The sequence below is a fragment of the Yinghuangia seranimata genome (assembly GCF_029953285.1).
In the GTDB taxonomy this organism is placed as follows: Bacteria; Actinomycetota; Actinomycetes; order Streptomycetales; family Streptomycetaceae; genus Yinghuangia; species Yinghuangia seranimata.
This window is the reverse complement of record NZ_JASAOI010000016.1, coordinates 1-46042: the sequence shown is the minus strand read 5'-3', so window position 1 is coordinate 46042 and position 46042 is coordinate 1. Positions and strand designations below refer to the sequence as shown.

The 46042-nt window shown below is 72.4% G+C and carries 41 protein-coding genes, 1 tRNA gene and 1 pseudogene; 25 read left to right on the top strand and 18 right to left on the bottom strand.

Annotated elements, in window-relative coordinates:
* Positions 1 to 79: 79 nt before the first annotated feature.
* From QI554_RS11495 to QI554_RS11485, 3 genes are all read right to left on the bottom strand, one after another.
* Positions 80 to 226, bottom strand: a complete 147-nt coding sequence (locus QI554_RS11495; protein WP_281468848.1) for a hypothetical protein — start codon at positions 224 to 226, stop codon at positions 80 to 82.
* 10 nt (positions 227 to 236) lie between these two features.
* Positions 237 to 1682 (bottom strand): glycosyltransferase family 2 protein, encoded by a 1446-nt coding sequence (locus tag QI554_RS11490; RefSeq protein ID WP_281468847.1) that lies wholly within the window; start codon positions 1680 to 1682, stop codon positions 237 to 239.
* A gap of 385 nt (positions 1683 to 2067) precedes the next feature.
* Positions 2068 to 2742 carry an RDD family protein gene (locus QI554_RS11485; RefSeq protein WP_281468845.1) on the bottom strand — a complete coding sequence of 225 codons (675 nt, stop codon included), beginning with the start codon at positions 2740 to 2742 and terminating at the stop codon, positions 2068 to 2070.
* 201 nt (positions 2743 to 2943) lie between these two features.
* Between QI554_RS11485 and QI554_RS11480 the strand changes: the two genes are divergently transcribed.
* From QI554_RS11480 to QI554_RS11465, 4 genes are all read left to right on the top strand, one after another.
* Positions 2944 to 5091 (top strand): FUSC family protein, encoded by a 2148-nt coding sequence (locus tag QI554_RS11480; RefSeq protein WP_281468843.1) that lies wholly within the window; start codon positions 2944 to 2946, stop codon positions 5089 to 5091.
* Positions 5092 to 5148: 57 nt separating this feature from the next.
* Entirely contained in the window at positions 5149 to 6006 is an 858-nt protein-coding gene (locus QI554_RS11475) for a bifunctional methylenetetrahydrofolate dehydrogenase/methenyltetrahydrofolate cyclohydrolase (protein ID WP_281468841.1), read from the top strand.
* A 110-nt stretch (positions 6007 to 6116) separates the two neighbouring features.
* Positions 6117 to 6464 (top strand): DUF3017 domain-containing protein, encoded by a 348-nt coding sequence (locus QI554_RS11470; RefSeq protein WP_281468838.1) that lies wholly within the window; start codon positions 6117 to 6119, stop codon positions 6462 to 6464.
* A 159-nt stretch (positions 6465 to 6623) separates the two neighbouring features.
* The gene (locus QI554_RS11465; RefSeq protein WP_281468836.1) at positions 6624 to 7613 is read left to right on the top strand and encodes a malate dehydrogenase; all 990 of its coding nucleotides are present in this window, start codon (positions 6624 to 6626) and stop codon (positions 7611 to 7613) included.
* A gap of 105 nt (positions 7614 to 7718) precedes the next feature.
* Here the strand turns inward: QI554_RS11465 and QI554_RS11460 are convergent, their stop codons facing one another.
* From QI554_RS11460 to QI554_RS11450, 3 genes are all read right to left on the bottom strand, one after another.
* Positions 7719 to 8165, bottom strand: a complete 447-nt coding sequence (locus tag QI554_RS11460) for an Lrp/AsnC family transcriptional regulator (protein ID WP_281468834.1) — start codon at positions 8163 to 8165, stop codon at positions 7719 to 7721.
* Between the two features lie 380 nt (positions 8166 to 8545).
* Positions 8546 to 9757: an ornithine--oxo-acid transaminase gene (gene rocD / locus QI554_RS11455; RefSeq protein ID WP_281468832.1), complete on the bottom strand. Its 1212-nt coding sequence runs from the start codon at positions 9755 to 9757 to the stop codon at positions 8546 to 8548.
* Between the two features lie 55 nt (positions 9758 to 9812).
* Positions 9813 to 10787, bottom strand: coding sequence for a dimethylarginine dimethylaminohydrolase family protein (locus QI554_RS11450; RefSeq protein WP_281468830.1), 975 nt, complete (start codon positions 10785 to 10787; stop codon positions 9813 to 9815).
* A 361-nt stretch (positions 10788 to 11148) separates the two neighbouring features.
* Here QI554_RS11450 and trpS point away from each other — a divergent pair, with 361 nt between their 5' ends.
* From trpS to QI554_RS11435, 3 genes are all read left to right on the top strand, one after another.
* Positions 11149 to 12192, top strand: a complete 1044-nt coding sequence (trpS, locus tag QI554_RS11445) for a tryptophan--tRNA ligase (RefSeq protein WP_281468828.1) — start codon at positions 11149 to 11151, stop codon at positions 12190 to 12192.
* Positions 12193 to 12210: 18 nt separating this feature from the next.
* Positions 12211 to 12735, top strand: a complete 525-nt coding sequence (locus QI554_RS11440) for a 2'-5' RNA ligase family protein (protein WP_281468826.1) — start codon at positions 12211 to 12213, stop codon at positions 12733 to 12735.
* 61 nt (positions 12736 to 12796) lie between these two features.
* Positions 12797 to 13762, top strand: coding sequence for a YihY/virulence factor BrkB family protein (locus tag QI554_RS11435; RefSeq protein WP_281468824.1), 966 nt, complete (start codon positions 12797 to 12799; stop codon positions 13760 to 13762).
* Positions 13763 to 13792: 30 nt separating this feature from the next.
* Here QI554_RS11435 and QI554_RS11430 read toward each other — a convergent pair whose 3' ends face one another.
* On the bottom strand, positions 13793 to 14977 hold the full coding sequence (locus tag QI554_RS11430; RefSeq protein ID WP_281468822.1) for a D-alanyl-D-alanine carboxypeptidase family protein: 1185 nt from the start codon (positions 14975 to 14977) through the stop codon (positions 13793 to 13795).
* Between the two features lie 219 nt (positions 14978 to 15196).
* On the opposite strand from QI554_RS11430, the gene QI554_RS11425 reads away from it, so the two are divergent.
* The 3 genes from QI554_RS11425 to gdhA all read left to right on the top strand — a co-directional run bounded on the left by QI554_RS11425 (position 15197) and on the right by gdhA (position 18284).
* Positions 15197 to 15427: an SCO4848 family membrane protein gene (locus QI554_RS11425; protein WP_281468820.1), complete on the top strand. Its 231-nt coding sequence runs from the start codon at positions 15197 to 15199 to the stop codon at positions 15425 to 15427.
* Between the two features lie 21 nt (positions 15428 to 15448).
* Positions 15449 to 16738 carry a cytochrome P450 family protein gene (locus QI554_RS11420; RefSeq protein WP_425527955.1) on the top strand — a complete coding sequence of 430 codons (1290 nt, stop codon included), beginning with the start codon at positions 15449 to 15451 and terminating at the stop codon, positions 16736 to 16738.
* A gap of 226 nt (positions 16739 to 16964) precedes the next feature.
* Complete coding sequence (gdhA, locus tag QI554_RS11415) at positions 16965 to 18284, top strand: NADP-specific glutamate dehydrogenase (RefSeq protein ID WP_343230778.1); 1320 nt, start codon at positions 16965 to 16967, stop codon at positions 18282 to 18284.
* Between the two features lie 48 nt (positions 18285 to 18332).
* On the opposite strand, the gene QI554_RS11410 is transcribed toward gdhA, so the two are convergent.
* Positions 18333 to 19187 carry an SGNH/GDSL hydrolase family protein gene (locus tag QI554_RS11410; protein WP_281468816.1) on the bottom strand — a complete coding sequence of 285 codons (855 nt, stop codon included), beginning with the start codon at positions 19185 to 19187 and terminating at the stop codon, positions 18333 to 18335.
* Between the two features lie 130 nt (positions 19188 to 19317).
* On the bottom strand, positions 19318 to 19821 hold the full coding sequence (locus tag QI554_RS11405; RefSeq protein WP_281468814.1) for a MarR family winged helix-turn-helix transcriptional regulator: 504 nt from the start codon (positions 19819 to 19821) through the stop codon (positions 19318 to 19320).
* A gap of 113 nt (positions 19822 to 19934) precedes the next feature.
* Here QI554_RS11405 and QI554_RS11400 point away from each other — a divergent pair, with 113 nt between their 5' ends.
* From QI554_RS11400 to QI554_RS11390, 3 genes are read left to right on the top strand one after another with little or no spacing between them, the layout of a single operon-like run.
* Entirely contained in the window at positions 19935 to 20705 is a 771-nt protein-coding gene (locus tag QI554_RS11400) for a trans-aconitate 2-methyltransferase (protein ID WP_281468811.1), read from the top strand.
* Between the two features lie 41 nt (positions 20706 to 20746).
* Positions 20747 to 21112 carry a VOC family protein gene (locus tag QI554_RS11395; RefSeq protein WP_281468852.1) on the top strand — a complete coding sequence of 122 codons (366 nt, stop codon included), beginning with the start codon at positions 20747 to 20749 and terminating at the stop codon, positions 21110 to 21112.
* Between the two features lie 53 nt (positions 21113 to 21165).
* Positions 21166 to 22083 (top strand): ADP-ribosylglycohydrolase family protein, encoded by a 918-nt coding sequence (locus tag QI554_RS11390; protein ID WP_281468809.1) that lies wholly within the window; start codon positions 21166 to 21168, stop codon positions 22081 to 22083.
* 31 nt (positions 22084 to 22114) lie between these two features.
* On the opposite strand, the pseudogene QI554_RS11385 reads toward QI554_RS11390, so the two are convergent.
* Both QI554_RS11385 and QI554_RS11380 read right to left on the bottom strand, forming a co-directional pair.
* A pseudogene (locus QI554_RS11385) lies at positions 22115 to 22765 on the bottom strand (TetR family transcriptional regulator); the annotation flags it as partial.
* Between the two features lie 7 nt (positions 22766 to 22772).
* Positions 22773 to 23735 carry an acyl-CoA desaturase gene (locus QI554_RS11380; RefSeq protein ID WP_281468808.1) on the bottom strand — a complete coding sequence of 321 codons (963 nt, stop codon included), beginning with the start codon at positions 23733 to 23735 and terminating at the stop codon, positions 22773 to 22775.
* 246 nt (positions 23736 to 23981) lie between these two features.
* On the opposite strand from QI554_RS11380, the gene QI554_RS11375 reads away from it, so the two are divergent.
* The 5 genes from QI554_RS11375 to pth all read left to right on the top strand — a co-directional run bounded on the left by QI554_RS11375 (position 23982) and on the right by pth (position 28330).
* Positions 23982 to 24053, top strand: a tRNA-Gln gene (locus QI554_RS11375).
* A 148-nt stretch (positions 24054 to 24201) separates the two neighbouring features.
* Complete coding sequence (glmU, locus tag QI554_RS11370) at positions 24202 to 25737, top strand: bifunctional UDP-N-acetylglucosamine diphosphorylase/glucosamine-1-phosphate N-acetyltransferase GlmU (protein WP_281468806.1); 1536 nt, start codon at positions 24202 to 24204, stop codon at positions 25735 to 25737.
* Positions 25734 to 26711 carry a ribose-phosphate diphosphokinase gene (locus QI554_RS11365; RefSeq protein WP_281468805.1) on the top strand — a complete coding sequence of 326 codons (978 nt, stop codon included), beginning with the start codon at positions 25734 to 25736 and terminating at the stop codon, positions 26709 to 26711. The genes glmU and QI554_RS11365 overlap by 4 nt, the downstream gene beginning before the upstream one ends.
* Before the next feature lie 348 nt (positions 26712 to 27059).
* Positions 27060 to 27668 (top strand): 50S ribosomal protein L25/general stress protein Ctc, encoded by a 609-nt coding sequence (locus tag QI554_RS11360; RefSeq protein ID WP_281468803.1) that lies wholly within the window; start codon positions 27060 to 27062, stop codon positions 27666 to 27668.
* Positions 27669 to 27730: 62 nt separating this feature from the next.
* Positions 27731 to 28330: an aminoacyl-tRNA hydrolase gene (pth, locus tag QI554_RS11355; protein ID WP_281468801.1), complete on the top strand. Its 600-nt coding sequence runs from the start codon at positions 27731 to 27733 to the stop codon at positions 28328 to 28330.
* 25 nt (positions 28331 to 28355) lie between these two features.
* On the opposite strand, the gene QI554_RS11350 is transcribed toward pth, so the two are convergent.
* Positions 28356 to 28841 (bottom strand): SUKH-3 domain-containing protein, encoded by a 486-nt coding sequence (locus tag QI554_RS11350; protein WP_281468799.1) that lies wholly within the window; start codon positions 28839 to 28841, stop codon positions 28356 to 28358.
* 2 nt (positions 28842 to 28843) lie between these two features.
* Positions 28844 to 29323, bottom strand: coding sequence for a YwqJ-related putative deaminase (locus QI554_RS11345; protein ID WP_281468797.1), 480 nt, complete (start codon positions 29321 to 29323; stop codon positions 28844 to 28846).
* 430 nt (positions 29324 to 29753) lie between these two features.
* On the opposite strand from QI554_RS11345, the gene QI554_RS11340 reads away from it, so the two are divergent.
* From QI554_RS11340 to QI554_RS11320, 5 genes are all read left to right on the top strand, one after another.
* Positions 29754 to 30830: a Gfo/Idh/MocA family protein gene (locus QI554_RS11340; RefSeq protein WP_281468795.1), complete on the top strand. Its 1077-nt coding sequence runs from the start codon at positions 29754 to 29756 to the stop codon at positions 30828 to 30830.
* Positions 30831 to 30836: 6 nt separating this feature from the next.
* On the top strand, positions 30837 to 31853 hold the full coding sequence (locus QI554_RS11335; protein WP_281468793.1) for an NAD-dependent epimerase/dehydratase family protein: 1017 nt from the start codon (positions 30837 to 30839) through the stop codon (positions 31851 to 31853).
* A 119-nt stretch (positions 31854 to 31972) separates the two neighbouring features.
* Positions 31973 to 33151 (top strand): DegT/DnrJ/EryC1/StrS family aminotransferase, encoded by a 1179-nt coding sequence (locus QI554_RS11330; RefSeq protein ID WP_281468791.1) that lies wholly within the window; start codon positions 31973 to 31975, stop codon positions 33149 to 33151.
* Entirely contained in the window at positions 33148 to 34281 is a 1134-nt protein-coding gene (locus tag QI554_RS11325) for a DegT/DnrJ/EryC1/StrS family aminotransferase (protein WP_281468789.1), read from the top strand. The genes QI554_RS11330 and QI554_RS11325 overlap by 4 nt, the downstream gene beginning before the upstream one ends.
* Positions 34278 to 35816, top strand: a complete 1539-nt coding sequence (locus QI554_RS11320; protein WP_281468787.1) for a Rieske 2Fe-2S domain-containing protein — start codon at positions 34278 to 34280, stop codon at positions 35814 to 35816. Before QI554_RS11325 ends, QI554_RS11320 begins: the two co-directional genes overlap by 4 nt.
* A 202-nt stretch (positions 35817 to 36018) precedes the next feature.
* Here the strand turns inward: QI554_RS11320 and QI554_RS11315 are convergent, their stop codons facing one another.
* The 4 genes from QI554_RS11315 to QI554_RS11300 form a co-directional block, all read right to left on the bottom strand.
* The gene (locus QI554_RS11315) at positions 36019 to 37008 is read right to left on the bottom strand and encodes a methionyl-tRNA formyltransferase (protein ID WP_281468785.1); all 990 of its coding nucleotides are present in this window, start codon (positions 37006 to 37008) and stop codon (positions 36019 to 36021) included.
* Positions 36995 to 38056: an MDR/zinc-dependent alcohol dehydrogenase-like family protein gene (locus QI554_RS11310; protein WP_281468783.1), complete on the bottom strand. Its 1062-nt coding sequence runs from the start codon at positions 38054 to 38056 to the stop codon at positions 36995 to 36997. Before QI554_RS11310 ends, QI554_RS11315 begins: the two co-directional genes overlap by 14 nt.
* The gene (locus QI554_RS11305) at positions 38053 to 39312 is read right to left on the bottom strand and encodes a nucleotide sugar dehydrogenase (RefSeq protein WP_281468850.1); all 1260 of its coding nucleotides are present in this window, start codon (positions 39310 to 39312) and stop codon (positions 38053 to 38055) included. The genes QI554_RS11310 and QI554_RS11305 overlap by 4 nt, the downstream gene beginning before the upstream one ends.
* A gap of 65 nt (positions 39313 to 39377) precedes the next feature.
* Positions 39378 to 39887 carry a hypothetical protein gene (locus QI554_RS11300; RefSeq protein ID WP_281468781.1) on the bottom strand — a complete coding sequence of 170 codons (510 nt, stop codon included), beginning with the start codon at positions 39885 to 39887 and terminating at the stop codon, positions 39378 to 39380.
* 185 nt (positions 39888 to 40072) lie between these two features.
* Here QI554_RS11300 and QI554_RS11295 point away from each other — a divergent pair, with 185 nt between their 5' ends.
* The gene (locus tag QI554_RS11295; RefSeq protein ID WP_281468779.1) at positions 40073 to 40522 is read left to right on the top strand and encodes a cupin domain-containing protein; all 450 of its coding nucleotides are present in this window, start codon (positions 40073 to 40075) and stop codon (positions 40520 to 40522) included.
* A 78-nt stretch (positions 40523 to 40600) separates the two neighbouring features.
* Here the strand turns inward: QI554_RS11295 and QI554_RS11290 are convergent, their stop codons facing one another.
* The gene (locus QI554_RS11290; protein WP_281468777.1) at positions 40601 to 42058 is read right to left on the bottom strand and encodes an aldehyde dehydrogenase family protein; all 1458 of its coding nucleotides are present in this window, start codon (positions 42056 to 42058) and stop codon (positions 40601 to 40603) included.
* Positions 42059 to 42370: 312 nt separating this feature from the next.
* Here QI554_RS11290 and mfd point away from each other — a divergent pair, with 312 nt between their 5' ends.
* Positions 42371 to 45919: a transcription-repair coupling factor gene (mfd, locus tag QI554_RS11285; protein WP_281468776.1), complete on the top strand. Its 3549-nt coding sequence runs from the start codon at positions 42371 to 42373 to the stop codon at positions 45917 to 45919.
* Positions 45920 to 46042: the final 123 nt, after the last annotated feature.

Sequence of the window (46042 nt, the reverse complement as noted above, 5' to 3'; positions counted from 1 at the left end):
GGGGGGGGGGGGGGGGGGGGGGCCCCCGGGGGGGGGGGGGGCGGGGGGGGGGGGCCCCCGCGGCCCCCGCCGCTCGGGGTCAGCGGGTGCGCGCGGGCATGATCCGCTTGAGCGCGAGGCCGGCGCTGAACAGCGTGAACGCCGCCACCAGCGCCCACACCACGTTGACGGCGCCAGTCATGGCCAGCACACCGCCGGTACCGGCGGCCGCGGCCCCAGTGCTCACGTTGTACACGTCACCACTTCCTTTCCTTGTTGCGGATCGCATCCCAGAACGCTTTCGCCTGGGCGGCTTGGAGGAATAGGTCGAAAGCCATCTCGACCACGATGAGCGCGCCCAGGACCATCTGGACCGGGCCGCGCGAGCGCACGGTGACCGCGCGCTCCAGAGCGAAGACGAGGGTGACCGCCATCCACACGGGCTGCACGACGACGCTGCCGGTGACGATCAGCGAGAAGAGCAGCGAGGACAGGTAGATCACGATGACCAACAGGCCGATGAGGGACAGCACCTGGCGTCCCCAGTAGGACCGGGTGACCCGGGTCCAGCCGTAGTCGGTCAGGTTCTCCAGCGCGCCGCGCTTCCAGCGCAGCCGCTGGTTGAACAGGTCGCGCCAGGTGAGCATGACCTCGGTCTCGAGCGTGCACTTGGGCGGGCAGATGATGCGCAGCCCGAGGTGCAGGATCGCGAGGGTCAGCTCGTTGTCCTCGGTCAGCACCCGGGTGTCGTAGACCTGGGGGAGACCGGGGAGGACGCGGGTGCGGCGGGCCTCGACGACCTCCTGGAGCGCGAGCGCGCGGAAGAGCGTCGCGGTTCCGGTGAGGACGAGGGCCTTGCCCTGCAGGCGCTGGACATCACGGACGTAGCGCGCGTACTCGTTGCGCTGCAGCATGCCGACGAAGCCGCCGCCCGGCTTGCCGGTGAACGTGCCGCCCACGCCGCCGAACTCGCCGGTGGCGAGGCGCTCCAGGCCGTGGCTGAGGAACTCGGGGCCGAGCGTGGAGTCGGCGTCCATCACCAGGACGGCGTCGCGCGGGCCGAGGACGGGCAGCAGCCGGTCGAGGACCTGGTTGAGCCCGCCGGCCTTCTTGTGCTGGTTGCCGACCGTCTCGAAGACGTCCACGCCCCTGCCGCGGGCGATCTCGACCGTGCTGTCGGAGCAGTTGTCGGCGATGACGATGATGCGCTCGGGCGGGCGCTTCTGCGCGAGCAGCGAGTCGATCGTGTCGCCGATCTGGTCTTCCTCGTTGTGCGCGGGGACCAGGGCCGTTATTCGCATCGTCGCCGGGTCGTGCGCGGGCAGCGAGCGGCGCCGGCGGCGCTTGGTGCCGAGGCGGAACGGCGCGGCCTTGCGCGGCGCGTGCTTGCCGCGGCCGTTGGTGGCGCGGTCGACGGGCTCGACGGACGGCGGTTCGATCGGCGGGCCGACGAGCAGGTTCGTGATGGTGTCGTCGGGGCGCGCGCCGAACGTGGCGGGCCCGGCCGCCGGGCCGGTGGGCGCCGTGCCGCTGCGCCGGGCGCGCCGGCGTTCGGCGGCCATGACGTCGACGGGGCGGACCAGGATCGCGGTGGAGGTGTCGTCGAAGCCGGGGTACCGGGCGGGACGGGGCGTCGCTTCGCCCTCGCGGAACCAGGCGTCCGGGTACGCGTCAGTCGCGACCGGTTCGCTGATCTGGTCCATTTCTCCGTCGCGTTCGACTGGCCGGGGGCGTGTTTAGACGGCCGCCCGGAATGCGGATCTGCGGGAGAATTCGGACAACTGCGTCCATGCTGGCGAAAAACGGTGCTGACTCGTGTCGCTCCCCAACGCAAGTCATCGCCGACGCGCCGCCACCCCGAAAAACTCGGCCCTCCCCGGGCGGCATACCAGCGGCTAAATCATGGATCACCTTAAGGGAGGTGTAAAGGTGACCGGGATCACGGAAGGGCGGGCGAATATTTGGTTGGTCATCACCGCATTGCGGTGGGTGAGGAGTTTTTCCGGCAAATCGGAAATCCACCGTGAAAATGAAGGCGCGGCACCCGCCGGACCGGGTCCGGGAGTGCCGCGCCTCACATCGCCGCGGTCAGCCGCGGATGACCACGGTGCCGACGATCTTGTCGGCGAAGGTCTGCTTCTTCTCGTCCCACAGCGGCCACAGGTAGCCGATGTAGCAGATGAAGCTGTCGGCGAAGTGGCACAGGTAGCGCAGCGCCGCCATCCAGAAGCCCTGTGGCTGGCCGTCGCGTTCGCGCAGCACGCGGATGCCGACGTGCTTCTTGCCGAGCGTCTGGCCGGTCTTGCCCTGCTGGTACAGCTGCCATATGAGGAAGGCGGCCAACAGCAGGCCGCCTATGACCGCCATCGCGATCGGGGCCGAGCCGCCCGTGTAGTCCTGCTTGTAGTAGCCGTCGGAGTCGACCTGGTCGGTGTCCTTCGTGCTGGCGACGATCCAGATCCACCCTGCGATCGCCACGCTGCCGACCAGCAGGCCGTACAGCCCGTCGAGCAGGCTCGCGCCCGCGCGCGAGCCCCACGGGGCGAGCAACTCGCGCGGCGGGCCGTAGCCGTACGCCGGGGGAGCGCCGTAGGGCGGCGCGCCGTAACCCGGCTGCGGGCCGTACCCGGGCTGCGGGCCGTAGCCCGGGGCGCCGTATCCGGGCTGGCCTCCGTATCCCGCCTGCGGCCCGTAGCCGGGCGGCTGTTGCCCGTAGCCCGGCTGCTGTCCGTAGGGGTACTCGGGTCCAGGCGGCTGGCCCATCACGTCCTGCCTTTCCGCGTGTTCGCGCATGCTCCGTCGACGGGTTGCCGGCGGTGGGAAAGCGAACGTAGCGGCACGCGGGGACGCGCGGGTATCCACAACAGCCAACGAGTCGGTGACAGGTAAGCGACCGCAGGGCCTGGGCACGGCGATTTACTACTCTTTGTTGGTGTTCGCCGGATCTGGTGCCGAGGGAGCCGCATGACCGAGGACGCGAAGCCGGAACCTCCCGCCCCCGCGGAGCAGCCGCGCGCCCTCCCGCCCGGGTCCGCCCCGGCGAGCGCCCCCGGCGGCGGCACGCTGCCCCCGTTCCCGGCCGAGCACCCGCCGCACATCGAGCCGGACCATCCGCTGCGGCCGATCGTCACGCTGTCGGGCGACCGCTTCGCGTGGGCGAACGGGACGCGCGCAGCGCTCGGCGTCGGCCTGCCGTTCGCCTTGGTGACCGCGGTCAGCGGGGTGGCGGACGGCTCGTCGGCGGCGATCGGCGGCTACGCCGTGCTGTACGCGTCCACCGAGCCGTACGGCCGCCGCGCCCGCGTGCTCGCCGCGGTCGGCCTCGGGCTGGCCGCCGCGTACGCCGCCGGCGCCGTGACCGCCGGCCGGCCCTGGGTCGGCGCGCTCGTCATCACGATCGTCGCCGGCACCGCCACCTTCCTGTGCGGTGCGCTGCGCGTCGGCCGCCCCGGCGGCTACATGTTCACGCTGACCTGCGCGATGGGCACCTTCCTGCCCGCCGTCAGCGGCCACATCGCGACCTCGGTCGCCCTGCTGCTCGTCGGGGCCGCGAGCGCATGGCTCGTGTCGATGTCCGGCTGGCTCGTCAGACCGCACTATCCCGAACACCTCGCGATCGACGAGGCGTTCCAGGCGATCGCCGGGTTCCTCGACGCGATCGGCACGCGCGAGGTGGACGCGGCGCGGCACCAGGCGTCCCACGCGCTGTACGACGCCTGGGTCACCGTCATCCGCGCCGACGGCCGCCGGTCGCGCATGTCCGGCGACGAGCGCCGCCTCCAGGTGCTCGTCCGGCGTGCGCTGGACCTGTTCCACGCGGCCGAACTCGTCGCGGAGGAACGCTCCGACCCGCTCCCGCCCGAAACCGCCGACACCGTGCGCGAGATCGCCGCCGCCGTCGGCCGCCCCGGCGCCGTCGCGCACCTGCCGCCGCTGGTGGTCGATCCGCAGACGAACGGCGAGCGCCGGCTGCGGGCCGCGCTGCGCGGCTCGGTGCAGGCCGCCGCCTCGCCCGCCATCCCGACCGGCGCGCCGCTGAAGGGCGACCGGCCCGGCGTGCTGGAGCTCATCGAGACGGCGGGCGGCGGGGCCTCGCTGCTGCCGCCCATCGCCGTGCGCACCGGGCTCGCGGTGGGCGCCGCCACGGGCGCCGCCGAGATCCTGCCGGTCGTGCACCCGTCGTGGGTCGCCATCGGCGCCGCCGCCGCGCTGCAGGGCGGCAACGCGGTGCTCGACTTCGGCAGCGCGCTGCAACGCGCGATCGGCACGTTCATCGGCGTGGCCGTGGTCGTGGTGTTCCTCCACGACCTCTCGCCGGGGCCGTGGGAGACCGTGGTCACCGTCGCGCTGCTCTACGGCGCCGCGCAGACCGTCATGCGCCGCAACCTCGTCGTGGGCACCGCGTTCATCACGCCGGTGCCGCTGGTGCTGGTCGGCGCCGGGCTGCCCGGCCACCACGTCGGCGACCTCGCCTCGACCCGGCTGCTCGACATGCTGCTCGGGCTCGGCATCGGGCTGCTCACCAGCTTCCTGCTGTGGCGCCGCGCCTCGACGTACCGGCTGCCCGCCGCGCTCGGACGGGCGATCCGCGCCGAGGGGCTGATGCTGCGCACCGTCGTCGGCGGCAAGGCCGGGGACGACGCCGCGGCGTGGCAGCGCACCCGTACCTCCGTACGCCGCGAGCTCATCAGCCTGTGGAACGTGTACGAGTCCTCGCTCGGCGAACTGGCCGGGCGCCGCGAGGGCGTCGAGGCGCTGTGGCCCGCCCTCCTGGTCGTGCAGCGCCTCGGGTTCCGGCTGATGGCGGCGCCGCTCAAGCCGGCCGTGCCGCCCGAGGAGGCGCTGCCGGGCGACGACGCGGAGGAACTGGACGAGTACGTCGACGCGCTGGCCACCGCCGCCGAGCACAAGAGCCCGCCGGTGCCGCCCGAACTGCCCGAGATGTGGGGCCACCCGGTGCTGCGCCAGCACCTCAAGCGGCTGACCGAGGCACTCGACGACGGGGCGCGGCGCCCGCCGCCCGGCATCGCGACGGAGCTGCTCGCGCAGCTGTCCGAGCCGCCGCACAGGGTGCGTGAGGCGGAGATGCCGCGTACGGGACAATCGAGGTGACACCCCGCCCCGACAACGGCCGGCACCCGTGACCGCCCGGTGGATCAGGAGAGAACCTTGAAGGCGCAGAAGCTCGACGGCAAGGCGACCGCCGCTCAGATCAAGGACGAGCTGAAGGTCCGGGTCGATGCCCTCAAGGCCGCCGGGATCAACCCGGGCCTGGGCACCGTGCTGGTGGGCGACGACCCGGGCAGCCACTCGTACGTGGCGGGCAAGCACCGCGACTGCGCGCAGGTCGGCATCGCGAGCATCCAGCGCGAGCTTCCGGCGACCGCGACGCAGGAGGAGGTCGAGGCGGTCGTCCGCGAGCTCAACGAGGACCCGGCCTGCACCGGCTACATCGTCCAGCTCCCGCTGCCGCGCGGTCTCGACGCCAACCGCGTGCTCGAGCTGATGGACCCGGACAAGGACGCCGACGGCCTGCACCCGATGAACCTCGGCCGCCTCGTGCTCGGCCAGGACGCCCCGCTGCCGTGCACGCCGCGCGGCATCGTCGAGCTGCTGCACCGCCACGACATCCCGATCAACGGCGCCGACGTGTGCGTCATCGGCCGCGGCGTCACCGTCGGCCGCCCGATCGGCCTGCTGCTGACCCGCCGCACCGAGAACGCCACCGTGACGCTGTGCCACACCGGCACGAAGGACCTGACCCGGCACGTGCTGGAGGCCGACATCGTCGTCGCCGCGGCCGGCGTCGCGGGCCTGGTGAGCGCCGACATCGTCAAGCCGGGCGCGGTCGTGCTCGACGTCGGCATCACCCGCACCGAGCAGGGCCTGGTCGGCGACGTGCACCCCGAGGTGTTCGAGAAGGCCGCGTGGGTCGCGCCGATGCCGGGCGGCGTGGGCCCGATGACGCGCGCGATGCTGCTGACCAACGTCGTCGAGGCGGCCGAACGGCAGCTCGCCGCCCGCTGATCCGCCCGGGTGCGCCCGGCGTCCGCACACCCGCGGCGTTGGGCGCGCCCCGACTAGAGTGACGGCTTCCGAACGTACGGGGACTCGGCATCCGCAGGAGGCGACAGGCGATGGCCGGCAAGTCCGCCAGTACCTATGTGCCCGAGGGCGGCGCGTCGCCGCGCGGCCCCGGCGGCCTGCGCGAGTGGCCCGCCGTGCTGGTCCTCGCGCTGCTCGCGGGGGCACTGGTGACGGCCGCGCTGTGGGGGTTCCGGCCGGCGACGCTGATGATCGGCGCGACGTTCCTGGTGGCCGCGCTGCTGCGCACGTTCGTGCGCGACGTCGGGATCCTCGCGGTGCGCAGCCGGTTCACGGACGTGATGGTGATGATCGTGCTGGGCGGCGCCGTGGTGCTGCTCGGCCTCGCGATCCCGCCGCCCGTGGTCGACCTGCCGTGGGTGCCGAAGAGGACCGGCTGACACGCCGCCTCCGCGGCGCTGCGGTGGCGTTTCCCACATGGCGCGCGGGAGCGGTCATCGGGGCATCGCGGGCGGAGTAGGGTGGCCGTGGAACTATCTCGATCACGAGATATCACCCTTCGGGAACCCTCACCCGCCAGGTAGCAGGAGATCGCAACGATGACCCGCACGCCCGTCAACGTCACTGTCACCGGTGCGGCCGGCCAGATCGGCTACGCACTGCTGTTCCGCATCGCCTCCGGCCACCTGCTCGGCCCGGACGTGCCGGTCAAGCTGCGCCTCCTCGAGATCCCGCAGGCGGTCAAGGCGGCCGAGGGCACCGCGATGGAGCTCGACGACTGCGCGTTCCCGCTGCTCGCGGGGATCGACATCTTCGACAACCCGGCGCAGGGCTTCGAGGGCGCCAACGTCGCGCTGCTCGTCGGCGCCCGTCCGCGTACCGCGGGCATGGAGCGCGGCGACCTGCTGTCGGCGAACGGCGGCATCTTCAAGCCGCAGGGCGAGGCGATCAACGCCCACGCCGCGGACGACATCAAGGTGCTCGTGGTCGGCAACCCGGCCAACACCAACGCGCTCATCGCGCAGCAGCACGCGCCGGACGTCCCGGCCGAGCGCTTCACCGCGATGACCCGCCTCGACCACAACCGCGCCGTGTCGCAGCTCGCGCGGAAGACCGGCGCGGCCGTCACCGACATCGCCAAGCTGACGATCTGGGGCAACCACTCGGCGACCCAGTACCCGGACGTGTTCCACGCCGAGATCGCCGGCAAGAACGCCGCCGAGGTCGTGAACGACGAGGCGTGGCTGGCCGACACTTTCATCCCGACCGTCGCCAAGCGTGGCGCGGCGATCATCGAGGCGCGCGGCGCGTCCTCGGCGGCGTCGGCGGCGAACGCGGCCATCGACCACGTCTACACCTGGGTCAACGGCACCAAGCCGGGCGACTGGGCCTCGATGGGCGTCGTGTCCGACGGCTCGTACGGTGTGCCCGAGGGCCTCATCTCCTCCTTCCCGGTGGTCTGCAAGGACGGCGCGTGGGAGATCGTCCAGGGCCTGGAGATCAACGAGTTCTCGCGCCCGCGCATCGAGGCGTCGGTGCGGGAGCTGGCCGAGGAGCGCGACGCGGTGCGCGAGCTCGGGCTGATCTGACGGATCCGACCGATCCGACCCGGCCTCGGCACGGGACTTCGGAGGGCGTCGGCCCCGCGCGGTGCGCGGGGGCGGCGCCCTCCGCCGTGTCCCGCGCGGCTCCTGTCAGTGGTCGCCGGGCCGTTCGAGGAGCCGGTTGAGGACGACGGTGCTGCGCGTGCTGAGCACGACGGGTTCCTCCCGCAGCCGCTCGAGCACCGCCTCCAGGTGCCGGATGTCGGACGCGAGCAGCCGCACGACCGCGTCGGCCTTGCCGGTGACGGTGTCGGCGCGCACCACCTCGGGGAACCGCTCCAGGCAGCTGAGCAGCGCCGCGGGGGAGGTGCGCGGCGCGCAGAAGACCTCGACGTGGGCCTCGGTGGTCCAGCCGAGCGCGTGCGGGTCGACGCGCGCGGTGAAGCCCTTGATGACGCCGGTGCCGCGCAGCCGGTCGACGCGGCGCTTGACGGCGGGCGCGGACAGGCCCACGCCGGTGCCGATCTCGGCGTAGCTGGCGCGGGCGTCCCGTATCAGGTGCGCGACGATCTGCTCGTCGAGGTCGTCCAGTGGCACGCGTCCCATGGTCGTTCATGCGCGCCGCGGGCGTGGCGATTCGGCCATTTAGCACCCCGATGTGCGGTCCGCCGGGCCGGGCGGACCGCTGATGAGATGCCTCACAAGTGCACTATTCGGCTGATATGTATTCAAGCCCCCGTTTAGGGTTGGTGTGGTTTACCGCCGATCGACCGAAGGCCCCCGATGTCCCCCGCCGACACCATCGCGCTGCTCGTCACCTGCCTGACCTTCCTCGGCCTCGGTGCCGTGGCGGTCGCCGTGGCCGCCGAGAAGCGCCGCAAGTCGGACGGCTGACGCCGCGCGGCACGGCGAGGGCGGGACCCGGACGGATCCCGCCCCTCTCCTCTGCCCCCTCTGCCACGGCTCGCGTACGGGCCTCAGGCCTCCAGGACCGCGCGCAGCTGCTCGAGCCCCCAGTCCAGGTCGTCCTTCGAGATCACCAGCGGCGGCGCGATCCGGATCGTCGAGCCGTGCGTGTCCTTGACCAGCACGCCGCGCGCCATCAGCGCCCGCGACACGTCCCGCCCGGTGCCGTGCGACGGGTCGATGTCGACGCCCGCCCACAGCCCGCGGCCGCGTACCGCCGTCACCGGGCCGCCGACCAGTGTGTTCAGCTCGTGGTGCAGGTGCTCGCCCAGCTCGGCCGAGCGCTGCTGGAACTCGCCGGTGCGCAGCATCGCCAGCACCTCCAGGCCGACCGCGCACGCCAGCGGGTTGCCGCCGAACGTCGACCCGTGCTCGCCCGGCTTGAACACGCCGAGCACTTCGCGGGACGACACGACCGCCGACACCGGCAGCACGCCGCCGCCGAGCGCCTTGCCCAGCACGTACATGTCCGGCACGACGCCCTCGTGCTCGCACGCGAACGTCCGCCCGGTGCGGCCCAGCCCCGACTGGATCTCGTCCGCGATGAACAACACGTTCCGCTCGGTGCACACCCGGCGCACCTCGGCCAGGTAGCCCGGCGGCGGCACGAGCACGCCGGCCTCGCCCTGGATCGGCTCGACCAGCACCGCCACGATCTCCGGGTCGGCCTCGAGCACGTTGCGCATCGTCTCGATGTCGCCGTACGGCAGGACCTCGAAGCCCGGCGTGTACGGCCCGAAATGCCGCCGCGCCTCCTCGTCGGTGGAGAAGCTGACGATCGTCGTGGTGCGCCCGTGGAAGTTGTCGGTGGCGACCACGATCTTCGCGCGGCCGTCCGGCACGCCCTTGACCTCGTAGCCCCACTTGCGGGCGGTCTTCACGGCGGTCTCGACGGCCTCGGCGCCGGTGTTCATGGCGAGCACCATGTCCATGCCGCACAGGTCCGCGAGCTGTTGGCAGAACGGCGCGAACTTGTCGTTGTGGAACGCACGGCTGGTCAGCGTCACGCGGTCGAGCTGCCGCTTCGCCGCCTCGATCAGCCGCTCGTTGCGGTGCCCGAAGTTGAGTGCCGAGTACCCGGCCAGCATGTCGAGGTAGCGGCGGCCCTCGACGTCGGTCATCCACGCGCCCTCGGCGTGCGCGATGACGACCGGCAGGGGGTGGTAGTTGTGCGCGCTGTACGTGTCGGAGAGCGCGATCAGTTCTTCGTCGTGCTTGATCATGACGTCCTTCCGCCCGACATCGAGCAGTCTCGGAAAACAGGGAAATTCCGGACTTTCAACGATTGTCGCGCAATTCCAGCACGCAGCTGCGGACGCCGATGCCGAAACCCGCGAAGCGCGACATGTCCAGCGGCACGGTGTGGAAACCGTGCCTGGCCAACTGCTGGGCGAGCCCCGGCGCCCGGTCCGTGAGCACCACGGTGCGGCCGTCGCAGATCGCGTCCAGGCCGCCGGCCAGGGCGTCCGCCTCGCCGACCGCGATGCGCTCGGGGAACAGCCTCGCGAGCCGCTCGCGCGCCGCGACCGAGAACGCCGCCGGGTGGTACGCGACGGCGCGGTCGGTCAGCACGGCTATCGCGCTGCCGAGCCGGGCGAACCGCGGGCCGGCCAGCTCCAGCGGCACGACCGGCAGGCCGAGGAACGAGCCGGCCTCCAGGTGCGCGCGGGCCTCGGTGTGCGGGCCGTACGCCGCCAGCAGGAAACGCCCGGCGGGCACCAGGTCGATCTCGCCCTCGTGCGCGAACACCGGTTCCAGGCGCGTGCCGTAGCCGCGTTCGGCGAACCAGCGCAGGTACGCGGGCGCCTCGGGCTGGCGCGCGCTGGAGCGGAAGCGCGCGCCCAGCACCCGGCCGTCGACGACCGTGGCGGCGTGCGCCGCGAAGACCATGCCGGGCAGGCCGCTGCGCGGCGGGATCAGGCTGACCCGGTGGCCGAGCCGCAGCAGCGTCTCGCGCAGCAGCTCCCACTGCTCCATCGCGGACGGGTCCACGCGCACCCCCGGCGCGTCGGCGCCGACCGTGGCGTGCGCGAGCGCGGGGTCGGCCGGGCCGAGCGGGAAGCCGGCCGGCGGCCGGCTGGGCAGATGGGTCGGCGGGCACATCACGTAGTGGCGCGCCGAGGCGCGCCGCCCGGCGGCCTCACGTCGGCGGCGTGGTCGCGGCAGCCGGATCTGACCCCGCGTCACCCGTGGTGCGGAGGGGAGCCAGAGCGCTCCGGACCCGGCCGCGGGCGCGGCGAATGTCAGGCGCACGCGATCTCCCCTTCTCGCGGACGGTGGCACGGCGGCGAGAGCGCGCGGGATCTCCGGCGCGCTTCGTCGTCTGCCTGGTGGCCGACTCGGATCGTCACCCTGGATGTCCGGTCCGCGACCCTCGGTGTCGGCCGTGGCAAGCCTAGGCGGCGCCGGGCGGTGCGGTAAATGACCGATCGTTGCGCATCCGCGCCGGTTCGTTGCGCTCGCCCGGCGCGCGGTGGCGCTTCGTTGCGCCGCCGGCTCGGTCGTGGTCCGGCCCCGGTCCGGACGCGGTCCGCTCCAGGGTCCGCCGCGACGTGCGCCACGCCTGGGCGGAACCCGGGGCCGAGCAGCACCGCGAGCCTGCGAGAATGGGCGCATGGTCTCGACGGTCTCGACGCGTCCCCGTGTGCTGTCCGGCATCCAGCCCACCGCCGGCTCGTTCCACCTGGGCAACTACCTCGGCGCGGTGCGGCAGTACGTCGCGCTGCAGGAGGCCAACGACGCGTTCTACATGGTCGTCGACCTGCACGCGATCACCGTGCCGCAGGACCCGGCGGAACTGCGCGCGAACACCCGGATCTCGGTGGCCCAGCTGCTCGCCGCCGGGCTCGACCCCGAGCGGTGCGCGCTGTTCGTGCAGAGCCACGTCCCCGAGCACGCGCAGCTCGCCTGGGTGATGAACTGCCTGACCGGGTTCGGCGAGGCGTCCCGGATGACGCAGTTCAAGGACAAGTCCGCCAAGCAGGGCTCCGACGCGGCGAGTGTGGGCCTGTTCACGTACCCGATCCTGCAGGTCGCGGACATCCTGCTGTACCAGGCCAACGCGGTGCCGGTCGGCGAGGACCAGCGCCAGCACCTGGAGCTGACCCGCGACCTGGCGCAGCGCTTCAACTCGCGGTTCGGCGCGACGTTCACGGTGCCCGAGGCGTACATCGTCAAGGAGACCGCCAAGATCGTCGACCTGCAGGACCCGACGAGCAAGATGAGCAAGTCGGCGTCGTCGCCGAAGGGCATCGTCAGCCTGCTCGACCCGCCGAACCAGACCGCCAAGAAGATCAAGAGCGCGGTCACCGACACCGGCACCGAGGTGCGTTACGACGAGAAGGAGAAGCCGGGCGTCAGCAACCTGCTGACCATCCACTCGGCGCTCTCCGGCACCCCGGTCCCCGAGCTCGAACAGCGCTTCGAGGGGCGGATGTACGGCGACTTCAAGAAGGAGGTGGCCGAGGTTCTGGTGGACTTCGTGACGCCCTTCCAGGAGCGTTTCCACACCTACCACGACGACCCGGCGGAGCTGGACCGCACGCTCGCCAAGGGCGCCGCCAAGGCGCGCGAGGTGGCGGCGAACACGCTGGCCGCGGCGTACGACCGCATCGGCTTCCTGCCGCCCGCCGGCTCCTGGGCCGGGGCCGAAGGCTGAGAACCGGATCGGACCGACATGCGCACCATCGGCGTCTCCATCGCGATCCCGGAACCCTGGGGCAGCCAGCTCCAGGACCTGCGGGACGGGTTCGGTGATCCGCTGGCGCGCGCCATCCCGACGCATGTGACGCTGCTGCCCCCGACCGAGGTCGAGGACACCGCGATCGCCGAGGTCGAGGGGCACCTCGCGGCGGTCGCCGCCGCGGAGCGGGCCTTCCCGATGCTGCTGCGCGGGACCGGCACGTTCCGGCCGACCTCTCCGGTGGTGTTCATCCAGGTCGCGCGCGGCATCACGGACTGCGAGCGGCTCGAACAGGCGGTGCGCTCGGGGCCGTTGCTGCGCGGGCTGCACTTCCCGTACCACCCGCACGTCACGGTGGCACACCACCTGCCCGACGACGTGCTCGACCGGGCGTTCGACAAGCTGTCCGGCTACGAGGCGCGGTTCCAGGTCGGCGGTTTCAGCCTCTACGAGCACGGCGCGGACGAGATCTGGCGGCCGCGCCGGGCGTTCCCGTTCGGCGGCGGCCCGGCGGCGTGAACCGGCTCGCCGCCCTGGTCGCCACGTGTGGAAACCCCCGCTTCGGGGCAGACGTGCAAGCGTGGCGATCAAGGACAAACTAGGCACGATGCCGGTCATCGGGCGCACGATGACCGCGTACGAGCGTTACACGGACCGCGACGGCAACTTCGCGTCGGCGGCGGTGACGTTCTATGGGTTCCTGTCGCTGTTCCCGCTGCTGCTCCTCGCCGCCGCGGTGGTCGCGGCCGCGCTGAGCCCCGGCCGCGTGCAGGAGCTCCAGGACAAGATCTCCGACCAGATCCCCGGCATCGCCGACAAGATCAACCTCGGCGCGCTGGTGGACAACGCCGGCGCGGTCGGCGTCATCGGCGGTGTGCTGCTGCTCATCTCGGGCCTCGGCTGGGTGGAGGCGCTGCGCCCGTCGATCCGCAGGATGTGGTTCGAGGACGAGACCAAGCCGGAGGGCGTCAAGGCGACCGTCGCGGCGAAGGCGAAGGACGCCGGAACGCTGGTCGGCCTCGGCCTCGCGATGGCGCTGTCGGTCGGCGCGTCTACGTTCGCGACCAGTGTGATCGGCCGGATCTCCAACTCGATCGGCCTGCAGGACCAGCCGGTCGGCCGGATCTTCCTGCAGATCGCGGCGTTCGCCGTCGCGGTGTTCGCGAGCCTCGTGCTGTTCGTCTACCTGCTGGTGGGGATGCCGCGGCTGACCATGCCGCGCCGCACGGCGATCCTCGGCGCGCTGATCGGCGCGATCGGCTTCGAACTGCTCAAGCTGCTGGTCGCCGCCTACATCTCCGGCGTCGCGAGCAAGAGCATGTACGGCGCGTTCGGCGTGCCGGTCGCGCTGCTGCTGTGGATCTACTTCGTGACCCGGCTGCTGCTGTTCTGCGCGGCGTGGACGGCGACCGACGAGCGCGCCGCGGCGAAGAACCCGGACACCACCGCGAAGAACCCGGGCGGCACTTCGAAGGACCCGGACACCGCCGCGGAGTGGCGGGCCGCCGCCGCCTCCGACCGGGCGGACGCGGACGGTTCCGCGTAGGGCCCGCCCCGAGAGCGGTCCGCCTTCGACTCAGGGCAGGATGTCGTCCTCGAAGTGCACGGTCGGCCGCGTCAGGCCGCGCCGGCGCAGGAAGAACAGCAGACCGCCGCCGCCGAGCAGCACCGCCGGCACGCCGATGCCCGCCCACAGGCCCCACGAGACGCCGTCGCCGGAGGACGACCCGACGGCCTGCGCGCCGCCCGGCACCGCGGCGGCCTGCCCGGGCAGCGTCTGCCCCGAGGCCGTCGTGCCCGACGGGGTGCCGCCGGGCTTGCCGCCCGGGTCGACCAGGGACCCGACCGGCTTGGCGGTGCCCGCCGCGGCGAAGCCCCAGTCGAGCAGCATCTTGGTCTGCTCGTACGTCTTGCCGGGCCGCACGTGCATGATGCTGACCATCAGCGTGCGCCCGTCCCGGGTGGCCGCGCCGACGAACGTGTTCTCCGCGTTCGTCGTGTAGCCGTTCTTGACTCCTATCATCCCGGGGTACGTCGACAGCATCTGGTTGGTGTTCTGGATGGCGAAGGTCGTGCCGTCCTTGCCCGGGAACTTCGCGTCCTTGGTGGACACGTAGCCGCGGAAGTCCGGGTTCTTCATCCCCTCGCGCGCGAACAGCGCCAGGTCGTACGCGGACGACACCTGCCCGGGCATGTCGTAGCCGTCGGGCGACACCACGTGCGTGTCGTCGGCGTGCAGCGCCTTGGCCCGCTCGTTCATCTGCGCCACGGTCGCGTCGACGCCGCCGTTCATCGCGCACAGCACGTGCACGGCGTCGTTGCCGGAGCGGAGGAACACCCCGTTCCACAGGTCCTCGACCTTGTAGGTGAGGTTCTCCTTGACCCCGACCGCGCTGCTGCCCTCGCCGAGCCCCTGGAGTTCCTTGGGGTCGACCACGTGTGTCGCGTTCTTGTCGAGCTTGGGCAGCACCGTGTCGGCGAAGAGCATCTTCAGCGTGCTGGCGGGCGCCAGCTGCCAGTGCGGATTCTTCGCCGCGATGACCTGACCGGTCGTCATGTCGGCGACCAGCCACGAGTACGCCTCGACGGGCGGCAGCGCCGGCGTCCCGGGCGGCAGGTCGGCCTGCACCCCGGGCTGCCCGAGCCGCGGGCCGCCGAGCCCGGACATGCCCGCGGGGGGCGGGGGTTCGGGCGTCGTCGTCGGCGAGGGAGAGGCGGACGGCGCCTTCGCCGCCTCAGGTCCGTGCGGAACCTCCGCCACGGCGCATGGAGCTCCCCCGAGCACACCCGCGATCACAACCGCGCCGACGACGACAAAAGGTGTCGCCGGTCCAGACCTGTATGACATGCACATGAGAGTAACGGCGGCCCCTGCCTGCGGTGCCGACCAGGACGCGCCGCATACTGGACAAGGACGCGACTGTGACCAAACGGCCTAGCGCGCCCCTCGAAAGCGTCTCCCAGAAGTAGGTGCACCCCCATGCGGATCGGCCGCAAGACCTCCGCCTTCCTGCTCGTCTTCGGCCTGTGGACCTGGATCCTCTGGCCGAACTTCCTCCGCAACATCTGGAAGGACGACAGGTCCTGGAACGACGGGCCGACCGCGTTCTTCCTGGTGCACCTGGCGTTGACCGTGGTGTCGTTCGCGGCGGGGAACGTCATCGGCTGGCTGGGGCTCAAGGGCCTGCGCGCGTCGCGTACCGCTGCCTGAGCTGTGTCTGAAAAGTCGGAAGTGTCGGAAGTGCCGGGGGAGTCGGGGAAGTCCGCGGAGTCGGCGTGTCCGCACGCGGCGGTGCCGGACGGGCCCGGGCTGTTCACGCGTGAGTTCATCGCCGACCCGTACCCCGCGTACGCGTATCTGCGGGAGCACGCCCCCGTGCACCGCACGACGCTGCCCAGCGGCGTCGAGGCGTGGCTCGTCACGCGGTACGCCGACGCCCGGCAGGCGCTCGCCGACCAGCGGCTCAGCAAGAACCCGCGGCACAGCGAACAGGCGTGGAAGCAGGGCAAGGTCGGGGTGCCCGGTGAGCAGCGCTCCGGGATCGGCGCGCACCTGCTGAACCTGGACCCGCCCGACCACACGCGGCTGCGCCGCCTGGTCTCCAAGGCGTTCACGCCCCGGCGCGCCGAGGAGTTCCGGCCTCGGGTGCAGGAGCTGGCCGACCGGCTCATCGACGGCTTCGCCGGGAACGGCACCGCGGACCTCATCCACGAGTTCGCGTTCCCGCTGCCCATCTACGCCGTGTGCGACCTGCTCGGCGTGCCCGAGGCCGACCAGGACGACTTCCGCACCTGGGCCGGGATGATGATCCGGCACGGCTCGGGCCCGCGCGGCGGCGTGGCGCGCGCCGTGCGGCACATGCGCGGCTACCTGAAGGAGCTCATCCACCGCAAGCGCGGCGACCTCGGCGACGACCTGATCTCGGGGCTGATCCGGGCGAGCGACCACGGCGAACACCTCACCGAGGACGAGGCCGCGGCGATGGCGTTCATCCTGTTGTTCGCCGGCTTCGAGACCACCGTCAACCTGATCGGCAACGGGCTGCTGACGCTGCTCACCCACCCCGAGGCGCGCGCCGGGCTGCAGCGCGACCTCGACGGGCGGATCGCCCCGACGGTCGAGGAACTGCTCCGCTACGACGGTCCGGTGGAGCTGGCGACCTGGCGGTTCACGACCTGCGATACCCCGATCGGCGGAACGGTCATCCCCTCGGGGGAGCCCGTTCTGGTGGTTCTCGCGTCCGCCGACCGTGACGCCGACCGCTTCCCCGACGCCGACACCTTCGACCCGGACCGCGCCGACAACGCGCACCTCGCGTTCGGCCACGGCATCCACTACTGCATCGGCGCACCGCTGGCCCGGCTGGAAGGCCGGATCGCCATCGGCACGCTGCTGCGCCGCCTGCCCGATCTGGAACTCGCCGAGCCCGCGGCCGAACTGCGCTGGCGCGGCGGGCTGATCATGCGCGGCCTGCAGCGGCTGCCGGTCGCGTTCACCCCCGAAGCGGGCCGCGCGCTCTGACCACGGCCGGCGCGGACCGCCGGGCCGGGCCGCCGGATCCCCGAGATCCGGCGTGCCCGCCCCGCCCCACCCCCTGCCCCCGTCCGCCCGGTTTTCCCCGATCCGGGCGCCCCGGCGTCCCCGCGCCGTCGAGATCTTGTGTACCCCGCGTGAGCGAACGCACACAAGACGTTTAGGAATAATTGCTCGGCACGGGTGATTCGCCTTGACCATGAAGGGAATTGGCTTGTACGACGAAATTGTGCGCCGTAACCCGGGGGAGCCCGAATTCCACCAGGCCGTCCGGGAGGTCCTCGACTCGCTCGGCCCACTCCTCGAAGCCCGCCCGGAGTTCGTCGAGGCGTGCCTCATCGAGCGGATCGCGGAGCCGGAACGCCAGGTCATCTTCCGGGTGCCCTGGCAGGACGACCGGGGGAGGGTGCACGTCAACCGCGGTTTCCGCGTCGAGTTCAACAGTGCGCTCGGCCCCTACAAGGGCGGATTGCGCTTCCACCCGTCCGTCAATCTCGGCATTGTGAAGTTCCTGGGATTCGAGCAGATCTTCAAGAACGCGCTGACCGGTCTCGGTATCGGCGGCGGCAAGGGCGGCAGCGACTTCGACCCGCGCGGCCGCTCGGACGCCGAAGTCATGCGCTTCTGCCAGTCGTTCATGACCGAGCTGTACCGCCACCTGGGCGAGCACACCGACGTCCCGGCCGGCGACATCGGGGTCGGCGGCCGCGAGATCGGGTTCCTGTTCGGCCAGTACCGGCGCATCACGAACCGCTGGGAGGCGGGCGTGCTGACCGGAAAGGGCGCCGCCTGGGGCGGCTCGCTGGCCCGGCCCGAGGCGACCGGCTACGGCAACGTGCTGTTCACCGCCGCCATGCTCGCGCGGCGCGGCCAGGACCTGGAGGGGCGCCAGGTCGTGGTGTCCGGTTCGGGCAACGTCGCGCTGCACACGATCGAGAAGGCGCAGGCGCTCGGCGCGAACGTCCTGACCGCGTCCGACTCGTCCGGCTACGTCGTGGACGAGAAGGGCATCGACCTCGCGCTGCTCAAGCAGGTCAAGGAGGTCGAGCGGGGCCGGATCGACGAGTACGCGGAGCGCCGCGGCGCCTCGGCGAAGTTCGTGGCGGGCGGCTCGGTGTGGGACGTCCCCGCCGACGTCGCGCTGCCGTCCGCGACGCAGAACGAGCTCGACGAGGCGGCCGCGGCCACGCTCGTGCGCAACGGCGTCAAGGCGGTGTCCGAGGGCGCCAACATGCCGAGCACGCCGGGCGCGGTGCAGGTCTTCCACGAGGCCGGCGTCGCGTTCGGCCCGGGCAAGGCGGCCAACGCGGGCGGGGTGGCGACGAGCGCCCTGGAGATGCGGCAGAACGCGGGCCGCGAGTCGTGGACGTTTGCCCAGGTCGAGGGCGAACTCGCGGCGATCATGCGGAACATCCACGACACGTGCTTCGAGACCGCGGAGCGGTACGGCAGGCCGGGTGACTACGTGCTCGGCGCCAACATCGCGGGCTTCGAGCAGGTGGCGGACGCGATGCTCGCGCAGGGGCTGATCTAGCGCACGAAGGAGCGCGGACGCGCTACCGGGTCGTGCTTCCGGGACGCGCTACGGCGTGAGCACCCCGGCGAACGTGTCGGCCAGCACCTGGTAGCCGACCGGGTTCGCGTGGATGTCCTGGCGCGTGCACATGAACGTCCACTGGCAGATGCGCGCGACGTTCAGCGGCACCTGTCCGACGCCAGGCAGCGGCACCGTCGGGGTGAACGCGCGGGTCGAGAACGCCCCCGCGACGTCCGCCACGGCGAAGCCGCGCGTCCGCAGGTCGGTGCTGATCACACCGTTCAGGAGCTCCTGCACGAACTCCGAGAGGTAGGCCAGCTGCTGCCCGTTGGCGCCGGTGAGCCACGCCGCCAGGAACGGGTCGTAGTACGTCATGCCCGCGTACTGCGGGCCGGCGCCGCCGGCGGCGCGCAGCCGCTTGAGGATCGCCGTGAGGTTGGTCCCGACGGTGTGCAGGCTGTCGCTCGCACACCGCATGTCGATGCCGGACGGCGCCGCACAGCGCGCGACGTCGTTGGCGCCGATGTCGAGCGTCACGAACCGTACCTTGCCGCGGTGTTCGCGCAGGAACTTCTCGGCGGCGGCGAGCTGCGTGCCCTCGGGGTACGCGCAGCGTCCGCCGCCGTTGAGCAGCGTGCTCGTGGTGGCGCCGCTGCAGCCGAGCTTGACGTGCTGGAGCCCCGGGTCCTTCGCCTTGAGGGCGTTGTAGAGCAGGTCGGTGTAGCCCTGGTCGGTGTCCCCCTGGCCCGGCATGTAGCCCCGCGCGAGCGAGTCGCCGAGCGAGACGTAGTACGTCGGGCCCTGGCCGCCCGCCGCGGCGCCGGCAGACGTCGCGCCGCCCACGAGGAGCAGGGCGGCGCTGAAGAGGGCGACGAGAAGTGTGCGTGGTCTGGTGCGCATTGTCCCTCCCGCTGGACCGCCGTGCGGCGGTCACGTGGCGCCCATAGTGGGCGCCACGGTGCGGGAGGCACCAGATGTCGGCGACGAAATTCCGTTTCCGGCAGCCCCGTTCGGGACGCGGGGCGACCGGTCAGTGCGACTGGGCGTGGTTGTCGAACGGCGCGACCACCGAGCGCAGCAGCCCGGCGAGGGCCGCGCGCTGGTCGCGGTCGAGGCCCGCGAGGATGTCGCGCTCGTGCTCGAGCAGTTCGGCCATCGCGGCGTCGACCCGGTCGCGGCCGTCCTCGGTGAGGCGGACCAGGACGCCGCGCCGGTCGCCGGGGTCGGGCTGGCGCAGCACGAGGCCCTTGGCGGCGAGCCGGTCGATGCGGTTGGTCATCGTGCCGGAGGTGACCAGCGTCTGCGTGAGCAGCTGGCCGGGGGAGAGCTGGTACGGCGCGCCGGCGCGGCGCAGCGCGGACAGTACGTCGAACTCCCACGGTTCGAGGTCGCGCGCGGCGAAGGCGAGTCGGCGCGCGCGATCGAGGTGCCGCGCGAGCCGGGTCACCCGGCTGAGCACCTCAAGGGGCTCGACATCAAGATCGGGGCGCTCGCGCTGCCACGCTTCGATCAGTCGGTCGACCTCGTCCTTCATGGTCGCAAGTCTAGCGAGTCTTTCGATGCCAAGCCTCTTGATGTCAAGACAAACGCCCGCGGGCGGGGTACTATCTTGATGTCAAGATAAATCGGCCCGCCGCGGGAGGCGTCATGTGGGACCCCGACCAGTACCTGCGCTACGCGGACGAGCGCACCCGCCCGTTCCACGAACTCCTCGCCCGCGTTCCCACCGAGCGCCCCCGCCGCGTCGTCGACCTCGGCTGCGGCCCCGGCAACGCGACCGCGGAACTCGCCGCGCGCTGGCCCGACGCGCACATCACCGGCCTCGACAACGACCCCGCGATGATCGCCGCCACCGTCGAGTACGCGCGGCCCGGCCGGCTCGACTTCCGGCTCGCCGACATCGGCGCGTGGCGCCCCGAGGAGTCGTACGACGTCGTCGTCACCAACGCCGCCCTCCAGTGGGTCCCCGGCCACCTCGACCGGCTGCCCCGGTGGGCCGACGCGCTGACCACCGGCGGCGCGCTCGCCCTCCAGGTGCCCGGCAACCACGCCGACGCCACCCACGTCCTGCTGCGCGAACTCGCCGAGTCCGCGCGCTGGAAGGAGCGGCTGGACGGGGTCGTGCTCAACCGCGGCGTCCCCGACGTCGACGTCTACCTCGACGCGCTCGCCCGGCCCGGCTTCACCGTCGACGCCTGGGAGACCAGCTACCGGCACGTCCTGAGCGGGGTCGACCCGGTGCTCAACTGGGTGAAGGGCACCGCGCTGCGGCCCGTGCTCGCCGCACTCGACGCCGCCGGACAGGCCGAGTTCACGGCGGAGTACGGCGCACTGCTGCGCGACGCCTATCCGGCCCGGTCGTACGGCACGGTGCTGCGCTTCCGGCGGCTGTTCGCCGTCGCGGTCCGCACACCGTGAGCCCGACGTCCGCCACCCTCGCCGCCCAGGAGCCCGCCCGCATGCTGCACGCCATCGACCACGTCCAGCTCGCCGTCCCGACCGGCAGCGAGGACCTGCTGCGCGCCTTCTACACCGGCCCGTTCGGGATGACCGAGATCCCCAAGCCGCCGGTGCTCGCGGCGCGCGGCGGCTGCTGGTTCGCGTCCGGCGCGGTGCAGCTGCACCTCGGCGCCGAGCCGGACTTCCGGCCGTCCGCGAAGGCGCACCCGGCGTTCGTCGTGGAGGACCTCGACGGGTTCGCCGAGCGGCTGGCGGCGGCCGGCGCGCCGGTCCGGTGGAGCGACGAGATCCCCGGTGTGCGGCGCTTCCACACCGAGGACCCGGTCGGCAACCGCCTGGAACTGATGGCCCGTCAGGAAGCTTGACCGGCACGGTAATCCGATACCCGGCACCGCTCGCGAACCGGCAGGATGGCGTGATGGACCGCATCCTCAACGCCGCCAGGTCACTGCGCGGCCTCGCCCTCGGAGACTCGTTCGGACAACGCTGGTTCTTCCGCCGCGGCGCGGAACGAACCGACAGCCTCTCGCGCCGCCGCACCCCCGAAGAGACCCCGTGGAACTGGACGGACGACACCGCGATGGCGCTGTCCGTCCTGCGGATCCTGCACCTGCACGGCCACATCGACCAGGACGCCCTGGCCGACCACTTCGCCGCGACCTACGTCGGCGACCCGTCGCGCGGCTACGGCCCGTCGATGCACGGCGTGCTCCGCGCCGTCCACGCGGGCGCGGACTGGCGCGACGTCACCACGGCGGTCTTCGACGGCCAGGGCTCGTGGGGCAACGGCTCCGCGATGCGGGTCGCGCCGCTCGGCGCGTGGTTCGCGGACGACCTCGACCTCGTCGCCGAGCAGGCGGCGCTCAGCGCCGAGGCCAGCCACGCGCACCCCGAGGCGATCGCGGGCGCGGTGGCCGTCGCGGTCGCGGCCGCGCTCATGACGGCCGGCCAGGACGACGACGCGATGGCGCCCGAGGCGTTCCTCACGGCGGTGGCCGACCGCACCCCGTTCAGCGAGGTCCGCGGCGGCCTGCGGACCGCCGCCGGCATCGCGGAGGCGACGTCGTGGCGGCACGCCGCCGAGGTGCTCGGCACCGGGCACCGCATCTCGTGCCCCGACACCGTGCCGTTCGCGCTGTGGACCGCCGCCCAGGAGCCCGACGACCTCACCGAGGCGCTCTGGCTGACCGCCAACGGGCTCGGCGACGTCGACACCACGTGCGCCATCACCGGCGGCGTGGTCGCGGCCCGCACCGGCACCGGCGGCGTCCCCGGGCACTGGCTCGCCGCGACCGAGCCGGTCCCGGACTGGGTGGCCACCGGCAGCCTGGCCTGAGCCGGCCGGCCCCGGGCTCGGACCTGTCGTGCTTGCGGCGGGTGACCAGGCGCGGGCTCTGCTCGAGCCCGGACAGGCCGTTCCACGCGAGGTTGACCAGGTGCGCGGCCACCTCGGACTTGGCGGGGGAGCGGACGTCCAGCCACCACTGGCCGGTCAGCGCCACCATGCCCACCAGCATCTGCGCGTACATCGGCGCGAACTTCGGGTCGTACCCGCGGGACGCGAACTCCAGCCCGAGGATGTGCTCGACCTGTGAGGCGATGTCGCTGATCAGCGAGGCGAAGGTGCCGGTCGACTGGGCGACCGGTGAATCCCGCACCAGGATCTGGAAGCCGTCGGTCGAGTGCTCGATGTAGTCGAGCAGCCCGAAGGCCGCCTGCTCCAGAAGTTCACGCGGATGGCCGCCCGTGAGAGCGCTGGTCACCCCGTCCAGGAGGATCCGCATCTCACGGTCGACGACGACCGCGTAGAGCCCCTCCTTGCCGCCGAAGTGCTCGTAGACCACCGGCTTGGAGACGCCTGCCTTGGCGGCGATCTCCTCGACACTCGTCGCGTCGAACCCGCGTTCAGCGAACAGGGTCCGACCGATGTCGATGAGCTGCTCGCGCCGCTCCTTGCCGGTCATACGAACACGACCGCCGCCGCGCGCGGCCCCGCCGCGTCTGCTGGTCTCGGTCATCGCTCCATCATGCCGCGCGCCGCGACTCGATTCGCGCGCGGTCCGGCCAACGCACGTCCCATACCCAGCCGAGCTGCTCCATCCAGCGGATCGTGCGCGCGCTGGAGTCGAGCTGGCCGCGCAGGACGCCGTGGCGCGCCGCGGTCTGGTCGGCGTGGTGCAGGTTGTGCCACGACTCGCCCATCGACGGGATGGCGAGCCACCACACGTTGCCGGACTTGTCGCGGGAGCGGAACGGCTGGTTGCCCACCGCGTGGCAGATCGAGTTGATCGACCAGGTGACGTGGTGCAGCAGCGCGACGCGCACCAGTCCGGCCCAGAAGAACGCGGTCAGCGCGCCGTGCCACGACCACGTGGCGAGCCCGCCGACCAGCGCGGGGGCCAGCAGCGAGACGGCGACCCAGAACGGGAACTGCCGCGAGACCCGGACCAGGTCCCGGTCTTTGAGCAGGTCGGGCGCGTACTTGTTCTGGTCGGTCTGCTCGGTGTCGAACAGCCAGCCCATGTGCGCCCACCACATGCCCTTGGCGAGCGAGCGGACGCCCGAGCCGTACTTCCACGGCGAGTGCGGGTCGCCCTCCTGGTCGGAGAACTTGTGGTGCTTGCGGTGGTCGGCGACCCAGCGCACCAGCGGCCCCTGCACCGCCATGTTCCCGGCGATGCCGAGCGCGACGCGTACGCCGCGGTTGGCCTTGAACGAGCCGTGCGTGAAATAGCGGTGGAAGCCGATGGTGATGCCGTGCCCCGTGATCGCGTACATGACGACGGCGAGGACGACGTCGAGCCACGAAAGGCCCCATCCCCACATCACGGGGACGGCGGCGACCAGCGCCACGAACGGGATTCCGATGAAGAGGGCGAGCGCGAACTGCTCGGCCCAGTGCTTGCGTTCCCCGCCGAGCGTGCCCTTTATGGGGGCCGGCGTCGGGGTCTCGGTATCGAGTACGGCGGTGCCGGACGACGGTGTCATGAGGTTCCCTCGCGCGTCGGAGACGGGGGCGTAGCCGGGTATACGGTCGCGTAACCTACGGGTCCGTAGGTTGGGGTCAGTATGGCATCCGATTCGCGGAATGTGAGGACTCCGTGCGTCAACCCGTTTTTCCGGCACGCGCTCACGCCCTTTATGGCGCGGCATGCGAGGGGGCGGGACTGGCATAGTAGGAGCCGACGAAAGCGGGCTTCCCGAACGTGTGTTCCGGGCGGTCCGGCCGTCCGGTCCGCTGTGGTGTAATCGGCAGCACTGGGGTCTTTGGAACCCTATGTCCAGGTTCGAGTCCTGGCAGCGGAGCCCTTCAGGGCGGGGGCGACCCCGCCCGACTTCACCGGTATCCTCGACTGTGTCCGGTCTTCACGCCGTGCGCCGACCTCGTTCATCCGTCGGCCGCCGCGTCGCCATCGGACGGTCCCCCCGCAAGCAGAGCCGAGGAGCCACCCGCGTGAGCCCCGTCCGCCCCGCTGCCGTCGTCGTTCTCGCTGCGGGTGAGGGCACCCGCATGAAGTCGGCGACCACGCCCAAGGTGCTGCACACCCTCGCCGGACGCAGCCTGGTCGGCCATGTCGTCGAAGCGTCCCGCCGACTCGACCCGCAGGAGCTCGTGGTCGTCGTCGGCCACGGCCGCGACCAGGTGACGGCACACCTCTCCGAGCTCGACCCGGCCGCGGTCACGGTCGTCCAGGAGCAGCAGAACGGGACCGGGCACGCCGTCCGGGTCGCCGTCGACGCGCTGGCCGAGCAGGGCCGCGAGCCTTCCGGCACGGTCGTCGTCGTGTGCGGTGACACCCCGCTGCTGACCACCGCGACGCTCGCCGCGCTGGTCGACACCCACCAGGCCGAGGGCAACGCGGTCACCGTGCTGTCCGCGGTGGTCCCGGACCCGACCGGCTACGGCCGCATCGTCCGGGTCATCGGCGACAACACCGTCCAGCAGATCGTCGAGCACAAGGACGCCTCTGAGGCGCAGCGCGCGATCGCCGAGATCAACTCCGGCGTGTACGCGTTCGACGGCAAGCTGCTGCGTGAGGCGCTCGGCGGCCTGACCACCGACAACAGCCAGGGCGAGGAGTACCTCACCGACACCCTGACGCTGCTGCGCGAGGCCGGTCACCGGGTCGCGGCGGTCGCCGCCGGGGACCACCGCGAGATCCTCGGGATCAACGACCGCGTGCAACTCGCCGAGGCGCGTCGCCTGTTCAACGAGCGCACGCTCGAGGCCTGGATGCGCGCCGGTGTCACGGTCGTCGACCCGGCGACCACCTGGGTCGACGTCGACGTGACGCTGGAGCCCGACGCGGTGCTGCTGCCCAACACCCAGCTGCACGGCCGTACGTCGGTCGCGGCGGGGGCCGAGGTCGGCCCGAACTGCACGCTGCGTGACACCCGCGTCGAGGCCGGCGCCCTGGTGAACAACGCCACGTGCGAGGGCGCGGTGATCGGTCCCAAGGCCACCGTCGGCCCGTACACCTACCTGCGCCCGGGCACCGTGCTGGCCGCGCGCGCCAAGGCCGGCGGCTTCGTCGAGATGAAGAACGCGCAGGTCGGCGAGGGGTCCAAGGTCCCGCACCTGTCCTACGTCGGCGACGCGACCATCGGTGAGGGCGCCAATATCGGTGCCGCTACGATTTTCGTGAATTACGACGGGGTGGCCAAACACCACACGACGGTGGGCGACCATGTACGTGTGGGAAGCGATTCGATGCTGGTCGCGCCGGTCACCATTGGTGACGGAGCGTACACGGCGGCCGGGTCGGTGATCACCGAAGACGTCCCCCACGGTGCGATGGCGGTGGCGCGTGGGCGCCAGCGCAACATCACCGGATGGGTGACCCGGCGGCGGGCGGGCTCGCCCGCGGCCGAGGCCGCGGCGGCCGCCGAGCGCCGCACGGCGCAGCAGGGCGCGGCCGGGGACGTGCAGGAGACGGCAGGGCCGACCGCCGGCCAGGTCGAGGCGAGCAACAAGGAGACGGATCAGTGACCGGGATCAAACTGGCGCCCGAGCGCAAGCTCATGCTCTTCACCGGCCGGGCGCACCCCGCACTGGCGCAGGAAGTGGCCTCCGAGCTCGGTGCCGCGCTGGTTCCCACCAGGGCGTTCGACTTCGCGAACGGTGAGATCTACGTCCGCTTCGAGGAGTCCGTACGTGGCTCCGACGCGTTCGTGATCCAGAGCCACACCGCTCCGATCAACAACTGGATCATGGAGCAGCTGATCATGATCGACGCGCTGAAGCGGGCCTCCGCCAAGCGCATCACCGTGATCATCCCGTTCTACGGCTACGCCCGGCAGGACAAGAAGCACCGCGGCCGCGAGCCGATCTCGGCGCGCCTGATGGCCGACCTGTTCAAGACCGCGGGCGCCGACCGCCTCATGTGCGTCGACCTGCACACGTCGCAGATCCAGGGCTTCTTCGACGGCCCGGTCGACCACCTGTTCGCGCTGCCGCTGCTCGCCGACCACGTGGGCAAGCGCGTCGACCGCGACCGCCTGACCGTCGTGTCGCCGGACGCCGGCCGCGTGCGCGTCGCCGACCAGTGGACCGACCGCCTCGGCGCGCCGCTGGCGATCATCCACAAGCGCCGCGACCCGAACGTCGCCAACGAGGTCTCGGTCCACGAGGTCGTCGGTGACGTCGAGGGCCGCACCTGCGTGCTGGTCGACGACATGATCGACACCGGCGGCACGATCTGCGCGGCCGCCGAGGCGCTGTTCGCGAACGGCGCGGCCGACGTCATCGTCGCCGCGACCCACGCCGTGCTGTCCGGCCCGGCCGTGGACCGCCTGAAGAACTCGCGCATCAGCGAGGTCATCGTGACCAACTCGCTGCCGATCCCGAACGAGCGCCGGTTCGACAAGCTGACCGAGCTCTCGATCGCCCCGATGGTCGCCCGCGCGATCACCGAGGTCTTCGAGGACGGCTCCGTCACGAGCCTCTTCGAGGGCCACAGCTGATCCGCGGAAACCGCTGATCGCCCGCTGTACAGCGGAACTTCGGACGCCGTTCGGCCCACTGGGCCGAACGGCGTCCGGCTGTTCGGGGGTACCCGATTTCAGGCTCACCGGATGTTGTGGGTAGGCTTACGGGGTTGCCCGGCGAGGGATGCGAGATCAGCTCCGTGATCGACGCGGTAGCTGACGGCTTGCACGCTCCTCTCGGGCGCAAGGGAACCCGGTGCCACTCGGGCACCACGGGATCCGATCGAGTTCGTCCGCTCCCCAGCGTCGCTCCGGTCGGGCCTCATCCACGGGGATCCCACCCCGCACATTCGCCACCGCGTCGCTTTTCGAGGAGTACCCGTCGTGTCCGAGGTCCGTATCGCCGCCGAGTCGCGTTCCGAGTTCGGCAAGGGTGCCGCGCGCCGGGCCCGCCGCGAGGGCAAGGTTCCCGCCGTCCTTTACGGCCACGGCACCGCCCCGGTCCACCTGTCGCTGCCGGGCCACGACCTGATGCTCGCGCTCAAGACGCCGAACGTCCTCCTGTCGCTCGAGGTCGACGGCAAGAAGGAGCTCGCGCTTCCCAAGGACGTGCAGCGCCACCCGATCAAGCGCCACCTCGAGCACGTCGACCTGATCCTGGTCAAGCGCGGCGAGAAGGTCGTCGTCGAGGTCCCGGTCGTCGCGACCGGCACCGTCGCGCCGGGCGGCCTGCTCGAGACCGTCCTGGTCGCGCTGCCGGTCGAGGCCGAGGCCACCCACCTCCCCGAGGCCATCGAGGTCTCGGTCGAGGGCCTGGAGGCCGGTCACGCCATCCGCGCGGAGGAGATCGCGTTGCCCGCCGGCTCGACCCTCGCGGTCGACGGCGACACGATCGTCCTGAACGTCCTGGTTCCGGCCGCCGAGGAGGCCGCTGAGGCCGCCGAGGAAGGCGCCGAGGCCGAGGCCGCGGAGACCGAGGCCGCCGAGGCCTGAGCCTCGCGCTTCACGCAGAACCCCCACTCCGAAGCACCTCCGAAGACGGGGACAAACGCATCATGGTGACGTCGCAGGCCCACGCCACCGCGGACGACAACGGTCCGTGGCTGGTCGTGGGCCTCGGCAATCCCGGACCCGAGTACGCCGGCAACCGGCACAACATCGGGTTCCTCGTCGCCGACCTGCTCGCGGAGCGGGTCGGCGGCAGGTTCAAGACGCACAAGTCGCGCGCCCAGGTCGTCGAGGGCCGGCTGGCCGGGCGGCGTGTCGTGCTGGCCAAGCCGATGTCGTACATGAACCTGTCCGGCGGACCGGTCACCGCGCTGCGGGACTTCTACAAGGTGCCGCTGGAGCGCATCGTCGTCGTGCACGACGAACTGGACATCGACTTCGCGGTGCTGCGCCTCAAGCGCGGCGGCGGCGACAACGGCCACAACGGGCTCAAGTCGATCACCAAGTCGCTCGGCCCGGACTACCACCGGGTGCGGTTCGGCATCGGTCGCCCGCCCGGCCGCATGGACGTCGCGGCGTTCGTGCTCAAGGACTTCTCGGCCACCGAGCGCAAGGGCCTCGACTTCGAGGTCGACCGCGCCGCCGACGCCGTCGAGGCGCTCGTGTCGCAGGGCCTCGAACGCGCGCAGAGCGCCTACAACTCCTGACCTCGGGCGTACGTCCCGTCCGACCTCAGGCCCACGTCCCGTCGTCCCGCACCCGGGCCGGCGCCCGGCCCAGGATCAGCGTGGTCAGCGCGTCGTCCACCGACCCGCCCAGGAACCACTCCCCGGTGTGGTCGATCGCGAACACCCGCCCGCCCGGATCGACCGCCAGGTGCCCGGCGCCGCCGTCCTCCTCGCCCAGCGGGCACAGGTGCGTCCCGATGCTGCGGCCCACGTCGGCCAGCGTCCGCGGCAGGTGCAGGCCGGAGCGCGGGTCCAGGGAGAACGGCCGGCGCGCGACCGCCGCCCCCGGACCCTCCACGGCGATCCGCAGCCCGCCGAACTCCGTCCACGCCTCGAGCGCGGCCGGGAACACCGTGTGCCGGTGGCCGTCGGGCGAGACGTGGTCGGCGATCTCCTTGGCCCAGGCCTCGGCCTGCGCGAGCCGCTTGCGGCCGACCGTCCAGCCCGCGCGCCCCAGTTCGTACACCACCTCGGTGGAGAAACGCGACACGCTCAGCCCTCCGTCGCGGTGACGCCGAAGTGCGTGAACAGCGCGGCGCACGACCGGCACGGCGGCTGGTAGCCGCCGTCCGCCGGGTCGCCCTCCTCGCGGATGCGCCGCACCGTCACCCGCGCGCCCTTGAGCGCGCGCCGCGCGTCGGCCAGCGTGAACACCTTCTTGGCGGTCCGGCCCTTGCGCGCCGCCTCGGTCTCGACGAGGTGCGCCGACAGCAGCGCGACCTCGGGGCAGCGGCCGTCCCAGCGTTCGCGCTGCTCCGGCGCGAGCGCGGCCAGCGCCTCGCGTACCAGCGGATGCGCGGGGGGTACCGCGTCGCCCTTGGCGCCCGCCAGCGTGCGGACCTGCTTTCCGACGAACAGCGCCGCGGCGACCGCGGGAAGGATGCTGTCCCGAGGTACGCGCGCCGTGATCAGTTCGGGATGCGTCGTGGTCTCCTGCGGTTCCCGGCTCAGGGTCGGGTGGGGCGGGGGCACGGTGCGCCGGCCTTTCTGTTCTTCCGGTCGATACGGCTTGTCTGTACTGCCTTGGGTTCGTGAGGCGTTCATCTGTGTGTCACAGGGTGCCAAACCCAGGGGACAGCCACCGAACCAGGGTCACCGTAAGTGATCGTCTTCACAGCCGCAGCAGGTGTTTCAGGCCGCGTGCGAGGTGCTCGGGATGCGCGGGCGCAACACGTGCGACCTGCGCGCCTCGACCCGATATTTCTGCGGTTGGGCAGTCTCAGCGCGTTCCGGGCGCTAGCGTCGGGGAGGCGATGCGTGGTGGGCACGCACAGAGCCCGGGGTGGGGGGTCCATGCCGGGGCGTGCCGCGCCGTGCCGCGCCGTGGCCGCGGGCACCGCGGGTGGGGAGGCGCAGGCCGCTGGGCCTGCGTCAGGGGCTGCCGAGGAGTTGACGCTTCGTCATGTCGTCAGTGGGTATCGCGGTGGTCGGCGCCGGGTACTGGGGGCCGAATCTGATACGGAACGCGCAGGCCACGCCGGGCCTGCGGGTCGAGGCGCTGTGCGACCTCGACGAGGAGCGCGCGCGGGCGGTGCTGGGCGACTACAGCACGGTCCGGGTGAGCACGTCGTACGACGAACTGCTGAACGACCCCGCGGTGGAGGCGATCGCCATCGCGACGCCCGCCGCGACGCACTTCGAACTCGTGCGCGCCGCACTGGAGTCCGGCCGCCACGTGCTCGTCGAGAAGCCCATCACGGCGACCCGCGCGGACGCCGTCAAGCTCGTCGAACTGGCCGAACGCAACGGCCTCACGCTGATGTGCGACCACACGTTCTGCTACATGCCGGTGGTCCGCACCATCCGCGACATGCTGCACGGCGGCGAGTTGGGCGACATCCAGTTCATCGACTCGGTGCGCATCAACCTCGGGCTCGTCCAGCCCGACGTGGACGTGCTGTGGGACCTCGCGCCGCACGACCTGTCGATCCTCGACTTCATCCTGCCGCCCGGCGTGCACCCGATCTCGGTCGCGGCGCACGGCGCCGACCCGATCGGCACCGGGCGCGCGTGCGTCGCCTACCTGACGCTGCGCCTCAACACCGGCGCGATCGCGCACGTGCACGTCAACTGGCTGTCGCCGACGAAGGTCCGCACGACCATCATCGGCGGCTCGCGGCGCACGCTGGTGTGGGACGACATGAACCCGGCGGCCCGGCTGCACATCCACGACAAGGGCATCGACCTCGCGCAGGACGCCGCGCTGGGGCGCGAGGCGCGGCACGCCAAGCTCGTGTCCTACCGCACCGGCGACGTCGTCTCGCCGGCGCTGCCGCAGACCGAGGCGCTGCGCGGCGTCATGGCCGAGTTCGCCTCGGCGATCAGGGAGTCCCGGCCCGCGCTGACCGACGGTCGCGCGGGACTGCGGGTGTTGGAGATGTTGGAGGCGGCGTCGCGCAGCCTGGAGGCCGGCGGCATCGCGGTGCCGGTCGGCCCCGGGGTGCCGGCGGCGCGGAGCGTTCCCGGGCGAGAGGGCTGAACGAGCATGGCTGACCTGCCGATCGAGGCGACTGCGACCTCCGGGGGCTCCCCCGCCGTTGCGCTGGCCGGCACCAGGTGCCTGGTCACCGGCGGCGCGGGGACCATCGGCTCGACGATCGTCGACCAACTCCTCGACGCGGGCGCGCGCGAGGTCGTGGTGCTCGACGACCTGACCCGCGGACGCCGCGAGAACCTCGCGTACGCGCTCGACCCCGCGCGGGGCGACCGCTGCCGGCTGGTCGAGGGCGACATCCGCGACCGGGCGCTGCTCGCCGAGCTGATGCCCGGCACGGACGTGGTGTTCCACCTCGCGGCGATCCGCATCACGCAGTGCGTCGAGGACCCGCGGCTGGCCCTGGAGGTGCTGGTCGACGGCACGTTCGACGTGCTGGAGGCGGCGCAGCGCGCGGGGGTGCGCAAGGTCGTGGCGTCGTCGTCGGCGTCGGTGTACGGGCTCGCCGAGGAGTTCCCGACCACCGAGAAGCACCACCCGTACGACAACGACACCATCTACGGCGCCGCCAAGCTGTTCAACGAGGGCCTGCTGCGCAGCTTCAAGGCGATGTACGGGCTGGACTACGTCGCGCTGCGCTACTTCAACGTGTACGGCCCGCGGATGGACATCCACGGCCTGTACACCGAGGTCCTGATCCGGTGGATGGAGCGGATCAGCAAGGGCGAGCCGCCGCTGATCTTCGGCGACGGCCTGCAGACCATGGACTTCGTCTACACGGCCGACATCGCGCGCGCCAACCTGCTGGCGGCGGCCGCGCCGGTCAGCGGCGAGGTCTACAACATCGCGTGCGGCGTCGAGACGTCGCTCAAGGAGCTCGCCGAGCGGCTGCTCGTCGCGATGGGGAGCGAACTGGGCGTCGAGCACGGCCCGGAGCGCGCGGTCAACGGGGTGACGCGGCGGCTCGCCGACACCTCGAAGGCCGAGCGGGAGCTGGGTTTCACGGCGTCGGTCGGCCTGGACGAGGGGCTGCGTCGACTGGTCGCCTGGTGGTCCGACAGCAAGTAGGCGCGTCCGACGCGGAGCGGGCGGTGGTCACGGCGGGAACCGTCGGCCGCCGTTCGCCGTCGTCAACCGCCGTCAGGCACAAGGCACATCAACGTGGGGGCACATGTGTGGGGGGTTCGGTGAGCGAGCGTATACCGGTCATGAAGCCGTGGTTCGGCCCTGAGGAGGCCGAGGCGGCGGCGGAGGCCGTCGCGTCGGGGTGGGTGGCCCAGGGGCCGCGGGTGGCCGCCTTCGAGCGGGCGTTCGCGGAACGGCTGGGGGTGGCCGACGCGGTCGCGGTCTCGTCGTGCACGACGGCGCTGCACCTGGCGCTGATCGCGGCCGGGGTGGGGCCGGGCGACGAGGTGGTCGTCCCGTCGCTGTCGTTCATCGCGACGGCGAACGCGGTGCGGTACGTCGGCGCGCGGCCGGTGTTCGCCGACGTCGACCTGGCGTCGGGCAACCTGACGGTGGAGACGGTGGACGCGGTGCGGACCGCCGCCACGCGCGCCGTGATCCTGGTCGACCAGGGCGGTGTCCCGGCCGACCTGGACGCGATGCGCGGGCTGTGCGACCCGCTGGGCATCGTGGTGGTCGAGGACGCGGCGTGCGCGGCGGGTTCGACGCTGCGCGGCCGTCCGGCGGGTGCGGGCGCGTCGTTCGCGACGTACTCGTTCCATCCGCGCAAGCTGCTGACCACCGGCGAGGGCGGCATGGTCACGGTGGACCGGGCGGACGTCGGCGCGCGGCTGCGCCGGCTGCGCGAGCACGGCATGAGCGTGAGCGCGGCGGACCGGGACGCGGCGGACCGCGGGGGAGCGGCGCCGGTCCTGGAGACGTACGACGAACTCGGCTTCAACTACCGGATGACCGACGTCCAGGCCGCCATCGGGTTGGTGCAGCTCGGCCGCCTGGACGCGATGGTCGCCAAGCGCCGCGGCTTCGCGGAGCGCTACCGCAAGGCGCTGTCCGGGCTGCCGGGCGCGCGCCTGGTCGAGGACCCCGCGTTCGGCGAGTCGAACTTCCAGGCCTGCTGGCTGCTGCTCGACGAGGACTTCCCGGTCGCGCGGGACGAACTGCTGGGCCGCATGTCGGCGGCCGGTATCTCGGGGCGGCGCGGCATCATGGCCGCCCACCTGGAGCCCGCGTACGCGGACGTCGCGCACGTCCCGCTGCCCAACACCGAGCGGCTGACCAGGGATTCGCTGATCCTGCCGCTGTTCCACCAGATGACCGAGGAGCAGCACGACCGGGTCGTCGGGGCGTTGTACGCCGCGGCCGGCCTGACGGTGCCGGAGCCCGCGGGGGTGCTGTCGTGACGGCGGATCAGGCGAACGTCCCTCTGGTCGACCTGCTCGCGGGCCACGCCGAGGTGGCGGCCGAGGTCGAGGCGGGCTTCGCGCGCGTGCTCTCCTCCGGTGCGTTCATCAAGGGGCCCGACGTCGCGGCCTTCGAGAGCGAGTTCGCGGAGTTCAGCGGGGTCGCGCACTGCGTGGGCGTGGCGAACGGCACGGACGCGCTGGAGCTGATGCTCCGCGCCGACGAACTGCCGGAAGGCGCCGGGGTGGTGATGCCGGCGAACACCTTCGTCGCGTCCGCCGAGGCGGTCGTGCGGGCGGGCGGCACCCCGGTGTTCGCCGACGTCGACGACGAGCACCTGCTGCTGGACCCGGCCGCGGCGGCCGGCGCGGTCACCGACGGCGTCTGGGGGCTGCTGCCGGTGCACCTCAACGGCCAGCTCGCCCCGATGGCGCCGCTGATGGAGCTCGCCGCATCCACCGGTGCACGGCTGTTCGAGGACGCCGCGCAGTGCCAGGGCGCGACGCAGGACGGACGCGGCGCGGGCTCGTGGGGACGTGCGGCGGGCACCAGCTTCTACCCCGGGAAGAACCTCGGTGCGTACGGCGACGCCGGCGCGGTGCTCACCGGGGACGCCGACCTCGACCGGATCGTCCGCGAGTTGGGCGACCACGGGTCGTCGCGCAAATACGTCCACGACCGGCTCGGCTTCAACTCCCGGCTCGACACGCTCCAGGCCGTCGTGCTGCGCGCCAAGCTCGCGCGGCTCGCGGGCTGGAACGAGGCCCGCCGGGAGGCCGCGGCGCGGTACGACGCGCTGCTGGCGGACGTCGAGGGCGTGCGGCTGCCGCGCACCGCGCCCGGCAACGTCCACGTGTGGCACCTGTACGCGGTCCGGGTCGCCCGGCGCGACGCCGTCCTCGCCGACCTCAACGCGGCCGGGATCGGCGCGGGCGTGCACTACCCCGTCCCGGTGCACCTCCAGCCCGCGTTCCGCGCGCTCGGGCACGCGCCGGGCGACTTCCCGGTCGCCGAGCGCGCCGCAGCCGAGATCCTGACGCTGCCGCTCTACCCGCAGATCACCGAGGAGCAGCAGGTGCGCGTCGTCGAGGCGCTCGCCAAGGCGCTGCGGAACCAGGACGCCGCATGACCGGGCGCTCACTTCCGCCCGGCGCGCGGATCCGCGCGCTGGGGCACGCCGGCTACGAGGTCGCGCACGCGGGCGTGCGCCTGCTGATCGACCCGTGGTTCCACCCGGCGTTCCTCGGAGCGTGGTTCCCGTTCCCGGACAACCGCGCGCTGCTCCAGGGCGTCACCACGGCACGTTATGACCTGCTGTACCTGTCGCACGAGCACGAGGACCACTTCGACGAGCGGGTCCTGGCCCAGCTCGACAGCGACAACATCACGGTCGTCATACCCGACTACCGGTCCAGGTCGATGGTCAAGCGGCTCCACGCGCTCGGTTTCCGGAACCTCGTCCAGCTCGGGCACAAGGAGCGCTACGAGGCCGCCGACGGGTTCGTGCTGACGATGCTGCTGGACACGTCGCACAAGGAGGACAGCGGACTAATCGTCGACCTCGGGGACTTCCGGTTCCTCGATCTCAACGACTGCAACACGCCGCTGTCCGAACTGCCCGGCGACGTCGACCTGTTGTCGGCGCAGTTCTCGGGCGCGATGTGGTATCCGAACTGCTACGCGTACCCGGACGAGGTGCAGCGGCGCAAGACGGCCGAGGTGCGGGGCGACCTGTTCGACACCCTGGTGCGCAAGGTGCGGCTGACCGGCGCGTCGACGTACCTGCCGGCCGCGGGCCCGCCGTGCTTCCTCGACCCGGAGCTGGACCGCTTCAACGACCGCTCCTCGACGATCTTCCCGGTGTGGGACGACGTGGCCGAGGACTTCGCGGCGGCCTGCCCCGGCGTCGCCACGGTCTGCCTGGAACCGGGGGACACCCTCGGCGAGTTGGGCGTGTTCCCGCCCAACACGCCCGACCGGGGCCGGTGGCGGACCGAGCCGGAGGCCTACCTTGCGGCGTACCGGGACCGCCGCGAGGCGGAGTGGCAGGCGTACCACGACGAGCCGTTCGAACCGGTCGGCGCGGTCGAGCTGGACGCCTACTTCTCGAAGCTGATCAGCTTCAACAAGCGCTTCCTCGCCGACTACCAGCGCGATGTGCGGCTCGTCGCGGACGGCACGACCTGGGCGGTGCGGCTCGGCCGGGTGGGTGGCGCCCTGGAGGAGGACCCGGTCGACGCCGGGTACACCATCCACGTCCCGCCGCGGGCGCTGCGCGCCATCGTCGACGGGAAGATCGGCTGGGAGGAGGCGCTGCTCTCGCTGCGTCTGAGCCTGCACCGAGACCCCGACGTGTTCGACCTGACCCTGATGAGCCTGCTGCGCTACGGCAACCATCCGGCCCAGACCATGCAGATGGTCCGGGAGCGCGCCGAGGCCGCGAGCGGCGAGACGATCGAGCGCTGCGGCTACGCCTTCCAGCGGTTCTGCCCGCACGCGGGCGAGGACCTGGCGCTCGCCGACATCGACGGCGAGGGCGTCCTGGAATGCCCGCGCCACCACTGGAAGTGGGACCTCGCGACAGGCGAGTGCGTCTCCGGCGGCACCGTCCCGCTCCGGGTCGAGCCGGCCGGTCGGACCGACCCGTCGGAACCCGTGCGCTGACGGGTCGGCCGGAAAAGGCGTGGGGGGGGGGGGGCTGCCCCGCCCCCCCCCCCCCCCGCCTCGTCCGCCCGAACTCGTCAGCCCCCCCTTGACCGCCGCCCCGGGGCGGCCGGGCGCCGCGCCGCGGCGGCGGGGGGGCCGCCCCCCCCCCCCCCCCCCCCCCCCCCCCCGCGTCGTCAGCCGTACGTCGTCAGCCCCACGTTCAGCCCTGCGCCGGGCCCGTGCCGGACGCCCGCAGCGCGGCGAGCGCGGCGAGCAGATCGGCGGTGCGCACGCCGAGGGTGGTCTTCACCGACTTCACGACCGTGTTCGCGGGGACGGGCGGGCCGTCCCCCTGCGCGACCTCGTGGACGCGCAGCACGCCGTCGCCCGTCAGCACCTCTACCCAGCCCTCGCCGGAGCGGTCGACGAGCACCACGCGGCCCGGGACGCGGCCGGTGTAGCGCGGGGCGTCGGGGGACGGTTCGGCCCGCAGGATCCGGAGCGGCTCCAGGCCGAGGTGGGTGAAGGCGCCCGGGTACGGCGGGGTCAGCGAGCGTACGAGCCGGTCGGTGTCCGCCGTCGGGGCCGACCAGTCGATCTCGCCGTCCTCCGGCAGGCGCGTGCAGCCGTAGGTGGCCTGGCCGTGGTCCTGCGGGTCGCCCTCGTCGCCGGTCAGGCGGCGCAGGACGGCGTCGGCGAGGACCGCCCGCTGCCGGGCGTTCAGCCGGTCGTACAGGTCGGTGACGGTGTCGCGCGGCCCGATCGGCACCGGCTCCTGGTGGAGGATCCCGCCCGCGTCGAGCCCCGGCGCCATGGTGTGCACGGTGATCGCGGTCTCGGTGTCGCCGTTGATGATCGCCCAGTTGACGTTGGCCCGGCCGCGCCCGCGCGGCAGCGGCGAGTAGTGCACGTTGACGAACGGGCAGCGGGCCAGCAGGCGGTCGGGCAGGATTCGGTCGTACGACGACACCACCACCGCGTCCGGCGCCAGCCGTTCCACCACCGCCTCGATGTCGGCGACGCGCGTGCCCGGTTCGACCGGGATGCCGAGCTTGGCGGCGCGCGCCGTCGTGTCGTCGTCGCCGGGCCGGATCAGCGCGACCACCTCGCACCGATCGGCGAGCGCGTCGAGTGCGTCGAGTGTGGTCGGGCCGATGCCGACCAGCACGACGCGCGCCCGCGGCACGGGGCCGACCTCAGCTGAGCTCATCGAGGTACTCCTTGTCCTCGTCCGACCGCAACTCCGGCCTGGTCAGCAGGATCTGAGCGACCTTCAGGCCGCCGGCCTGGAGTCGCACGATCGGTTCGGGGCCGACCGCCGACGGCAGGATCGCCATGTGCCCCGGCTTCGGGCCGACCGGCGGCCAGAACGGCACGCCGTATGCGGTCAGCGCCTCCCGGTCGACGTCGCCCCACACCTGGACGACCACGGCCCCCGGCCACCGGTCGGCGATCCGCCGCGCCTCGGCGGGGCCGACGACCGGCTTGGCGCCGGGCCGCAGCGCGATCAGCACCGCGTCGACGTCCTCCGGCGTGTTCACCCGGTCGAGCGAGCCCGCGCAGTGCACGCGCGCGCCGGCGCGCACCAGGCCGTCGACGATCTCCGGCTCGAACGGGTTGTCGCACAGCACAACGCAGTTGGCGCCGTAGACCGCGATGCCGCAGTCCGACATCAGCCGCCCCACCATCGCCCGGTGGTGCTCGAACACGCCGATCAGGTCGTGGTGTTCGTTGGTGCCGGCGAACGCGATCCCGCGCGCCCGCAGCGCCGCCAGGTCCACGTCGTCCCGGCCGAGCCCGACCTCCCACGCCTCGAACATCAGCGGCACCACCGCGGTCGGCTTCAGCCGTGCCACGAACGCCGCGTCGATCGGCCGCAGATGGCCGCTGTTCGTCACGATGTCCGCCGCCTCGACGTGCTCGGGCAGCAGCTCGGTGACGATGTCGATCGGGTGCCGCGTCCCGGCGAACAGCCCGACCATGCCGGTCAGGAACGACACCTCCTCCGCCGTCCCGTAGCGCGTGTCCCGCGTGAACGCGATCACCCGCGCCCCCGCGAGCGACGCCAGCACCGGCGTCACCGCATACGCCCCGGTCGCGGCCTCCGTCAGCACCGTCCGCCCGGTCAGGTCGAGCTTCAGATCGGCCACCGCCCGCAACGCGAGCCTGGCCAGCCGCTCCGGTGCGAACCCGGGCAGCGTCGTTCCAGTGGTACCCGATTCCCCCGTCGTGGGCCTCGGGCCGGGCCCTTCGGTCACAACACCTCCACGTTGTCCGCGCGTCCGAGCGCGCGCCGGCAGTCCAGGATGTAGGCGGCGTGCGTGCGGACCAGTTCCAGGTCCAGGTCGTCGTGGTCGACCACGAGGACCACGGCGTCGGCGGCCGCGACCGCTTCGGCGGTCAGGTCGGCGCGCAGGAGGCGTGAGTCGACGCGTTGGGCGAGGTCCACGTGCGGGTCCACGGCGGTGACCTCGGCGCCCAGGTCGAGGAGCAGCCGGGCGATGCGGGTCGAGGGCGACTCGCGTGCGTCGCCGGTGTTCTTCTTGTAGGCCAGGCCCAGCAGCAGGACGCGCGAGCCGTTGACGGAGCGCTTGCGGGCGTTGAACGCGGCGGTGAGGCGGCGGACGACGTAGTCCGGCATGTGGTTGTTGACGTCGTTGGCGAGCTCGACGAACCGGAAGCTCTGGCCGAGCGCGCGCTGCACCCGCCAGGAGAGGTAGGACGGGTCGATCGGCAGGCAGTGGCCGCCGACGCCGGGGCCCGGGGTGAAGCGCAGGAAGCCGAACGGCTTGGTGGAGCAGGCGTCGATGGCCTCCCACACGTCGATGCCGAGGTCGTGCGCGAACATCGCGACCTCGTTGACGAGCGCGATGTTGACGTGCCGGAAGGTGTTCTCGATCAGCTTGACCAGCTCGGCCTCCTTGGGCGAGCCGACCGGCACGGTGCGTTCGACGAGCGAGCCGTAGAAGCCGTCGACGAGCGCGAGCGACGCGTCGTCTATGCCGGAGACCACCTTCGGGGTGTTGACCAGGTTCCAGGTGGGGTTGCCCGGGTCGATGCGCTCGGGGCTGTAGCCGAGGTGGAAGTCGCGGCCCGCGGCCAGGCCGGAGCCCTCCTCCAGGATCGGGCCCACCAGCTCCTCGGTGGTGCCCGGGTAGGTCGTCGACTCGAGGACGACCGTCGCGCCCGGGCGCAGGTAGCGCGACAGGGTGCGTGCGCAGTCCTCGATGTACGTCAGGTCCGGGACGCCTTCGCGCAGCGGCGTCGGAACCGTGATCACCGCTATGTCGAACCCGCCGAGGTCGCGCGGTTCGGCGGTCGGTTTGTAGCGGCCGGCGTCCAGGATCTCCCGGACCTGTGCGGCCGGGATGTCCTCGACGTACGACTCGCCCGCGGCGAGCTGCTTGACCCGGCGCTCGTCGGTGTCGTACCCGACCACGTCGTGCCCGACCTGCGCGGCGCGCACCGCGAGCGGCAGCCCCACGTACCCCTGGCCGGCGATGACCACTCTCATGCCCATGACCCGTTCCCCTCCCCAAGAACCAGCCTGTGTCGGTGGGCCGACGCGCTTCGGCGCGGTCAGCCCGGCTTGGCGGCGACCCACGAGCAGGTCAGCCCGCCCCGCCGCTCGCGGCGCCGCACCGCGTCCGGGAACAGCCCGGCGAGTTCGGCGGGCCGCGCCTCTTCGGACCGCACCCAGTAGCGCGGCGCGAGGCCGCGGACCGTGCGGGCGAGCGCGCCGCGCGCGCCGGGCGGGGTCGCGTCCAGCAGGCCGTCGCAGACCGCCAGGTCGTACGCCGTGCCCTCGTCGCCCGGCGACCCGAACGCGGCCGGCTCGCCGACCGCGACGGCCAGCCAGCCGAGCACCCGCTGCGGTTTGGCGTCCGCCCGTACGACCTCGACGCGGGCCGGCCGGACCGGCGCGTGCAGCCAGAACTCCGGCGTCCCGCCGAGGTCGACGACGGCGAGCCGTTCGATGTCGGGGAACGCCTCGCGGAACAACTCCCACCTGCGGGCCCGCGTGGCGGCGTCGAACTGCGCGGCGACGGCGCCCGCCGCCCCGCCCACGACCGCGCGCAGATCGCGCATGGGAATCCCCATCCCCCCACCGAGCCCGACCGCTCCGACGGCCACCCCCGGCCGCAGGTGTCAGGCTATGCGAACGAGGCACCTGTGGGGCGGGTTTCCGGAGGGATCACAGGGTTTGCCCGCTGACCGCCGGAACGCGCCGCGCGGCCGCACCGCAGGCGCGCCGCGGCGGCAGAATCACCGGCATGACAGACGTGCGCATGATCCGACCGGGCGAGGGCGAGCGGCTGCGCGGCACCGCCGGGTCGTCGTACACCGTGCATCTCTCGGGCGAACAGACGGGCGGGGCCCTGGCGGTCGTGGAGTACGCCTTCCCGCCGGGCGCGATCGGCGCGGCACCGCACATCCACCGTGGGCACGCCGAGCACTTCCACATCCTGGAGGGCGACGTGACGTTCGACCTCGCCGACGGCGAGACCACCGTCGGCGCGGGCGGCACCGTCTCCGTCCCGATCGGCACGGCGCACGGCTTCCGCAACACCTCGGACGCGTGGGCCCGTTGCCTGTTCCTCCTGACCCCGGCCGGCTACGAGGGCTACTTCCGCGACATCCACCGCGCCCTCGAAGCGGGCGAGCCCCTCGCCCCGGACCGGCTCGCCGCCCTGCGCGCCGCGTACGCCACCGAGACGCTGTAGCCGTTCCGCGAACGCGAAAGCGGCGGCCGCCCAGGGGGTCCGGGGCGGCCGCCGCTCGTCAGCGGGTCGGGGAGGGCGTCAGCCCTGCCAGACCAGGGACTGGATCTCGCTGTACGCGTGGAGCGCGTACGAACCGCAGTCGCGGCCGACGCCGGACTTCTTGAAGCCGCCGAACGGCGCCTCCATGTTGCGGCCGACGGTGTTGATGCTGACGCCGCCGGAGCGGATGCGGCGCGCGACGCGGAAGGCGCGCTCCACGTCGCCGGAGAAGACGTAGCTGATCAGGCCGTAGTCGGAGTCGTTGGCGATCTTGACGCCCTCCTCCTCGTCGTCGAACGGGATGACCGTGACGACCGGGCCGAAGAACTCCTCGCGCGCGATGCTCATCGTGTTCGTCGCCTCGGTGAAGAGCGTCGGCGCGACGAAGAAGCCCTTGTCGAGGTCGGGGCGGTCGCCGCCGACCACGCAGTGCGCGCCCTCGGCCTTGCCCTTGGCGATGAGCTCCTCGACGCGGCCGCGCTGCACGGCGGAGATGACGGGGCCGACCACGACGCCTTCGTCGGCCGGGTTGCCGACCTTGAGCGCGCGGGCGTACTGCTCCAGGCCCGCGACGAGCTGCTGGTAGACGCCGCGCTGCACGATGACGCGGGTCGGCGCGGTGCAGATCTGGCCGGAGTAGAAGCTCCACACGGTGCCGATGCCGGCCACCGCCGCGGCGACGTCGGCGTCGTCGAAGACCACGCAGGCGCCCTTGCCGCCGAGCTCCATGAGCTGGCGCTTCATGCCGCGGCCCGCGACCTCGGCGATCTTCTGGCCGACGAACGTCGAGCCGGTGAAGCTGACCATGTCGACGAACGGCGAGTCGACGGTCGCCTCGCCCACGTCGGGCGCCGAGCCGGTGACGATGTTGAGGACGCCCTTGGGCAGCCCGGCCTCCTCCAGCGCGGCGGCCATCCGGTACACCGCCAGCGGGTCCTGCGGCGCCGGCTTCACGACGCAGGTGTTGCCCATGGCGAGCGCCGGGGCGATCTTGCCCGCGGTGTTGGCGAGCGGGTTGTTGTACGACGTGATGCAGGTGACGACGCCGACCGGCTGGCGCACCTCCAGGGCGCCGAACACGCCCGCCTTGCTGAGCGCGGTCGCCGGGGTGACCTGCGGGTTGATGGCGAACTCGGTGGGCTCGAGGGCGCCCTTGGCGTACCGCTTGAAGCGCGCGTACGCGGTGCCGACGTGCATCATCATCGCGGTCTGCGAGGTCGCGCCGGACTCGGCGGCGGCGAGGACGTGCAGGTCGCCGCCCTTCCACAGCAGGTCGGCGGCCCGGTCGAGGATCGCCGAGCGCTGCTCGGGGGTGGTCCGGGACCACGTCTCGAAGGCCTGGGAGGCGGCCTCGGCGGCGGCGTGCGCCTGCTCGACCGACGCCTCGGGCGCCAGGCCGACGACCTCTTCGGTGGCCGGGTTGATGACCTCGTAGTGGCCGCGGTCGGGCTCGACCCACTCGCCGCCAATGAAGAGCTTCTGCGCCTCGCCGCTCATCTGTGTGTCGTCTCCCTCGCCCTGTACGCCCGGTGACACCCAGTGCCCACCGGCATCGTCAGATGTGACTCTGAGTAATCCGACGCGCCGTCAGATTTCTCCGGCTCTCATTTGATCCCCTACGCCGTGCGTTGCCAAGAGGCAAGTGCGGAAGGGGCTAGCGGCGATCGTCACACCTGGAGATTCCGGCGCGACACCGCCACCCGGCACGAGCGCCGCGCGTTGCGTAGTCTGGAGGAGACCCCGGTCCTTCTCAGGCCGGGGCGTTCCGCGTTGCCCGCGCGCCGCCCGTCCGGAGGATCCGCGCATCTCATGAGCCTTGACCGTCTGCTCGATGTCGTCGTCACCGATCCCGCCGTCGCCGAGGCCGTCGCGGCCGCCGACCACGGCGGGCGCCCGCACCTGGACGTGGTGGGGCCTCCCGCGCTGCGCCCGTTCCTGATCGCCGCGGTCGCCGCGCGCGCCGGCCGCCCCGTCCTCGCCGTCACCGCCACCGGCCGGGAGAGCGAGGACCTGGTCAGCGCGCTCGGCTCGCTGCTGCCGCCCGACTCGGTGGTGGAGTTCCCGGCGTGGGAGACGCTGCCCCACGAGCGCCTGTCGCCGCGCTCCGACACCGTCGGCCGCCGCCTGGCGGTGCTGCGCCGCCTCGCCCACCCCGGGGCCCCGGACACCGTCGGCGGCCCCGTCAAGGTGGTCGTGGCGCCCGTACGCAGCGTGCTGCAGCCGCAGGTCAAGGGCCTCGGCGACCTCGTGCCGGTGAGCCTGACCGCGGGCGCCGAGGCCGAGCTGGACACCGTCGTCGAACGCCTGGCCGCGGCCGCGTACGCGCGCGTGGACCTCGTGGAGAAGCGCGGCGAGTTCGCCGTGCGCGGCGGCATCCTGGACGTCTTCCCGCCGACCGAGGAGCACCCGCTCCGCGTCGAGTTCTGGGGCGACCAGGTCGAGGAGATCCGCTACTTCAAGGTCGCCGACCAGCGCTCCCTGGAGGTCGCCGAGGACGGCCTGTGGGCGCCCCCGTGCCGCGAGCTCCTGCTCACCCCCGAGGTGCGCGAGCGGGCCGCCGAGCTGCTGGCCGACCACCCGAGCCTCGCCGACATGCTCGGGAAGATCAGCGAGGGGATCGCGGTCGAGGGCATGGAGTCGCTGGCGCCCGCGCTCGTGGACGACATGGAGCTGCTGCTCGACGTCCTCCCGGCCGGCAGCCACATCCTGGTCTGCGACCCCGAGCGGGTCCGCACGCGGGCCGCGGACCTGGTGGCGACCAGCCAGGAGTTCCTGGAGGCGTCGTGGGCGGCCGCCGCGGGCGGCGGGGAGAGCCCGATCGACCTGGGCGCGGCGTCGCTGCGCGGGCTGGCGGACGTCCGCGAGCACGCCCGCGAGATCGGCGTCCCGTGGTGGACGACCAGCCCGTTCGCCGCCGACCTGGAGCTGGACGTCCGGCTCGAGGCGGACACCGCGGTCATCGCCGCGCAGGCCGTCGAGTCGTACCGCGGCGACTCCGCGCGCGTGCTCGCCGACGTGAAGGGCCGGCTCGCCGACGACTGGCGGGTCGTGTTCGTCACCGAGGGCCACGGGCCCGCGCAGCGGTACGTCGAACAGCTGTCCGGAGAGGGCGTCACCGCGCGCCTGGACGCCGACCTGGCGGAGCTCCCGGAGACCGGCCTCGTCCACGTCACCACCGGCCGCATCGAACACGGGTTCAGTTCCGAGGGCCTCAAGCTGCTGGTGCTCACCGAGACAGACGTCTCCGGCCAGCGCAGCTCCACCAAGGACATGCGCAGGCTGCCCAGCCGGCGCCGCAACGTCGTCGACCCGCTGCAGCTTAAGACCGGCGACTTCGTCGTCCACGAGCAGCACGGCGTCGGCCGCTACATCGAGATGGTGCAGCGCACCGTCGGCGGCGCGCAGCGCGAGTACCTGGTCGTCGAGTACGCGCCCGCCAAGCGCGGCCAGCCCGGCGACCGGCTCTTCGTACCGACCGACCAGCTCGAACAGGTCACGAAGTACGTCGGCGGCGAGGCGCCCTCGCTGCACCGGCTCGGCGGCGCGGACTGGCAGAAGACCAAGTCCCGCGCCAAGAAGGCGGTCAAGCAGATCGCCGGCGAGCTGATCCAGCTCTACTCGGCGCGCATGGCCGCGCCCGGGCACGCGTTCGGCGCGGACACGCCGTGGCAGCGCGAGCTGGAGGACGCCTTCCCGTACGCCGAGACGCCCGACCAGCTCTCGTCGATCGACGAGGTCAAGGCGGACATGGAGAAGACGGTCCCGATGGACCGGCTCATCTGCGGCGACGTCGGCTACGGCAAGACCGAGATCGCGGTGCGCGCCGCGTTCAAGGCGGTGCAGGACGGCAAGCAGGTCGCCGTCCTCGTCCCGACCACGCTGCTGGTGCAACAGCACTACTCGACCTTCACCGAGCGCTACGCGCAGTTCCCGGTCAACGTGCGCGCGCTGTCCCGCTTCCAGACCGACGGCGAGGCCAAGGCGACGCTGGAGGGCCTGGCCGAGGGCAGCGTCGACCTGGTCATCGGCACGCACCGGCTGTTCTCCTCTGAGACCAGGTTCAAGGACCTCGGCCTGGTCATCGTCGACGAGGAGCAGCGCTTCGGCGTCGAGCACAAGGAGCAGCTGAAGAAGCTCCGCGCGAACGTCGACGTGCTGACGATGTCCGCCACGCCGATCCCGCGCACGCTGGAGATGGCGGTCACCGGCATCCGTGAGATGTCGACGATCACCACGCCGCCGGAGGAGCGGCACCCGGTGCTCACCTTCGTGGGCCCGTACGACGACAAGCAGATCGCCGCCGCCGTGCGCCGCGAACTGCTGCGCGAGGGACAGGTCTTCTATATCCACAACCGCGTCGAGTCGATCGACAAGGCGGCTGCGAAGATCCGCGAGATGGTGCCGGAGGCGCGCGTCGCGACGGCGCACGGGCAGATGAACGAGCACACCCTGGAGAAGGTGGTCGTCGACTTCTGGGAGAAGGAGTTCGACGTCCTGGTGTGCACCACGATCGTCGAGTCCGGCATCGACATCTCCAACGCCAACACGCTCATCGTCGAACGCGCCGACAACTTCGGCCTGTCGCAGCTGCACCAGCTGCGCGGCCGGGTCGGCCGCGGCCGCGAGCGGGCGTACGCGTACTTCCTGTACCCGCCGGAGAAGCCGCTCACCGAGACCGCGCACGAGCGGCTGGCGACCATCGCGCAGCACACCGAGATGGGCGCGGGCATGTTCGTCGCCATGAAGGACCTGGAGATCCGCGGCGCGGGCAACCTGCTCGGCGGCGAGCAGTCCGGCCACATCCAGGGCGTCGGCTTCGACCTGTACGTGCGGCTGGTCGGCGAGGCCGTCGCCGAGTACAAGGGCGACCAGGCCGAGGAGGTCCCCGAGGTCAAGGTCGAGCTGCCGGTCGACGCGCACATCCCGCACGACTACGTGCCGGGCGAGCGGCTGCGGCTCGAGGCGTACAAGCGGATCGCCGCGATCACGTGCGAGGACGACATCGCCGCGGTGCGCGAGGAGCTGACCGACCGCTACGGCCCGCTGCCGGTGCCGGTCGAGAACCTGCTCGAGGTCGCCCGGTTCCGCGCCCACGTGCGCAAGGCGGGGCTGTCGGACGTCACGCTGCAGGGCAACTTCGTCCGCTTCGGCCCGGTCGATCTGCGCGAGTCGCAGCAGCTGCGGCTCCAGCGGCTTTACCCGAAGACCCTGGTGAAATCGGCGGTCCACCAGATCCTCGTCCCCAAGCCGATGACGGCCCGCATCGGCGGCCAGCCGCTCCGCGACACGGCCCTCCTCGACTGGGCACGGGACCTGGTCGACGCCGTCATCCTGGAACCCATCGCGGCCGCCAGGTAGCCGGCGGACCCGGCCCGTGCGGGCGCGGGGCGCGGCGGGGGGCCCCCCCGGGGGGGGGGGCCCCCCCCCCCCCGGGGGGCCGGGGGGGGGGGTTCCCGCGCGGCCCCCGCGGCGCGCCCGCGT

Coding starts and splice junctions, on each gene's coding strand:
- QI554_RS11465 (WP_281468836.1), top strand. CDS start 6,624: ATGACCCGCACGCCCGTCAACGTCACTGTCACCGGTGCGGCCGGCCAG.
- pth (WP_281468801.1), top strand. CDS start 27,731: ATGGTGACGTCGCAGGCCCACGCCACCGCGGACGACAACGGTCCGTGG.
- QI554_RS11490 (WP_281468847.1), bottom strand. CDS start 1,682: ATGGACCAGATCAGCGAACCGGTCGCGACTGACGCGTACCCGGACGCC.
- QI554_RS11400 (WP_281468811.1), top strand. CDS start 19,935: ATGTGGGACCCCGACCAGTACCTGCGCTACGCGGACGAGCGCACCCGC.
- rocD (WP_281468832.1), bottom strand. CDS start 9,757: ATGATCAAGCACGACGAAGAACTGATCGCGCTCTCCGACACGTACAGC.
- QI554_RS11405 (WP_281468814.1), bottom strand. CDS start 19,821: ATGAAGGACGAGGTCGACCGACTGATCGAAGCGTGGCAGCGCGAGCGC.
- QI554_RS11315 (WP_281468785.1), bottom strand. CDS start 37,008: ATGAGCTCAGCTGAGGTCGGCCCCGTGCCGCGGGCGCGCGTCGTGCTG.
- QI554_RS11410 (WP_281468816.1), bottom strand. CDS start 19,187: ATGCGCACCAGACCACGCACACTTCTCGTCGCCCTCTTCAGCGCCGCC.
- QI554_RS11480 (WP_281468843.1), top strand. CDS start 2,944: ATGACCGAGGACGCGAAGCCGGAACCTCCCGCCCCCGCGGAGCAGCCG.
- QI554_RS11305 (WP_281468850.1), bottom strand. CDS start 39,312: ATGAGAGTGGTCATCGCCGGCCAGGGGTACGTGGGGCTGCCGCTCGCG.
- trpS (WP_281468828.1), top strand. CDS start 11,149: ATGGTCTCGACGGTCTCGACGCGTCCCCGTGTGCTGTCCGGCATCCAG.
- mfd (WP_281468776.1), top strand. CDS start 42,371: ATGAGCCTTGACCGTCTGCTCGATGTCGTCGTCACCGATCCCGCCGTC.
- QI554_RS11440 (WP_281468826.1), top strand. CDS start 12,211: ATGCGCACCATCGGCGTCTCCATCGCGATCCCGGAACCCTGGGGCAGC.
- QI554_RS11380 (WP_281468808.1), bottom strand. CDS start 23,735: ATGACACCGTCGTCCGGCACCGCCGTACTCGATACCGAGACCCCGACG.
- QI554_RS11485 (WP_281468845.1), bottom strand. CDS start 2,742: ATGGGCCAGCCGCCTGGACCCGAGTACCCCTACGGACAGCAGCCGGGC.
- QI554_RS11425 (WP_281468820.1), top strand. CDS start 15,197: ATGCGGATCGGCCGCAAGACCTCCGCCTTCCTGCTCGTCTTCGGCCTG.
- QI554_RS11470 (WP_281468838.1), top strand. CDS start 6,117: ATGGCCGGCAAGTCCGCCAGTACCTATGTGCCCGAGGGCGGCGCGTCG.
- QI554_RS11340 (WP_281468795.1), top strand. CDS start 29,754: ATGTCGTCAGTGGGTATCGCGGTGGTCGGCGCCGGGTACTGGGGGCCG.
- QI554_RS11395 (WP_281468852.1), top strand. CDS start 20,747: ATGCTGCACGCCATCGACCACGTCCAGCTCGCCGTCCCGACCGGCAGC.
- QI554_RS11295 (WP_281468779.1), top strand. CDS start 40,073: ATGACAGACGTGCGCATGATCCGACCGGGCGAGGGCGAGCGGCTGCGC.
- QI554_RS11300 (WP_281468781.1), bottom strand. CDS start 39,887: ATGCGCGATCTGCGCGCGGTCGTGGGCGGGGCGGCGGGCGCCGTCGCC.
- QI554_RS11320 (WP_281468787.1), top strand. CDS start 34,278: ATGACCGGGCGCTCACTTCCGCCCGGCGCGCGGATCCGCGCGCTGGGG.
- QI554_RS11335 (WP_281468793.1), top strand. CDS start 30,837: ATGGCTGACCTGCCGATCGAGGCGACTGCGACCTCCGGGGGCTCCCCC.
- QI554_RS11290 (WP_281468777.1), bottom strand. CDS start 42,058: ATGAGCGGCGAGGCGCAGAAGCTCTTCATTGGCGGCGAGTGGGTCGAG.
- QI554_RS11390 (WP_281468809.1), top strand. CDS start 21,166: ATGGACCGCATCCTCAACGCCGCCAGGTCACTGCGCGGCCTCGCCCTC.